Source organism: Streptomyces sp. NPDC127117 (genome assembly GCF_042677325.1).
Lineage (GTDB): Bacteria > Actinomycetota > Actinomycetes > Streptomycetales > Streptomycetaceae > Streptomyces.
In genome coordinates this window covers 1-56375 of record NZ_JBHXTM010000001.1, presented here as the reverse complement: position 1 = coordinate 56375, position 56375 = coordinate 1, and the positions used below count along the sequence as shown (strand labels likewise).

Here is a 56375-nt window from a genome sequence, read left to right as displayed (position 1 = left end):
CGTGAACTGGAGGAGTTCTTCGTACGGGCCAAGCTGCCCCTGCCGAAGAACCGCGTCGAGTGCACATCTTTCCTCACCGTCCGTCAACTCCTCATCGAGACCGATGTGGTCGCCGTCCTGCCGGGCCTGATCGGCGCGGACGACCCACGTCTGACCCCGCTGCCCATCTCGCTGGATCCGATCGGTCACAGCGTCGGTATCACCCTGCCCCGCAACCGGCCCCTCAGCCCCTCCACCCGCGCTCTGCTGGGCACGCTGCGTGCTGCGGCGGCCGGGCTCAAGGCGAACGGTGCCAACCATGCCGAAGGCACCGAACCCATCACCCAGGCATAGCCATTCAGCTATATCGAACGCGGCAAAGAGCATTAGACAGGCATATCTCGCCCGCATCATGCTCCTGATCAGGAACGGGCACCGGAACAGGAACGGGAAGCCGACCTGAGGGCGAGGGGCGAGCAGATGAAGACGGCGCGGCACTACGTGGGCGGGGCCTTCGACCCCGCCCCGTCCGACGGCACCGAGATCCGGACATTCCCGCTGGTCGACCCGGTCGACGGGATGGTCGTCGGTGAGGTACCGGAAGCGGGACACGAGACCGTGGACGCGGCCGTCCGTGCGGCGCGCGGCGCGCTCGGCGGACATTGGGGAAGCACCGGCCCCGAAGAGCGTGCCGCCGCACTGCGCCGCATCGCCGACGGCATCGAGGCCCGCTTCGACGAGTTCGCCGACGCCGAGGCCGGTGACACCGGCAAGCCGCGCGAACTCGCCGCCACCGTCGACATCCCCCGCGCGATCGGCAACTTCCGCGCCTACGCGGAACTCCTCTACAGCCGGCCTGAGACCTCCTACAGCACGGCGGTCCCCGGCTGGAGCACAGGCACCGGCAAGGCACTCAACTACACGGTCCGCCGCCCCCTCGGCGTCGTAGCAGTCGTCTCTCCCTGGAACCTGCCGCTTCTCCTGCTCACGTGGAAGGTCGCCCCGGCGCTCGCCGCAGGCAACGCCGTTGTCGCGAAGCCCTCCGAGGAGACCCCGTCCACGGCGACGCTCCTCGCCGAAGTGATCGACGCGGCCGGGCTGCCCGCCGGGGCATTCAACCTCGTGCACGGGCACGGTACCGGTGCGGCCGGTGAGTTCCTCACCTCCCACCCCGGCGTGGACGCCATCGCCTTCACCGGGGAGTCGGCGACCGGTGCGGCCATCATGCGCAAGGCCGCCGACCACATCACGCCCGTATCCTTCGAGCTCGGCGGCAAGAATCCCGCACTCGTCTTCGCCGACTCCGATCTGGACGCCGCGGTCGACGGCACCGTCCGCTCCGCCTTCACCCACTCCGGACAGATCTGCTTGTGCACCGAGCGGGTCTACGTCCAGCGGACCGTCTTCGACGAGTTCGTGGCACGGCTGGGTGAACGCGCCCGTGCGCTGGTCGACTACGGGCCGATGATCTCCGCCGTGCACCGGGACAAGGTCCTCTCCTACTACCGGCTGGCCGTGGACGAAGGGGCGACCGTCGTCGCGGGCGGTGGCGTGCCGTCCTTCGGGGATCGGCGCGACAGTGGCTTCTACGTGGAGCCGACCGTCCTGACCGGACTCGACGGCCAGGCTCGCACGATGCGCGAGGAGATCTTCGGGCCGATCTGCCACGTCGCCCCGTTCGACACCGAGGACGAAGCTGTGGCCCTGGCCAACGACAGCCGATACGGACTCGCCGCGACCGTGTGGACCCGTGACCTCTCGCGCGCACACCGGGTCGCCCCACGCATCGAAACCGGCATCGTCTGGGTCAACTGCTGGAACCTTCGCGACCTTCGCACCCCCTTCGGCGGCATCAAGGACTCCGGTATCGGCCGCGAGGGCGGCACCTATTCCCTCGACTTCTTCTCCGAACCCGTCAACATCTGCGTCCAGGTCTGAGGAAACCATGAACCCCACCGCCACCGAAGACGACCGGGACACCTCGATCGGCGCCGCCGCGGACCGACTGCTGCGCGCCCACGCCGACAACACCCCCTGCGCCCCCGTTCGCGATCTCATCACGTCCGCCGAAGCCGCGTACGCCGTACAGAACCGGCTCACCGAGCGTTGGCTGGCCGACGGCCGCCGCCTCACCGGTCGCAAGATCGGACTGACGTCACCGGCGGTACAGTCCCAGCTCGGGGTAACCACACCGGATTTCGGCATGCTCTACGCGGACATGGCCGTGCCGGACGGCTCCGAGATCCCGCCCGGTGCCGTCCAGCAGGCCCGCGTCGAGGCCGAGGTCGCCCTCGTCCTGGACGCCGACCTCGACAATGACCGGCACACGGTCGCCGATCTGCTGCGTGCCACCGCGTTCGCACTGCCCGCCATCGAAGTCTGCGGCAGCCGCATTCAGGACTGGGACATCACCCTCGCCGACACCGTCGCCGACAACGCCTCCAGCGGCCTGTACGTCCTGGGCAACCGCCCAGTCGCACTGGACCGGCTGGATCTGCGCCTGGCCGGCATGGTCATGGAGCGGCGCGGCGAGCAGATCTCCACTGGGACCGGTGCCGCCTGCCTGGGACATCCGCTGAACGCCGCGCTCTGGCTCGCGGACACCCTCGCGCGGGTCGGCCGCCCGCTGCGGGCCGGCGACACCGTGCTGACCGGCGCGCTGGGGCCCATGGTCCCGGCGGCCCCCGGCGACGTACTGGAAGCACGTATCGACGGACTGGGCGACGTGCGCGTCGCCTTCGCCCCGGAGGAGGCCTGAGTTGAGCAACGACACCGTGACCCACAGCGCGGCGCGAGTGGCCGAACTCGCCGAGACCCTCGACGCGGCGGCCCTCGACGGCCGCACCGTCCACCGGCCCACCGATACCGGACCGCTCACCCTCGACGAGGCCTACGCGATCCAACGCGCCGTCATCGAAAGGCGGCGGGCCCGCGGCGAGACGCCCACCGGCGTCAAGATGGGATTCACCAGCCGCGCCAAGATGGTGCAGATGGGCGTCGATGACGTCATTTGGGGGCTGCTCACCGACGCGATGCGCGTCGAGGACGGCGGGACGCTCGACCTCGACGGCCTCATCCACCCGCGTATCGAACCCGAGATCGCGTTCCTCATCGGGCGGCCGCTCTCCGGCCGGGTCACCTCGGAAGAGGCGGCCCGCTCCCTCGCAGGGATTGCCGTGGCCCACGAGATCCTCGACTCCCGGTACGCGGGCTTCCGCTTCACCCTCCCCGACGTTGTCGCCGACAACGCCTCCGCATCCCACTACGCCTGCGGCCCCTGGCACCACCCCGACAGCCGCAGCCTCGGCAATGTCGGACTCACCGTGGAAATCGACGGCCGCGTCGTCGCCACCGGCTCCTCCGCGGCCATACTCGGCCACCCTCTGCGCTCCCTCGCCGCCGCCGCACGCCTCGCCGCCGAGGCCGGCATCACCCTTGGACCGGGCCAGATCGTGCTCGCCGGAGCGGCCACGGCCGCCCTGCCCCTGCCACGCGGCGCCCACGTCCGGGTGCTGGGCGCCGGGCTCGGCCAGGTCGAGGTGACCACCCGATGAATAAGCACCCGGACAGCGCAGCCCTGCTCGTCGACGGCAAGCCCCGACCTCGCGGGCGCTTCCCGCACCTGCGGCGGGCCGGTGACTTCGTCTACGTCTCCGGCACCAGCTCACGCCTCCCCGACGGCACCTTTGTGGGCGCCGAGGCCGACGACATGGGAACCACCAGCCTCGACATCGTGGCGCAGACCCGAGCCGTCATCGAGAACATCCGCGACCTGCTGCGCGCTGTCGGGGGCGACCTCTCCCACGTCGTCAACATCTCCACATACCTCGTGAACATGAACGACTTCGGTGGCTACAACGCCGTCTACGCCGAGTACTTCGACGAGAGCGGCCCCGCCCGTACCACCGTCGCCGTCCACCAACTCCCGCACCCGCACCTACTGATCGAGATCTCCTGCGTCGCCCACATCCCCGCCACCGACTGACCCCGAGGAGCGCCCGGCATGCCCGCACCTTCCCTTGCCAAGCTCGCGAACCGCCTGCCCTTCAACTTCACCCAGTGGATCGACGAGCACCAGGATCTACTGAAGCCGCCCGTCGGCAACATCCAGATCTGGCAGGACGCCGATCTCATGGTCACCGTCGTCGGCGGCCCCAACCAGCGCACCGACTTCCACGACGACCCCATCGAGGAGTTCTTCTACCAGCTCCGCGGCAACATGGTGCTGCGTGTCATGGAAGAGGAGGGCAAGCCGCCCACCGACCTCCAGATCAACGAGGGCGACATCTTCCTGCTGCCCCCACACGTGCGCCACTCGCCGCAGCGACCCGAGCCCGGTTCCCTCGGCCTCGTCGTCGAATTCGCCCGTCCTCAGGGACAACTGGACGGGGTGGAGTGGTACTGCACCCGTTGCCACCACATCGTCCACCGCTCCGAACTCCAGCTCGTATCCATAGTGGACGACCTGCCGCCCGTCTTCGAGGCCTTCTATGGAGGCAACCGGACCTGCCCGCAGTGCAGCGCGGCACATCCCGGACGCCAGTGGCCCGAGGACATGCGCCCACAAACCCGGGCCCGTTCCTGACCCCACTCGCCCCCAGGCCCACCCTTCTGCGGATACCTGAACCCACCTCACGGAGTACGTCTTGTCAGTCATCGACGTCCATGCGCACGTCTTTCCGCGCATATCGCAGACCGAGAGCCGCATCCTCAGCGGCGCCGGTGAACCCTGGCTGCGGGTACACGAGGACGGCACCGGCATGATGATGAGCGGGAGTGAGCAATACCGCCCCGTCACCGCCGCCCTGTGGGAGCCCGAGCTGCGACTCACCGAGATGGACGCGCTCGGAGTCGATGTACAGGCCATCTCCTCCACGCCCCTGCTGTTCGGCTACTCCGCTGCGCCAGACCGCGCCGCTGAGTGGTGCGACCTCGTCAACGAACGCATCCTCGACTACTGTGCCATCGACCCCGCACGGCTGCTCCCGCTGTGCCAAGTGCCGCTCCAGGACACCGCCCTCGCCTGCGAGACCGTTTCCAAGGCGGCCGCCGCCGGACACCGGGGCGTACACATCGGCAACCACATCGGCGAACGCAACCTCGATCACGCGGACTTCCTCGTCTTCCTGCGCCACTGCGCCGATGAGGGCATTCCCGTACTCGTCCACCCCTGGGACATGCTCGCCGGCGAGCGGATGCGGGGCCATATGCTGCCCTGGCTGGTCGGAATGCCCGCAGAGACCCAGCTCTCCATCCTCGGTCTCGCTCTATCCGGCGGCTTCGAGAAACTGCCCGAGTCCCTGAAACTCTGCTTCTGCCACGGAGGCGGGAGTTTCGCCTTCCTTCTGGGCCGCGCCGACAATGCCTGGCATCAGCGCGACATCGTCCGCGCCGACTCACCTAAGCCGCCCTCCGAGTACGCCCGCCGGTTCTACGTCGACTCGGCCGTCTTCGACCCGCGGGCACTGCGGCTGCTGGTCGAGGTGATGGGCGCGGACCGTGTGATGCTGGGAACCGACTTCCCCTTTCCGCTCGGCGAACAGCGGCCCGGCACCGTGGTCCGTGACTGCGCCGAACTGAACGAGGAACAGCAAGCCCTGATCTTCGGAAGGAACGCGGCGGCGTTCTTCGGCATCCCTGCCGGAGGCGACCGTGACTGACGGCGAGAACCCGAACGACACCGCGGCAAGGGCGCGCATCCCCGTCGCTGTCATCGGCTCCGGCAACATCGGAACCGACCTGATGATCAAGATCATGAGACTGTCCGACCGTCTCGAATTGGCCGCGATGGTCGGCATCGACCCCGCATCCGACGGTCTGGCACGCGCCCGTCGGCTCGGGGTGGCCACCACCCACGAGGGCGTCGAGGGACTGGTGAAGATGGACTGCTTCTCCTCCGTCGCCCTCGTCTTCGACGCCACCTCGGCGGGCGCGCACCGTCACAACGCCGCCGTCCTCGCGCCGTACGGAAAGCGCCTGATCGACCTCACCCCTGCCGCCACCGGTCCGTACGTCGTGCCACCGGTCAACCTCGACGAGCACCTCGACGCGCCCGACCTGAACATGGTCACCTGCGGCGGCCAGGCCACCGTCCCGATCGTCGCGGCCGTCTCCCGGGTGACGCCCGTCTGCTACGCGGAGATCGTGGCGTCCATCGCCTCGAAATCCGCAGGACCCGGAACCCGCGCCAACATCGACGAGTTCACCGAAACCACTTCGCAGGCACTGGAGAAGGTCGGCAGGGCCGCGCGGGGCAAGGCGATCATCGTGCTCAACCCGGCCGAACCGCCGCTGATCATGCGCGACACCGTGTACTGCGTCATAGGCCACTGCGACGAGACCACGGCTGACGCCGTGCGCGCCTCGGTCAGCAGGATGGTCGACGAGGTCGCCGCATACGTCCCGGGCTACCGGCTCAAACAGGAGGTGCAGATCCGGCCGCTCGGTGCGAACGACCCCCTTGCCAAGCTCGCCGACGGCCACCCCGGAGGCACCGCGACCCTCGTATCCGTGTTCCTGGAGGTCGAGGGAGCCGCCCACTACCTCCCCTCCTACGCGGGCAACCTCGACATCATGACTTCCGCCGCACTGCGGGTCGCGGAAAGGCTGGCCACCCGATGATCCCCACTCAGCTGCCCCGCCTGTACGTGCAGGACGTGACCCTGCGCGACGGCATGCACGCCATCCGGCACCAATACACCATCGACGACGTACGCGCCATCGCCGCTGCCCTCGACGCGGCCGGGGTCGACGCCATCGAGGTCTCCCACGGCGACGGACTCGCCGGGTCCAGCGTCAACTACGGCGTCGGCGCCCACCGCGACGAGGAATGGATCGCTGCCGCAGCCGAGGTCGTCACCCGCGCCCGGCTCACCACCCTGCTGCTGCCCGGAATCGGTACGGTCGCCGAGCTGCGCCGTGCTCATGGACTCGGCGTGCGCTCCGTGCGCGTCGCCACCCACTGCACCGAGGCGGACATCTCCGCCCAGCACATCGCGGCCGCACGCGAGATGGGCATGGACGTCGCGGGGTTCCTGATGATGTCCCACATGGCCGAGCCCGCCGAACTCGCCCGTCAGGCAGCCCTGATGGAGTCCTATGGAGCTCACTGCGTCTACGTCACCGATTCGGGAGGCCGGCTCACCCTGGACGGCGTACGCGACCGAGTGCGCGCCTATCGCGACGTGCTCGATGCCGGCACGGAGATCGGCATTCACGCCCACCACAACCTTGGCCTCGGCGTCGCCAACTCCGTAGTCGCGGTGGAGAGTGGCGCAAGCCGTGTCGACGCCTCGCTGGCTGGACAGGGAGCGGGCGCGGGAAACTGCCCGCTGGAGGCGTTCGTCGCCGTCGCCGACCTGATGGGCTGGGAGCACGGCAGCGACGTCTTCGGGCTGATGGACGCGGCCGACGACCTCGTACGGCCGCTCCAGGACCGGCCCGTGCGCGTCGACCGCGAAACCCTGAGCCTCGGCTACGCGGGCGTGTACTCAAGCTTCCTGCGACATGCGGAGGACGCAGCCCGGCGATACGGTCTCGACACCCGGGCGATACTGCTCGAAGCCGGGCGCCGGGGCATGGTGGGCGGTCAGGAGGACATGATCGTGGACATCGCGCTGGACCTCGCCGGCCGTTGACCGTATCCTGCGACGTTTTACCGCCGCCTCGCCGACCGAGCCGCGGGCAGGACTCTCATCCTCAACAGGGCGAATTCTGCACGGCCGAACATCTGACGCTTGAGCAACTTCGCCCTGGCCGGCACCGACCTGGACTGAGCGAGATCAGCCAGCGCATCCTCCCCGCCGGGGCCGACGTGGACACTGGAGGTATGGGCAAGTGCGGTGTGAACCAGGGCGAGACCGCCGAAACCGGCGGGATGCCGGCCGGCCGGGACGGCAGGTGATGCGCCTGGCCATGAGCGTGATCGCTGCCCAGGTGATCAGTGATTCCGAGTGCTGGATGAGCCGTTCGTAGTCCCACGCGTGCCGGCGGGCGTGCCTGATCCAGGCGAGCGAGCGTTCGGAGACCCAGCGGCGGGGCATGATGACCAACCCGGGTGTCTTCTTCGGCCGGCTGACGCCCGGGTGCTACTTCGCCCAGGTCACGAGCTGTCCGGCATAGCCGGAATCGGCCCAGGCCGAGCAGAAGGTCGCCGCCGTCGAGCAGGTCATCTGCCGGCTGCGGCGCGAACGCGGCCGCCTGACCGTCCGGGCCATTGCCGAGCGAGCGGGTGTCACCGCCACGTTCCCCTACGAGAACACCGCCGCCCGCGCCCTGGTGAAGCGCGCGGTCGCCGACAGCCGTAGCGGTCACGACCGCAACGGCCAGGACGAGCACGAGTGCATCGAAGCAACCTGGCGCGAGCGCGCATTTGACGTCGGAGCGGAGCTCACCCGCGCCCAGAGGGAGATCTGCACTCAGCGGCAGCGGAACGGCGAGCTGATGGGACAGATCCGCGACTTCGACCAGATGGTCCCCGGCGAGCCGCTCCAGTCCCTGACCACCGGGAACACCACTCTCAAGCACCGCGTCCAGCAACTCACCCGCGAGCACCGCACCCTCCAGGAAAGACTCGAAGGCGCCCGCTCCAACCTCCGCTTCAGCGAGAAACGCATCGCCGACCTCGAAGCCCAACTCCTCGAACAGGGCAACGCTCCGGCGGCGCAAGGTTGACGGAATCACATCGCTTGCCACAGCCCGGCTCGTAAGATCACCGCGGGCGGATACACCGCGCTCATTGGGCGTGGCTATCCGTGATGGACGTCGCGGGTCGACGGGCGTTCTACCAAGGCACGAGGAGAAACAGTCATGGCAACAGGACAGCGGGTTGATCCATTCGCCGCGTTCAACTTCACTCTGACCATCGACGGGCTGGGGGCTCGCACGGATTCTCGGAGTGCAGCGGGGCCAACACCGAGCAGGACGTGATCGAGTACCGCGAGGGCAACATGGACTTCTCGGTCGTCAAGCTCCCGGGGCTGAAGAAGTTCGGTGACATCACGCTCAAGCGAGGCTTCACCACCAACCGCGAGCTCTGGGACTGGCGCCGGGCCGTACTGGAGGGCACTGTGGTTCGCCGCACCGGCCACATCGTGCTCAACGACGAAGCGGGCAAGCCGGCGTTGCGGTGGAAGTTCACCAACGCCTGGCCCAAGCAGTGACTCGGCACCCTCGCTCAGCGGTACTGCCACGGAGGTCGCCATCGAGGAGCTGGTACTGGTGGTCGAGAGCTTCGAGGGGGATCCTGTGTGACCGCTGCGTCGCCGCCGACAGCGTCGCCGTCGGGTAACACCTCACATGCCCATGAACCCGCGCACGAGGCAGTCGCCGAAGGCCACCTCGCGCGGGTTCATCTCCGGGACCGCTTCGGCGGACTTGGAAAGCTGACCCCCTGGGGATGCGTCCCGGACATGACCGCGACGCATCCGCCCAGCTCAGATCCAATACGGACCCGCGGCTGCTCGGAAAGACGAGGACTTCGTGGTCTTCCTCGAAGCGGCAGGCATTCACGACGCTGACACCGCGCTCGACGACCCCCGCTAAGCGGTCGGCAGGAGCGGGCAGGTGCTGGCCGACGGGGAGCGGCGCACCCCGTCGGTCGCCGAACGGCTACGGACGGTGATGCCACAGCTGGCCGGGATGGTCACGTTCTACGAGAACAACCAGCTCGCCGGCCGCGGCCCGGGTTCCATCGGTCAGCGGCCCGGCCGCGGCGCCGACGCCTCCCTCGGCGGTTTCCCGCCCCCCGGCCTCAGGGGGCGATCTTGTCCGGGCGAACAGACAATGAGCGCGAGGGATCCTGTCACGGCTGTGGCGGGATGTGTGGTCTGTGGTCTGGAGGTCGTGGGAGATGGGACACGTGCGGCCATGACGGTCGAAGAACAGACTTCTGACGTCCGTGCACGCCTCCCCGACGGGGGCTTGAGCCGCCACCCCGGGCCGGTGAAGCGCACCGATCCCGCAGGGCCTGCGGCCGTACCGCCGCCCGGCTCGCAGGACGAACTGGTGTCCATCCGGAACATGGTGGCGCGGCTGAGGGCCGTCTACCCCTCGGTCGACGCGGTCACCGTCGAGACCACAGTCAGGACCGCTTACGACTCCTTCCACCAGGCCAGGGTCAGAGCTTACGTCCCGATCCTGGTCGAACGCCGGTCCCGGAGGGTGCTCCGTGCCGTCTCCCGCGGTCAGGCTGTCGACCGCAGCGTGGCCCCCGAGACGCGCCGCGCTCACCCCGGACGAGGGAAGGACTGATCCTGATGCCGGACGAGAGAGCCGAACGCATCGCGGATTTCATCGCGCCCCTACGGGTGAAACCGGGGTCGAAGGTGCGCCTTGACCGGGACTTCGATCCTCGCTACAAGGCGGGTCTGAAGAAGCGGGACGGGATCGAGCTGCTGCGGACCGGGGTGTCGCTGCTGGCCGAGTACCAGGAGCGGCTGGCCGCCCAGGACACGTACGGCGTCCTGCTCTGTCTCCAGGCACTCGACGCCGGTGGCAAGGACGGGACGATCCGCCATGTGATGAGCGGCGTCAATCCCCAGGGCGTGCGGGTCAGCAGCTTCAAGGTGCCCTCCGCCGAGGAACTCGACCACGACTACCTGTGGCGCTACGCCCAGCGCCTGCCCACGCGCGGCGAGATCGCCATCTTCAACCGCTCGCACTACGAGGAGGTCCTCGTCGTACGAGTGCACCCCGAGAACCTGGTCCGGCAGAGGCTGCCGGACGGCACGCGCGGGCCGGACATATGGCAGCGGCGCTACCGGGAGATCAACCGCTGGGAGCGCTATCTCACGGACAACGGGTTCAAGGTGGTGAAGGTCTTTCTGAACCTGTCCAAGGAGGAGCAGCGCACGCGCTTCCTGAAGCGGATCGACCGGCCGGAGAAAAACTGGAAGTTCTCCGCGGCCGACGTCCGGGAGCGGCGGCAGTGGGACAACTACCAGCACGCGTTCTCCGAGATGCTGTCGGCCACGAGTACGAAGTGGGCGCCGTGGTACGTCGTGCCGGCGGACCGGAAGTGGTTCGGGCGGATCTGCTCGGCGGCGATCCTCGCGCACACCCTGATGGACATCGACCCTCAGTACCCCGACGTGGGGAAGGCCGCACGGAAGGACCTGCTCGTCACCAAACGGGACCTGGAGCGGGAGGCCCCCGCCGGGGCATCGGCCGATCCGTACGCCGACCGGCATCCGTCGGCCAGGAAGAAGCGCGGCTGAGACCCGTCGAAACCAGCGCGCGATCGGCCCGGACGCATCCGCGGCCACGGATCGCGCACGGATCGGAGACAGAGCGATGACGGTGCGTTCGAATTCCGCGGGAGAACAGCCTCGGGCTCCGGAGGACGGCTGGTACACGCGCACTCCCGAGGAGGTCGTAACGGCTTTCGGTGTAGATCCGGCGTTCGGTCTCTCCGCAGTACGGGCCGCGCAACTTCTGGACGCGCACGGCCTGAATTCACTTCCCGAGGAGAAGCGGCCTCCGGCCTGGCACCGGTTCCTCGCGCAGTACCGCAGTTACATGCAGATCGTCCTCGTGGCCGCGGCGGTCGTCTCGCTGCTCATCCAGGAGTGGACCACCGCAGTCCTGCTGATTGTCCTGACCCTGCTGAACGCGGTCGTGGGCCTGCGCCAGGAGGGCAAGGCCGAAAGCGCGATGAACGCGCTGCAGTCGATGATGAAGGCGACGGTACGGGTACGCAGGGACGGCACGGAGGCCGAGATCCCCGCCGAGCAGCTCGTCGTCGGCGACATCGTGCTCATCGCCGCCGGTGACCAGGTGGCGGCGGACGGACGCATCATCGAGGCCAGTGCCCTACAGATCGACGAGTCGGCACTCACCGGCGAGAGCGTTCCCGCCGCGAAGGACGCCGGCACGTTGTCGGGCGCCCGTCCGGCGCCCGGCGACCGGACGAACATGGCGTTCATGAACACCCCGGTCACACACGGCAGCGGCGTGCTCGTCGTCACCGCGACCGGCGCCGCAACCGAGGTCGGCAAGATCTCCGGGATGCTGTCGGCCACCGCGAGGGAAGTACCGCCGCTCACCAAGGAGCTCGACACCCTGACGCTGTGGATCACCGGGGCGGCGGCCCTGACCATGATCGTGATGTTCGCCCTGGGACGGCAACGGGACCAGGCTTGGGACGTCCTGTTCGTCAGCGCGGTCTCGCTGGCCATCGCCGCCATCCCCGAAGCCCTGCCGACCGTGACCCAGGCGATCCTGTCCGTCGGCAGCCTCAACCTGGCAAAACGGAACGCCATCATCAAAGAACTGCCGTCCGTCGAGACCCTCGCGTTCACCTCGGCGATCAACTCGGACAAGACCGGCACCCTGACCATGAACCAGATGACCGCCGTCGAAGTCGTGAGTCCCACCGACCGGTACACCGTCTCGGGCACCGGCTACGGGCTCGACGGGAAGATCCACCATGCCGCGGGGTCCTCCGCGAGCATCGAGGACGCGATCCTCCCGTACGTGGTGGCCAGCGACGCGAAACTGGTGGACGGCGAGGTAGTGGGCGATCCCACCGAGGGCGCGCTGCTGGTGCTCGCGCACAAGGCCGGGCTGGACGTCGACGCCACCAGGGAGAGCCTTCCCCGTCTCGCCACGCTGCCGTTCGACCCGGACTACAAGCTCATGGCCACTTTCAACCAAGCGGTCGACGCCTCTGGGCGGCAAGTCGTCCGGTGCTTCGTCAAAGGCGCGGTCCCGGCGGTAGTGGCGCGGGCCGCCACCGCCCTCGCGGCGGGCGAGACCATCCCATGGGACACCGAACTGATCGCGCGCGCCGAGGCACAGACCCAGCGGATGGGCGGCGAGGGGCACCGGGTGATGGCCGCGGCCACCCGTGATCTGGACCCGGCCGGCTTCGATCCGGACGGCGACCTGCTCGTGTACGTCACCGAGCTGCGGATGACCAGCCTCGTCGGCATGGTCGATCCGCCCCGCGAGGACGCCAAGGCAGCCGTGGCCGGCGCGCAGGCGGGGCACATCCGGGTCCGCATGGTGACCGGTGACGACGTCACCACCGGGGCGGCGATCGCCCGGCAGCTCGGCATCCCCGGCGAGACGATCCTCGGCGCCGACTTCGCCGCCATGAGCGAAGACCAGCAGCTCGCCCGCATCGACGGCATCGGTGTGGTGGGCCGCGTCGCGCCGGAGCACAAGGTGCTGCTCGCAGACACCCTCAAGAAGAAGGGCGAAGTCGTGGCGATGACCGGGGACGGCGTCAACGACGCGCCCGCCATCAAAGCCGCCGACATCGGTATCGCCATGGGCAGCGGCACGGATGTGGCGAAGAACGCCGGACGCATGATCCTCTCCGACGACCGCTTCGCCACCATCGTCTACGCCGTGGAGCAGGGCCGGCGAATCTACGACAACCTCACCAAGTACATCCGGTTCGTCCTGCTCCTGCTCGTCACCTTCGTCCTGACCTTCCTCGGGGCCACCGTCTTCAACATCGCCGCAGGTGAGCCGTTCACCCCGCCGCAGGTGCTGTGGATCCACTTCGTGGTCAACGCCTCCTTCGGCTTCGCGCTCGGCTTCGACCGGGAGAGCCCCGGACTCATGCGACGCAGGCCGCGCCCACGAGGAGAGTCCGTCCTCACCCGGCCCGTACTGGTCACGGTCGGAATCGGCGGACTGGCGATCACCGCCCTCCTGCTTGGACTGATCAAGCTCGGTCAGGCCCACTTCGACAGTGCTGAGACCGGTCAGTCGATCGCGTTCACCGCCTTCGCCCTCTGTCTGATCGTGGCCGCGTTCGAATGCCGCAGCGAGACGGACTCGGTGCTGACGACGTCCACCTTCGACAGCAGGCAGATGAACTGGGTGGCACTGACCCAGTTCGTACTCGCGGTTCTGGTGACCCAGATGGACGGTTTCCGCCACATCCTCGGGACGACCGAGATCAACGCGCGGCAGTTCGGCTGGGCGCTACTGGCCGCTCTCGCGTTCCTGCTCGTGTGGGAACTGGGAAAGTTCCTGGCCCGTCGCTCAAGAGAGAACTGATGGGTCGGCACTTCACGGCCCGGCAGAGCATGTATCCCGCCGGCAGATTCTGGAGGTTCACCGGCGCCGGGCGGCGGGACAGGGGGCGGTCGCCACACTTCAGAGACCAGAGAAGCCAGCGAGACTCCTGAGGCGAAAAGAATCGGGAGAAACGACCTCCAAGGGCTGCCCCGTAAGTGGGTTCCGTGGTGGTGGGCTTCAGAGGAAGACCAGCGGGACGTCCTTGTCGATGCAGAGCCGCAGGACACTCGCCAGCTGGCGGGCGTCCTCAATGTGCTGCTGGAGGAGCTGGTCGCCGCCCTCCCGTGCCCACTGGTTGGTGATCGCCTCCAGCCGGACCAGAATCGACGCGCACTTGGAAGGCGAGAGGTCGTCACCGCAGGCATCCGGATGATCGAGGAGTGACTCCAGAGCGGTGGACGTCTCGCTCCACGGGCGCTCGCCGCCGAAGCCCCACATCTCGGAGAGGATGATCCCCTCGGTCTCGGCCAGACGCCGCCGGAACGCGGCAAAGCCGCTGTAGGACCAGGAGACATCCGGACTGCTGTTGTCTCCGTCGCCCGGGAAAAGAACCAGTCCCATGTGCCCTCCTGCTCGCCGAGCACACAGGATCGAGGACATAGGGCAGCCTCGGCAACGGGGATGATCTTGTTGTGGCTGGTGTAATCACGGCGTCCGAGCCGTCCTGGACAGCCCCGTTCACCGGGCTGAGCCCCCGTGCCTTCAAGAAGCTGGTGACGGTACTGCGGCGCGAGGGCGTGGACGTGGTCCGCAAGGGCCGGCCCTGGAGTCTTCCACTGGAGGACCGGGCACTGCTGGTCGCGCCGTACTGGCGCACGAACCTCACGATGCGCCGGCTCGCGCCGCTGTCCGGGGCGTCGAAGTCGGCGGCTGACCGCGTCATCGACCGCCTGGGGCCGATGCTCGCGCTCCAGCCGCGCAAGCGGTTCGCCAAGGACACCGTGCTCATCGTGGACGGCACTCTGGTCCCCACTCCGGACCACACCATCGCCGCGCAGTCGAAGAACTATCGGTACTCCACCAACCACCAGGTCGTCATCGACGCCGACACCCGCCTAGATGATCAATTCCAAGGGATGCCTGTGGAGGGTGTGGGGTGGGCGGCGGCCGCAGCCACCGCGAGACGGTCAGGCGGCGGGCTGCCGGCCCTGGTTGTCGAGGTGATAGCGGGCGGTCAGGCGTCAGGGTCGACTTCGGGGTGAGTGAACCGCACGGGCTTGCCCAGCGAACGGGCGTAGGCGATTTCGGCTCGGGTGCTGTCTCCGATGTAGTCGCCGACCACGAGCACCTCATCAGCGAGCCGGATCTTCGCCCGGTGCAGATCGTCGAGTCGAACCTTCAGCGCCTCGGCCTCGACAGGATCGGACCAGAGTTCGTGCGGCGACTTCATGTCACAGCCCGGTTTGACGACAATCTTTCCGGCTTTGGTCTCCCGCAGATCGGCCTCGTTCATCTCGGTCATGAAGCGGGTGGAGCCGCAGATCACGACGATACGCGGGAGGCTCAACAGCTTCTTCGCGTCGGCGAGCTTCTCCTCGGGGCTGAGCAGTTGCGGGTATGACACTGGTTCCTCCTGGTGGTGTGGTCCAAGGGGTGCCTGCGGAGACGAGAGCGAGGGTGTCCAAGATCGTTCTGTGACGAACGACGTGGACACCCTCGCGACAGCACTCTATGCGACGACCGACGACATGCTGAAGGAGCATCCCGACCTGGCGCCGTGGCGCCCGCCGGTCGGCATTACGCCCCGCCTGAGCGATGCCGAACTGGTCACCCTCGCCATGACGCAGGCCATAATCGGCTACACCTCCGAGACCAAATGGCTCCGCCATGCCGGTGCCCACCTGCGCCACCTTTTCCCCTACCTGCCCCAGCAGCCCGGCTACAACAAGCGGCTGCGCAAGGCCGCCGGTCTGATGCGAAGCGTCAACCGGATCCTGGCCACCACCTCGGTGTGGAGCGACGACGTATGGGTCGTGGACTCCACCCCCGTGGAATGCGGCCGCTCCCGCGAGACCGTCAAACGCTCCGACCCGGCAGGCTGGGCCGAATACGGCTACTGCGCCAGCCACAGCCGCTTCCTCCGGGGCCTGCGCCTGCACCTGGTCTGCACCCTTCAGGGCCTGCCCGTCGCCTTCGCCCTGACCGGGGCCAAGGCCGACGAACGCGAGACCTCCTTGACCTTCTGGCGGCCGAATGCGAGCTTCTGCGAGAGCGCCCCGACAGACTCTCATCGGCGACAAGAACCACTTCGGCCGTGGTTTCGAACGCGAACTGTCCGAGCATGGAATCCAGTTGCTACGGCCTGCACGTAAAGGTGCACGGGAACGGCCTGGCGCAGATCTGTTCGAGCCGCTGCGACAGGTCATCGAATCGATCAACGAGACCTTCAAGGGACAGCTTGACCTCGAACGGCACCGAGGGCGCACACCCGGAGGTGTCATAGCCCGCGTCATGCAACGCATCCTCGCACTGACCGCCGCGATCTGGCACAACGACGGTGCCACCGAAGGAGTCACGCTGGCAGGGGCTGGCGTCACGTCTGGATGGCGTACAGAGCGTGGTCCTTACTGCCGACGTAGACTACATCGCCCGCCACCGTCGGGGAGGACTCCAGACCAGCGCCCGTGCGAAAGGCCCAGCGCTTCTTCCCTGTTCGCACGTCCACCGCGTACAGATGACTGTCCTCACTGCACACGTAGACCACCCCGTCCGCTACAGCCGCGGCGGAGAAGACACTGCTTTCGGTTTCGAAAGCCCACCGCTTCTTGCCTGTCGCGGCGTCCAGAGCGAACAGGTACTCGATGTCGTCGCCGACGTACACCACGCCATCGGCCACAGTCGGCGACAAGAGAGCGCGGTTGCCGGTACCTACGTTCTTGTATTTGGCACCGGCGCGGGACCACTGCTGCTTCCCTGTCGCGGCATTCACCGCGTACAAGCGACTACTGGAGATGTAAACCAGGCCGTTGGCCACGACCGGGGCGGAGTTCACGCCGTCGAGGATGGGGAAGGCCCAACGTCGTTTTCCCGTCTTGGCGTCCAGCGCGTAGAGATGATCGTCGTCGCTGGCGAAGTACACGACACCGCTCACTACGACCGGCGCCTCTGTCACATCGCCATTCTTGCGACAGCGAAAGTCCCATTTCTTCTTGCCTGTTACCGCGTCCACCGCGTAAAGGTGCCCGTCGCTGCTTCCGACGTAGACGACGTTGTCGACCACGACCGGCGACCAGAATATCGATCCGTCGCCGAAGACCCAGCGTCTTTTGCCGGTTGCGGCGTGCACCGCGTACAGGCCGTTGAGGTGGGTGCCCACATAGAGGAGATCGCCCACGACAACAGACGACGAGTAGACCACACTGCCGGTGTCGAGGGACCAGTGCTTCTTGCCCGTGGCAGCGTCCAGCGCATACACATTGTTGTCGTTGCTGCCGAAGTAGACCACGCCGTTCGCGATGGTTGGCGTCGACTTCACCTCGCCGTCGGTATGAAAGGACCAGAGTTGCTGGCCGGGCTTTCGGGGGGCCGGCGGAGTGGTGGTACGGGCCGGCTTCCGTGCGGATGACTGAAGGGCGGAGGGCGAGCCGGCGGAGCCGGAACCCCCGTCGGCGGTCTTCCAGACCGCGACGGCGAGTCCTACGGCGGCTGCCGTACCCGTCAGGGCGAACAGGGCGCTGCGCCGGGAGAGGGGAGGCGGCATGTCGGCGGGGCTCTGCGCGGCGTGGTCGGCGGTCTGGGTGGGCTGGTCGTGCAGGGCCGGGGCGGTGGCTGGAGGGGTATCGGGCGCGGCAGGCGTCTGCCGCGGTTCGGGCGTGGCTCCGTGCAGTGCGGCGGGCATGTCCGGCGCGGTGGGGGTCGGTGCTGTGGCAAGTGCGGGCGTCGAGGCGGGGGTGCGGGGCAGCGGGGTGGCGGCCTTCGCCCGGACCAGCCGGTCGACCTCGTCGGGCATCCAGTCGGGCTCCGTGAGCAGGGGCGTTGCTTCGGCCGTATCGCGCTTGCCCGGGGTGGTCATGCGGTGCAGCAGGTCGGCTACGGTCGGCCGTTGGTCGGGCTCTTTGGCCAAGCAGGCTGCCACGGTCCGGCGCAGTTCCAGGGGAAGAGCGTCGAGGTCGGGCTCCTCGTATACGGCGCGAAAGTGCAGGGCGTGAGGGGTGCCGGTGCCGAACGGGCCGATGCCGACAGCGGTGTAGGCGAGTACCGCGCCGAGCGCGAAGACGTCGCTGGGGGGCCCGATGGGCCGGCCGGTGAGTTGTTCCGGGGACATGAAGCCGGGCGTGCCGATCGTCATGCCGGTGTGGGTCAGCGCGCTGGCCTCGCTCGCTGTCGAAATGCCGAAGTCGATCACTCGGGGGCCGTCGGGGGCCAGCAGGACATTGGAGGGTTTCAGATCGCGGTGCACGACGCCGGCGGCGTGGATCGCCTCCAGGGCCTCCGCCAGTCCGGCGCCGAGTGCCAGCACGTGCTCGGCCTGCCACGGCCCGTGCTGGGCAACCGCCTCGCCCAGCGACACACCGGATACGTAGACGGTCGCCAGCCAGGCCGGGGAACCGTCGGGGTCGGCGTCGACAACCCCGGCGGTGAAGGCCCCGTTCACCCTGCGGGCCGCCGTCACTTCACGAACGAAGCGGCGCCGGAAGTCCATGTCCCGGGCCAGCTCCGGACGTACCACCTTCAGCGCGACCGGTCGACCACCGGGCGAACGTCCCAGGTACACCTGCCCCATGCCGCCCGCGCCGATCCGCGCCACGATCCGATACCGCCCCACCTGCCGCGGGTCCTCCGGCTCCAGTCCGTCGAACACGGCCCCTCCTCTGCGAACGGCGCAGCCCTCCCAGGCACTGACAGCGCGCATCATGCCAGAACGGGTGGGGACGGGAGAGGGGAGCATCAACGAGGCCACTGGGGCGCAACTGCCCAGGCGGTATCCGTCCTCCGTTTACCTACTTCGCGAGGCCCACCCCGGCCTACCGGGCCGAACGCATCCCGGGGCCACTAGGCACTGCTCGGATCATGTTCTGAGCCAGATGACGAGGGCTGCGACTGTGACGGTGCCGAGGCAGATGTAGGCGCGTTTCTCGTAGCAGGTGGCGACGGCGCGGAAGTCTTTGAGACGGTTGATGGTGCGTTCGACGGTGTTGTGTTTCTTGTAGCGCTCGCTGTCGAAGCCGGTGGGCCGGCCGCCTCGGGAGCCTCGGTTCTTTCGGTGTCATTGCTGGCCGAGGCGTTCGGCCCACGCCGCTGCCGGGGTCTGCCTCAAGTGGGTGATCGACGCATAGGGTGCAGCTGTGAGCGGCGAAGACGTACAGGCAGTCCGATTCATCGGGGAGTTCCAGGAGCTTGAGCACGGTCGCACCAATGGGCCATCTCTACGAGGGTCCGTGCGGAGCGAGGGCGAAGATCATGAAGCGGATCTCGTCCGCTACTTGCGTGCGGGATCGGTGCTGGCCGCGACCACTTCGCGGGTCCACGACGTCCTCAGCCCCAGAAAGGAGCTGATCGGCGGCCTGTACCTCCTCACTGACGGTGAGTGGTTCTGGTACACGGACCTGGCGCACTACGTCGAGTATTACCACGTACCCGTGGACGCCCGGTTCGTCGACCACGTACGCCGCCGCGGCTGGACACCGCCTGAGTTGAGCGACGCTGACCTCGTACGGATCTCCGAGGTCTTCTTTCCTGATGACTCCGCACCTGTTGTTGCCGATGGGCATTAGAGAGAGGGGAAAACCGAAACGGCTTGACGGCTTAGCCGCTTGAGGTGTCTCTCTGCGGAGAGAACCCACAACGAGCATGCGCAGAGCGCTGTAGGCGGGCGACTGGAAAGTGACCTCAACCGCCTCGGGGCCATTACGTACGTCCAGGAGCCGCCTTCGCGCCCGTCGACAACGGTCTTGATACTGGTGGGCCCTCGTATTCAGCTGTCGCCAATTCTCCGAGGAGTCCAACCGGCTGGTGACCTTGTGTGATCGCCAGCCGCGTACGGCTCCGCGTCCCGCCGGTCTCCTCGAGGAGGCGGCTGGTGGTCGTGTCGTGGTAGCCGAGAGCGTCCGCGATGACGGGGCGGGCAGTTCAAGGAACTGCTGTCGGCTGGCCGCACCGCGGACGGCTTCGACCGCGACGCCGATCCCGCACATGACCGCGGATAGGTGGTCGGGGCGGCCCGGCTGGGGAAGAGCCGGCGGGGTGCCCGGCCGAACCGGGTGCCGTCGATCAGCGTCTGACGATCCGGTCGAGGACTGTGGCGATGCCGGACTTGACCGCGTCGCGGTGGTGGAGGGGTTCCGCGGGCAGTTCGCTGGTGGGGCGTACACCCCGGTCGGCGAGGATGTAAAGCAGGCGCAGGGTACGCAGGCAGTTGCTGATGTGAGCGGGCACCGGAGTGCTGATGCGGTCGGCCCCGAAGCGGTCGGCGATCGGATCCAGCCAGCCGACGGCATCGCGCTCACTCAGGTCGGTATGGGTGAGGACCCGGGCGATCGCCCGGGCGAGGCGGTCGTCCTCCATCTGGTCGTAGACATGGTCGGTGGGCGCCATCAGCCGCGCGGCAGCGAGGTTCAGCATCCGCACCGGCGCCACCTCGGGGTGGCGACCGAAGCTGGCAAGCAGGTCCGCGCCATGCGCCACCGCGTGAAGCCAGCCGAGCGTCTCGTCGTGGCCACGCAGATCCTGCTCCGCCGGGTACCAGTGCTCGAACGCCTCCACCCAGCCGGCCTTGAAGTCCCCTGCGGCCACCAGCATGTCGAGCACGAGAGGCGCGAAGGTGCGGGCCTCGACCCGCGGGTCTGTGAACCGGGTCGCCATCTCGTCCCCCAGCTCCAGCCGCCGGGACGTCCCGATCGCCCCGCGAGCGATCCAGGTCGCGAGGACGGCGTAGGGCGCGCCGTCCCGGACCAGTGGATCGGGATCTGCCAGGGCACGGGACAGCTCGCGGACGAGGTCGTCCATGGGCCGGTCAGCGGGCACGGCACAGTCGGCGGCCTCGACGCTCTTCCAGTCGGTCATGGCGGGCAGAATAGGTCCACACCGTTGCCCTGCGCCTGCGAATTATGTCCAGGATTTTATCTCAATCCGTCAACTTCCCGACCAGACTCGGCAGTTCTGACGTCGTTATCACCCTGCCCGCTGAAGCCGCACAGGGTGATGCGCGGCGGCCCGGTCCAGCGCGGGATCGCCGCGAGCCCGTGACCGGCCGAAGCCGGACCACTGGTCACGCGCTGCTTGCATTAGCGGTACAGCCGTTAGCGCTGAGGAATGGTCTTGGCTTCCGTCGCTTGCTGGGAGTCGGCGGCGGTCAACTGGGCGCGCTGGGCGACCAGGCGCTCGCGCAGGTCGATCTCCTCGGGGGCGAGCGGGACGCAGGGCGGGAGGATTCGCGCGGGCTTGGGCCGCAGCGACTCGCCGTCGTCCACCGCGGCGAGCGCGGCGGCCTCCTCGGCGCCGGCGAGCGCCCGGTAGACCGAGGCCACCGACGGATGCTCGCCGGCGTCCCTGCCGGTCTTGATGACGAGCTTCTTGGCGATCTCGGGCACCGGGACGCCCTTGTCCTTGAGCGTGACGGCGAAGGTCGGCATGTCGTCGTCGATGACCTTCGGTCGGCCGCCGTGGTTGCGCTTGCGGGCGGCGGTCTGCTGGCCCTCCAGGGTCTTCTCCCGGATGTAATTGCGGTCGAGCTGGGCGGCGACGGCCAGCACGGCGAAGAGCATCGAGCCCATGCCGCCCGGGGCGTAGACGCCGGTGGAGCCGATGGTCCTCATCGGACAGCTGACCCAGTTCCCTCCCTGGGGCGATCTCTATCCGATCAGATGCTGAGTAGGGTTGTGGCCATGGCCAAGGGGATGGGGCGGCGGCCCAAGGTGGACCTGGACAGCGGCGTCGAGGACGTGACGCTGTCCATCCTGGAGTGGCTTGGTGCGCAGGGGGTCGGTGCCATGATTCGGGTCGACGCGGAGCGCATGCGCGATGGTCAGCCGGCGTGGACATTTGCCGCTTCTGGTGGACCGCTTGACGGTGGGATGAGGGCCGACGGGGCCTCGGTCGCCGAGTGCATGGGCAGGGCACTGCTTCGATTGCGCGAGTCCGGGCTGGCCGTTCCATTCTGAAGTCGTGATCCGCCTCTGAGCTGATCGCGTTCGGTGATGCTTTCGGGGCATCTGGTGGTCTTGCCCACGTCGTAGCGGGTGGCAGGGTGCCGGTTCTTCGAGCCGAGTGGCCTGCCGGGGCCCGGCAGGCTGGGTTTGGGTTCACGTGCCGGGCAGGACAGGTTCGGGCGCAGGTTTCTGACCCCCCGGCGGACCCGGGCGGGGGTGAGCAGGCCGGGTCCGGCCGGTTTCTCCCAGGGACGGCGGAGGTCCGCGGCCAGCGGCCGGGCGAGGCGTAGTTGTGTGTGCCGCGACGATGAGCCATGTCCACCGGTCCGCTGCCTCGGGGGTGCGGAGCTTCGGGCGGGTCCAGCCCAGCGTCTGCTTGATCATCCGGAAGGTGTGTTCCAGGTCGAATCTGCGTAGGAATGCCTGCCGGCGCAGGTCGACTCACTCGCCCGGCAGGCCGGTGGCCGACGTCCACAGCCAGACGGGGAGCGGATCGTGGCCGCCGGGTAGGCGGTCGACTTCCAGGCGGATCAACGTGCCCTCGATGACGGGTAGTTCGCCGGTATGGTCGATCCACGGGGAGCGGGTGGTCAGCCGAGGATGGATACGGTCCCAGGCCGTCGCGCGAACGGTGCCGTAGCGGTCGTTGACCTGCACGGTCGCGGCGACGGGCTCGCCCCAGGTGTCGGCCTTGGCGAAGCGGAACTCCTGGCCGTGCTTGGGCGGGCGTCCGCCCTGCGGCGGTGAGATCCACGGCACCGGGACCGGCTTGTGCATCCCACGGTCCGTGCACATCCGCCCCAGGACCTCCACCGGTAGTCCTTCCAGCAGATAGGCCATGCGCGGGGCGTCATAGCCGGCGTCGAAGACGATCAGAATGTCTCGGTCACCCGCCTGCCAGCGGCCCATGTCGATGAGGTCCTCGACCACACGGCGGACCTGGGCAGCGGTGACCTCGGCGACATTGTCGGCTGGCCTCAGCCGCAGTGCGTCCAGGATCTGACACCACGAGGTCCGGCCTGACTCCAGCGCGGCAACGAACGAGTACGGCCAGCCGGGCACGAACTGGTCCGAGGAGCGTCCGCTGCGGCCGTAGACGTGACAGAACAAACGATCCGGCGCGTCCGGCCGGAGCCAGTGGGTGACGTCCACCGCCAGGACCAGACGCCCGTCGGCAGCCTCAGGCTGTGGCAGCCCAGCCAGCACCTGCCGCAGCTGTGGCACATCCACGTGCCCGTGGTTCAGCGCGTCGTACATCGCACCGTGCCCACGCCGGTGTTCGTCCGTCAGCTTCAGATCCACCGGCGTGGTCACCGGGCCGTCCGCGCACAGCACCGCGTCGGTCAGCTCGAACAGCGTGTCCCCGCGCACGGTCAGACAGTCGAAGAAGTCGGCTCGGAAGTGTGAGGCCACCGCGAACGCTTCGCGCCGGACATCGTGATGCAGCACACTCATTCCCCCACGACCTTCGTACTGGTCAAGTGCCTCTTTGGCCGGGGCACAGGATCAGGCGGAGGCCGTGTTCACGTCCCCGGAATCCCCGTACGAGCGACCGCGTTCGGGGCATCGTTCGAGGTCAGACCATAAAGAACAAGCTGAGAAGCCGTTGCCATACCGATCATGGAGTCTGTCGATCGAACGGGAGTTTCGATCGGGTGATCGCGGGCCCTGCACGGTATGAGAGCAGGGCCTGGCGGTATACGGGGAAAATTCGGGGGAGCGGACGGCCGCGCGCTGCTACGGTCGGGCGCCATGAGCTGGCTTCCCGATGACTTCGTCCACCCCGTCCTGGTACCGCTGCCGGGCGGTGGCCATCACCTGCGGCCGATCCGGGAGGCGGACACCCCGCTCGACTATCCGGCTGTGATGGGTTCGCGCGAGCGGCTGTGGACCATCTTCGGCCCGGCCTGGGGCTGGCCCGCGGCCACCATGACCTACGAGGCCGACCAGGCCGACCTGTTGCGGCACGAGAAGGAGATCGCCGCACACCAGTCCTTCAACTACGCGCTGTTCGACGCGGCGGAGACAGGTCTGCTCGGCTGTGTCTACATCGACCCACCGGAGAGGGCCGGCGCGGACGGCGAGATCTCCTGGTGGGTGGTGGACGAGCTGGTGGGCAGCAAGGTCGAGCAGGCCCTCGACGCGCTGGTGCCGCAGTGGGTCGCGGCCGACTGGCCGTTCGAGCAGCCGCGCTTCCTCGGCCGCGAGATCTCCTGGTCGGACTGGCTCGCCCTGCCGGAGCATCCCGACTCGTAAGTGGTTGTTGCCCGTACCGATCTCGAAGGCTGTCGATCGAACGGGAGTCTTGATCGGGTGACTGCGGCGGTTTCCGCGAGTGAGAGCAGGGCCTCCAGGTAGCTCGGGGGTGCGATCCCATTCCGAGTGGTTCCCGGAGGCTCTGTTGTCTTTGCTGTACGTGCCCGGGCATGTTGACCTCAACTCGCCCGCCGTGTCGTCCCATCGACGCGCAGTCGGTGCGGGCCGCCGTGACGGTGCCGGCCGCCTCATGCGGCTACGACGGCGGGAAGAAGGTGCCGGGCCGCAAGCGGCACATCGCGACCGACACCCTCGGCCCACTCCTGGCCGTCGCGGTCACGGCTGCGAACATCGGCGACCGGGACGTCGCGTCGGGCCTGCTGATGCGGCTGCGCCGTCTGTGTGCCGTGGCAGTGTGGCCCATTGCGATCGACGTGGGAGAGGTCCCCTCACGTCGACTGACGGAGACGGGGCGGGCCTGCCCCTGTCTGTCCGCGGGTTCGAATCCCGTCGGCACCGCAACCGACCTTGGCCTGGGCCGGCGCACAGGAGGGCGTTGTCACATTGGTGCGGTGTTGATCGATTGGGGGCGCGTCAGGGTGCGTAGGGGTCGGGTGGGGGCCTGGCTTACGCTGCGATGGGCTGGTCGGTGGTGCCGGTGATCCCGTCCCAGATGGCGAAGCGGGTGGTCATCTCGGTGCGGTATTCGGTGGCGGTCATCAGGTGGCGGCGTGGTCGGAAGTGCGGTGAGATGCCGCTGAACGCGGACAGGCACCGCTGGGCCCCGCCGGTACTGCGGAAGCCCTCCATCGCGCGTTCGCGCTGCCTCGTCGGCTGATGACTGCTCTCGGCCCGGTTGTTCGGGCCTTGGTGGGAGTGGTGCTCGACCGAGGGCATCACCTCGCGGCGGGCCGCTCCGTAGGAACGGAGCCTGTCCGTGACGACCACCCTCGGCACGGCCCCGATTCCTTTGAGGAGCCCACGGAAGAAGCGCCTGGCCGCGGCCTTGTTGCGCCGGTTCCGGACGAGGACGTCCAGCACGTTGCCGTTCTGGTCGACCGCGCGCCAGAGGTACTTCTGTCCGTCGTTGATCGTGATGAAGACCTCGTCAAGAGGTGTTGTCCGAGATCGAGAAGGGGGCGACGACCAGGCCGCCCTTCTTGACGGTGGTCACCTCAGAGCCGCCGGTGGCTTCGACGATGGCGATGAACTCGGTGCCCCATCCCATCCGGGCCGGGCCGGGCCGGGCCGTCCTCGGCCTTCATCGAGGCGTAGGGGGTGCAGTCGCTGCCGCAGATGCAGGATCCCGGTGATGCGGACCAGTGCGTCGGTGGGCTGCTTGAGGACGGGGCCCGGGGCGTTCTCGATCCGGACGTCGCCGGCGCCGTACATGAGGGTGGCACGCAGGGCAGCGAGCCCAGCCCCACCGCCTCGCGCACCTCCCTGGTCTTGACCGGCCCGTCGGACGCACCCGCGAACACCTGCACAATCCGCTGATAGTCGGCGGGCAGCAACTCTTGGCTCAGCCCCTCGACGCGGTGCGGCACGAGCAGCATCCCGCCGGATCGGACTCCACCACCGGATCGTCCTGCCTGCCGCCGTCCATCGCCTCGGCGTACGGGCCGAACACCACCCCCGCGGCCTCCAGCCGGGCCACCTCGACATCGAACTCGGCGAACTTCCTACGAAGCCGCTCGGCGCGATCGGCCGGCACCAGACACCCGCGCGCTCGTTGGTGCTCTGGATCGTCCGGGTGACGAGGTCGCAGCCCATGGACTGCGACCTCGTCACCTCAAGCGCCGCTGCAGTGCTGATTCATGACACTTTTCGCTACGAGACTTGCACAGTGACCTTCTGCCCGTGTGCGACGGACACCTTGGCGTAGGTGTAGGTCTTTCCGTTGACGGTCTTCGTCTTGGCTCTTTGGGGGACGCCGTTGACCTCGATCGTCGAGTGGCTGCCGGGGAAGCGGGCCTCCCACTTGTAGCGGGCCGAACCAGTGGTGTTGGTCAGGGTCGACTTGGTGGCACCGTCATGACGCAGGGTGAAGGTGTTGCCGCCGATCTTGATGTCCTTGATCTGCAGCCAGCCCATTCCGGCGGGCATGCGGGACTGGGTGCTCAGGGCGCGCCCCGGGGCGTTGGGCTGCACGCCCATGAGGCCCTCGACGGTCTGGCTCAGCAGGGTGTAGGAGACTTCTGGGTAGTCGCCGTTGGGGCCTTGCTTGGACACCGGGTGCTGGTCGTTCCGCTTGTCGTAGACGTACTGCATCCACTTCCAGGCCGTGTCGTTGTGCTCGTAGCCGAAGAAGGTGTCCGGCAGGTAGCTGATCGCCTCGATGTTGGACGGCTTGCCGCTGCCGCTGGCCTGCTCGTCGACATAGTCGAGGTAGGCGTCGGCGCGCGCCCCCGGATTGATGATCTGCTTCATGGGCATGAACCAGCTGTTCTCCTTGCCCCAGCCGGTGAGTGCCTTGCCGTCGGTGGTGTAGCCGCGTACCATGTCGCGCCCTGAGCCGGAGCCGCTCCAGGCGTCGTTGAAGTAGGCCTTGAGGCTGTCGGCCTTCTGCTGGAACTTCTTGGACAGGGATTTGTCGCCCTTGGCGGCGGCCAGGCCGGACATCGCCCGGTACGCCTGGTACTGGGATCCGATGGAATCCCCGGACTCGGCCAGGTGTTCCTCTCCGACCTCGTTGTAGCTGGCGGCGCCCGCGAAGATGCCCTTGCCGGTGCCTTCGGCGACACCGTTCGGCTTGTTGGCGTCGTGGAGTTCGACGAAGTCCTTGGTCGCGTGCTTGTAGAAGCCCCAGAGCGTGCCGTCGTTGACGTAGGCGCTGTCGCCGCTCCAGCGGTAGGCGTGCTCGGCTTTCTCCACCAGTTCGAACGTGGCCGGGACCTCTCGCACGAAGGAGGTCGGACTCTGGTAGTCGATCGAGAGATATGTCTTGTTGTCGAAGTTGACGGCCCATACGGGGTAATACTTGTGCTCGGGCGTCGCGGAGCCGGCGAAGGTGCGCAGCATGGCTTTGTTCGCGTCGTTCAGTCCGAGGACGGAGGCACCGGCGAGCTGGTGGGCCATGTCGCGTGAGTAGTAGGCGCTGCGATGCGCGTACCCGGCCCAGTAGGACGGACCGTACGTCCCGGTGCCGGTTCCGGACCGGTTGCCCTCGTCGACGTTCAGCGGACCGGTCGTGCCGGGCATCTGGACCCAGCTGTTGGCCTTGCGCTTCGACCAGTTGAACATCTCGACGATCTTCGGGTCGGAGGACGAGATCTCCGGGTCGGCCGGCGCCGCGGGGGAGACCATGATGTCGTCGGCGTTGACCCAGCTGCTGCCGGACTCGAAGGCGAGCTCCAGCTGGTCGCCGTTCTTCAGGGACACCCGGCTGATCGTGTACCGGGCGTAGCCGGACCGGCCGGGCAGATCCACCGCACCGGCCTGCGCGCCGTTGACCCGGGCGACGAACCTGCCGCCCGGGCCGCCGGTGGCGATCCAGGCGGAGAAGTCGTACGTACCATCACCGGACGCCGTGACGGTCTGCGCCACCTTGTTGCCGCTCCCGGCATCCAGGTACGCGAGCTTTGCGCCACCGTGCGGTGCGTTGGTGGCGACTCCCGTGCCGGAAGTGAACGTCCAGCCTGTGGTGCCGTCCTCGAAGCCGGGATTGCTGAAGGTCAGCGCTGCGGTGGCTGCGATGGCCGGACTGTCCAGGGTCAGTGGTGTGAGCGGGGCGAGTGTGGCGAGTGTGGCTACGACTGCCAGGCGGGCAGGACGGCGATGCCTCATGGCGTACTCCAGTGCGGGGGCTCGAGTGAGTGGCCGAAAGCTAGCAGCGATGCTCGACGGGTTGCAATAGTCCTGCAAGCTTGAGATGCGGGATCGATCAGAAAGTTTTCGATCAACCATTGCAAGTAAGTCTGACTGGTTGCTAACTTCCCTGCAGTCGACCCGGAGTTCGGTCGATGCCCGAGCCGCATGTAGAGGTGGTCATCTCATGGACATGAGTCGTCGCAGAGTTCTTGGAGTGGGCGGCGCGCTTGCCGCAGGAGCGGGCCTCGGCGGCCTGACCGCCTGCTCCGGCACCGGCAGCACAGGCGCTCAGGGCGGCGATGTAGGTGACGCCACCAAGGGCTCCATCACGGTGTGGAGCTGGCAGGGCCCGGCGGCGGAGCTGCGGGCGCTGGTTCCGGCCTTCAACAAGAAGTACCCGGACATCAAGGTGACCGTGCAGGACATCGGGAACCCGGCGATCTGGGACAAGATCACCACGGGCATGGCAGCCGGAGGGGCGGGCCTCGCGGACGTACTGCACATAGGCGTCGACTACCTGCCCGGATACGTGGACCGCTTCCCGGGCCAGCTTGCCGATCTCGGCAAGCTGGGAGCCCACAAGTACCGGGACTCCTTCGCGAAGGGCCTGTGGGAGACGGTCTCGCCCAAGGGCGAACAGGTGAACGCTCTTCCGTGGGAGGCGAACTCGGCCGGGTTCTACTACCGTGCCGATGTCTTCGAGGAAGCCGGTGTCGATGTCGGAGCGCTCGACACCTGGGACGACGCGATCGAGGCCGGCAAGAAGATCAAGAAGAAGACGGGCAAGTACCTTCTGGGGATCGACAAGCCCGCCTCGCAGCAGGACTCGGCGAACTTCTTCCAGCTGCTGCTCCAGCTCCAGGGCGGCTTCTATTTCAACACCGACGGCGACATCACCCTCGATTCCGCCGAGGCCGTGCGTGCCATGTCGCTCATCAAGAAGATGAACGACGCCGGACTTGTCAGCGACATCTCCGGCGGCTGGAACGCGCTGATCAGCTCGATCAAGAAGGGAACGGCGGCGGTCCTGCCGTGGCCGACCTGGTTCGGCGGCATCATCGAGGAGACGGTCCCCGACGAGGCGGGCAAGTGGGGTGTGCGTCTGCCCCCGTCCGTACGCCGCGGCGGGGCCACCGCCGCCACCGTGAATTCCACGCACCTGGCCGTTGCCGGTACCAGCAAGCACCAGGCCGCGGCCTGGAACTTCGTGGAGTTCGCGCTGACGCGGCCCGAGTCGCAGGTAAAGATCTACCAGGGCAAGGGGATCGCCCCGGCCCTGTTGAAGGCGTACGACGATCCGGTCTTCCACGAACCGTCGAAGTTCTTCGGCGGCCAGAAGAAGGGTGAGATTTTCTTCGGTGCCCTCAAGGCGCCCTCGCCGGCGTTCAACTACACCTCCGACTATGCCCGAGCGCTCAAGGTGGTCACCGACGCCCAGACGAAGGTACTGCTCAAGGGCGCCGACCCGGCCAAGGTGCTGCATGCGGCGGCGGACCAGCTCGCTGCCCAGACCGGACGCAAGGTCGCCCGATGAGCGTTGTCACTTCCCCGACCCGTACGGTGCGAACGGAGGGTATGCGCGACTCCCGACCCCCGCGCTTGAGCGCCCGCCGTTTCGCGCCGTACGCCTTCGTCCTGCCCGCCGTGCTGCTGTTCGCCGCCTTCAAGCTCTACCCGATCGGCTGGTCGTTCATTCTCAGCCTCCACAAGACGGTCGACGGCGTCGACACCTTCGTCGGAGCGGACAACTACAAGCGGCTGCTGGACGACCCGCTGTTCTGGACGGCACTGAGGAACACGGCGGTCATCCTGGTGGTCCAGGTGCCAATCATGCTGGCGCTTGCCACTGGCCTGGCCGTCGCGTTCAACTCGGCATTCCTGCGGGCACGCTCGGTGTTCCGGCTCGGATTCTTCATGCCGATGGTCACCGGCCTCGTGGCGTACGGTGTCATCTTCTCAGTCCTGCTCAACGAGAAGTACGGGCTGGTCAACTGGCTGCTCTCACTCGTCGGAATCGGCGAAGTGCCGTGGCTGACTGATCCGCTGTGGGCAAAGATCTCCCTCGGTCTGGCACTGACCTGGCACTACACCGGCTACAACGCGGTGATTCTGCTGGCCCGCCTGCAGACCATTCCCAAGGAGCTGTACGACGCCGCCTCGGTCGACGGGGCCGGAGCCTGGCAGTCGTTCCGTCACGTGACCCTTCCGGGACTGCGCCCGGCGATCCTCCTCGCCACGGTGCTCTCCACCATCGGCACCCTGCAGATCTTCGACGAGCCGTACATCCTCACCCGCGGCGGCCCCGACAACGCCACACTCACCATCGGCGTGTACCTGTACCAGAACGCCTTCACGTACTTCGACTTCGGCTACGCGTCGGCCATCGCCTACGTCCTTGCGGTGCTGATCGGAGTCCTCGGCCTGATCCAGTTCCGGGTCCTGGGAGACAAATCATGACGACCCCCGCACGTGGCACCGCCCGCGCACCACGCACCGGCCTGCACCGCCCAGGCCGCGGCATCATGCTGACCTCGGGGCTGGCCATCGTGCTCGCCGGCGTGCTCCTTCCCTTCTACTGGCTCGTCATCGCCAGCACCCACAGCACTGACGAGATCTTCGACTCCACACCGCCACTGCTTCCCGGCGGAGACCTCGGCAAGAACCTCTCCAGCCTGCAAGAGACCGCATCCTTCGGGCAGGTCGTACTCAACTCACTGCTCATCGCGGTCATCTACACAGTCTGCGCCGGAGCCGTCTGCACCCTGGCCGGCTACGCCTTCACCAAGTACCGCTTCAAGGGCCGTGACGCACTCTTCGGCATGCTGATGCTGGGGCTGGTCATCCCGACCCAGGTCACACTGGTGCCACTGTTCAAGATGATGGCCGAACTGCACTGGCTCAACACGTATCAGGCAGTGATCATGCCCAATCTGGCGCTGCCGTTCGGCATCTTCCTCATGCGCCAGTCGATGGCTGCGCTGCCCGACGAACTGCTCGACTCCGGCCGCATGGACGGCTGCGGCGAACTGCGTCTCTTCCTGCGGGTCGTCCTGCCGCCGATGAGGCCCGCCCTGGCAGCGCTGGGCATCTTCCTGTTCCTCTACCAGTGGAACGACTTCATCTGGCCCCTGATCGTCCTGCGCGACAATGCCTCTCTCACCATTCCCGTCGCACTCGCCTCACTGCAGGGCGTCGACGACACCGACTACGGGGCCATCCTCACCGGAACGGCCGTCGCCGCCATTCCTATGATCATCGTCTTTCTGGCCCTTCAACGCCACTTCGTCTCCGGCCTGCTCGCCGGCGCTGTCAAGGAGTGATCGTGAGCACCCAGCCCACCGAGGCCGTCACCACCGCGGAACTGGCGCCCGCCACCTTCGAGCCACTGCTCGACACCGTGGAGATCGCCGTCCTGGCCCCGGACGCCGACCCCGCCTGGACACTGTCCGAAGTGTCCGGCGGCCTGAGAATGCTGCAAGTCGAAGCCCCCGGCTCACCAGTGGAGATCCGGCTTTCCGCCCCGCTCGGCGACACAGCCGGCTACTGGCACCCGAAGGCCGGCTGGAGCCGGACCCTGGTCGCCGACTGGGAAGGCAGGTCCAGGGTCAGCCTCATCGACGGCCTCGCCGCCGGCTGCCTCTACGACTACTCAGGCGCCACACTGCTCGCATTCGCCGCAGCCGACCCCGTCCCCGAGGTCGCCCTGCGCTTCGGAGTGTCCGAGGAGAACGACACTCACGTCGTCCACCTCGAACTGCCGCCTTCCACCACACCGCACCACATCCTCTTCGTACCACGCAGCCCCTCAGTCGCCTCGGCCATGCGCCTGCTGCGCGGCTGGTACGAGAAGCAGACCCCGGCTGCCATGCCAGTCCCCGAAGCGGCCCGACTGCCTCTGTACAGCACCTGGTACGCCTTCAACCAGCAGGTCGATGCGACAGCCGTCGAGCAGCAGGCCGCACTCGCCGCGGACATGGGCTTCGGCACACTCATCCTGGACGACGGCTGGCAGCGTTTCGGCAGCGGCCGCGGATACGCAGGCGTGGGCGACTGGCTCCCCGACACCGACAAATTCCCCGACTTCGCCACACACGTCGCCCGCGTACGCCGACTCGGACTGCGCTACATGGCCTGGGTCGCGCCGCTGCTCATGGGCCCCCGAACCGACTGCTACGAGCAATGGGCTTCCTACGCCCCGGCCCCCGCCAAGGTTCCCGGTGCTCACGTCCTCGACCCCCGCAACCCCGAAGTCCGCTCCCACATCGTCCGCCTGTGCGTCCGCCTGGTGCGCGACTATGGTCTCGACGGACTCAAGGTCGACTTCCTCGACGAAGCCATGGCCTACGCAGGCGACGGCAGAGGCGATGTCGGACAGGCACTCACACTCCTGCTCACCCAACTGCGCACCGCGTTGCTCGCCGAGCGGTCCGATCTGCTGCTGGAACTGCGTCAACCTTACGTCGGTCCGGGCATGGCCGCGTTCGGCAACATGCTCAGATCCTTCGACTGCCCAGCCGACTCCACGGCCAACCGCGTCCGCACGATCGACACCACCCTGCTCGCCGTTGGCGGTGTCGTCCACTCAGACCCCCTGCTGTGGGGCACCACAGCCCCCACGACGACCGCCGCACGGCAGCTCATCGGGGCACTTCACTCCGTTCCGCAGGTCTCCGTGCGCCTTGACGCACTCCCCGAGGCCCACGCCGAAGCGATCCGCTTCTGGCTGGCCCAGTGGCGCCGCCTGCGCCCCCAACTGCTCGACGGAACGGTCGAGCCCGGCCGCCCTGACGACCTCTACACCCTGGTGCAGGCCGGAGCGGACGGGGTGAACGTGGTGTCCGTGTTCAGCGACCGGACCGTACCGGTGCAGCCTGCGGTCCATCGCGAGACGGTTCTGATCAACGCAACTGCCGAGAACCGGCTGGTCCTGGAGGTCCAGGACGAGGGAGCGCAGGTGGAGGCCGAGATCCGTGATCCCTCCGGCCGTATCATCGAGCGGACCCGGATCACACTCAGGCCCGGCCTGCACAACCTGCCAGTGCCGAACATGGGGCTGGCCCTGATCCGGAAAACCGCATGACCCTGCCAGCGAAAAGGGGACGAATGAAGGTCGGCATCGTTGAGATCGCTGCCCGGGCGGGCGTGAGCGAAGCTACCGTCAGTCGGGTCATCAACCGGCGTCAAGGAGTGGCGACGAAGACCAGGGACGCCGTTGAGAACGCCATGACAGAACTCGGCTACGAAAGGCCCGTGGAGGGCCAACTGGTCACGGTGATCACCGAGCACGTCTCCAACCCCTTCTTCGCCGACGTCGCCGAACGCATCGAGGCGGCACTGGCACCACACGGACTCAAGGCCGTGTTGTGCCCGGCGTTTCCCGGAGGGGTCCAGGAACGGGAATTCATCGCTTCGATCATCGACAAGGGCATCGCGGCCGTCGTGTTCCTGTCCTCGTCCAACACCGTGGAGGGCGCCGACACCGAAACGTACGAGATGCTTCGCTCCCGACGCATCCCGTACATCGGTGTCAACGGGGGGTTCGCCGACAACGTTCCCGCTCCCGTCTTCTCCACCGACGACGCACTGGCAGCCGAACTGGCCGTGGACCATCTGCACCGTCTCGGTCACCGCACCATCGGCATGGCATCCGGGCCGGCTGGCAACCTCCCGGCCGACCGGCGTGTGCAGGGCTTCCTCGACGCGATGGCCAAACGGGGCAGCCAGGACGCCGAACGCTGGGTGATTAGGCAGTCCTACACCGTCGAAGGCGGTCAGGCAGCCGCGCATACCCTGCTACAGCTCGGTGCCACCGCAATCGTCGCAGCCAGCGACTACATGGCCCTCGGCGCGATCCGCGGCATCCGCCGGCAGGGGTTCTCGGTCCCTGAGGATGTCTCCGTCGTGGGCTACGACGGCTCCATGATCACGGAGTTTGTCGATCCGCCCCTGACCACCGTGAGGCAGCCGGCCGACCGGCTCGCCCTCGAAGTCGGCCGCAGCGTCCTGTCGCTCGTCAGCAACCGCGAAGTACCGACGGGAGAACTCTTCTTCGACCCCGAACTGGTGATCCGCTCCACAACGGGGCCCGCACCGCACAAGTAACTTGGGACCGCTACGGACCGCGCTGACACCAGCCCGGCATCCGACCGCAAAGTGGCCGATTCCTGAGAAGCTGGGTACCCGCTGCCGCAAGGTCACCCCGGGAACCAAGCCCACCGAGTAGCCGCACCCGGGCACTCCACCCATTGCGCGCCCCGACAACGACACCCGGGCCGAGACACGGTGGTACAGCCGGACGGCCCCCAGCCCGGGGTATTCGTTGTGGGTCAGCATCACTGACGGGTGGCGTGGTGCGACTCGTCACGCTAGCTGCCGCCTCGGCGAGACAACTGTCGTAAGCCCGGTCGAGACCCTCGGCAGCACGCACCTGGCGTGTGCCGGAGTTCAGCGTCAGGCCGCCCCGGCCGCCGCGGCCAGGATGCGGTGCAGGACGGGGATCGGAATCGCCGGGTTGGTGACCGCCGCGCATGCCGTGGCGCGGTCGTGCAGCAGCCCGGCAAGGACGCGGGTCGGCAGCTGCGGATTGCGTATGGCGGTCTCGCGGACGTAGTCCGCCGGGTCGTTCAGCAGCCGCACTGCGTCGGCCGGTGACAACCTGGGGTCCTCAGCCGCGCGGCAGCGCGCCTCGGCTTCGGGATCGCGGGCGAGACGCGCGACGTCGGCAGGCGTGGACTCCGGATCGTCCAGGGCCAGGCGGCGCATCCGCCCGACGGGGTCGCCGACGTAGCGCAACAGGCCCGTGCGGGGGAAGTTGGGGTGGCTGCGGGGGCGGCCGGGGTAGCTGAAGCTGCCGTCCCACCAGCGCCAGACCTCCAGCAGCAACTCGGCCGGCGCGTCGTCGCACGACTCGGCGAGGAGCAGACGTACCGTTCGATCCTCGTCCCGCGGGGGCTGGGGGAGGTCGGTGGCGAGATTGTTGATGGCGTCGGCCGCGGCCCGGTACGGGGCATCGGGCAGGTTGGTCGAACGTCTGCTGGTCTCGGTTTCGTCCTTGACGGCGTCAGCGATCTGGGGCAGCACCATGGTATCGAGACAGTGCACGTCGCGAAGCCCTGACGGAATGCCGGGCAGCACACAGGGGTGATCGGGGTGCGAGGTCATCCGGGCAGGGTTCCAGTTCTGCATGCTCAACGGGTTGCCTTTCGAGGAGATCGTCAGATCAGGGGATGGCGCCGGGGCGAGCGCGTTCTTTCCCGTCCGGGCCACGCCGAGACACCGCGGAACTCGGGCGCGACCCACGTGCGACGAGCCGGCACTGTACCGGGCCATTCGGTCCAGGGCTGCCGGTGCGACGAGGCGGGCGACTCCGCAGTGCTGACCGGGCCCGCGGGCTACCGCCCGCCGGGACGAAACCCCGCGCCGGTCACGGAGGTCACCGGTCACCGAGCAGTTGCGCGGCCATCGGCCCGGCCTGCTCGTTGATCTGCCGGACGATCTCGTGGAGCCGATCGCAGGGAACCGTCGGAAGGCGGTACGTACGGACAATGCCCCGCGCCCGGTCGGAATTGGCCTACATGAGGTGGGTCAGCTCGTGGTTCCCGGGGGTGCGGATCTCCCGCAGGGGCTCGCAGAAGTGCCAGGCGCGGTGCAGGGCTTCGGCCTCGTGGATGGGGCCGATGGTGTGGTTTCTTGCGCCAGGTCTCGAAGGTGCCGCAGTCGGGCAGCCACGTGGCGTGCGCGGGTGATCAGGTGATTGTCCGGGGGGATACGGGTCGTCGTGAGGGCCGGACCCCAGCGGCGCGGATCCGCGTTGTAGCGGCGGGATCCGATCAGGTCCATGCCGTAGTCGACGGCGAGATGCCGGCAGTCATCGCACGCGGCAATGCGCTCGATGAGTTCGCAGGGCATGGGGACCTTCTACTGAGCCTGGTGGATGCGATGTGCTTTGAGCCCGGGACGGATGACTGCATGAGTGCCCCGGTCAGAGTGCTCGATCACCGCTGCGCGCACTCTGACCGGGGCGGTGCCCCGCACCGAGTAGCCCTGCCCTTGGCGGATCGTTTCCGGCGACGTGTCGTACTGCCGGTCGATCCTTCATGGCGGTCCCTTCTGGTGGGCGGTGACGACGTCCGCCTGGTCCTTGTCGAGCGCGGACGGCCGACCGAGTACCTTCCCGGCCGGTGACGCCGCGGCGACGCCCTCCACGGGATGACCGCGGCGAGCACGTTGACCACCATCGTGGTCCCGGAGTCCTCGGCCGCGAGGCCGATTCCGGAAAGTGGACCGCTGACGCATTCACCTGGATCCGTGCCCGTGTACGCACGAACCAGAGTTCATCCGTCCGTGCCATTCGGTCCGGGACTGCTGGTACCGAGCGGCATGGTGCGGGGGTGACCGTGACACCGGACCGCCTGGATCTGCCCGCCCGCCGACGCCGCCACGCGCGGCTGGGAGGCCGTGGATGTGAGGCTCTTGCCGTGCATCCAGGTCAGCCTCAGCGCCGGCCTTCTCCTGGACCGGGCCCGCGCCGAGGACGATGCCCGGTGGCCGGCCGCCGTGACGTGGGAGCGGAAGGAGGCCCGGCGGACGTACGCTGCACGGTGTGCCGTGGCAAAGGCCCAGGAGGTCGCGGAGCAGGCCGGCCCGCCGGGTGAGCACGCTGTGCCGCTGCCGACGGTGTACCAGTCCGCCGCGATGGACCTGGTGAGCGCCGGCAACCACCTCATCCACCAGCCCTGGCGGAACATACGCGTCAGAACACCCAGAGCAATCCGGTCCGACAGACGCTCGCTCAACGGCTTCACCTGTCCAGGCCTCGGCACACCACACCACACCAAGGCACACCACCAAGAGAGTCACTGGTATTGCCCCCAGGGCAGATCGGGGGTGGCTCCGGGGCTGATCAGGGTGGTCACCGATGATCACCGGGGGCTGTCGGGCGGAGAGTTGGTCCAGCGCGAACACCGCGCCGATCCGAGTCGCTTTCTCCGCCCCTGGAGCTGTCGATGACCACACTTCCCCGCGTCCTCCGCCGTCGCACTGTCACCACCGTGGCTCTGGCCGTACTCATGTCCGGTCTGGCGGCAGCGCCCGCGGCCACGGCTATGCCTAGCGCGGTCACCGCCCACAACTCCTCCCCATACTCGACCGGCACCCGCGACCCTGCCGCCGTGAGAACGCTGCTGGCCACCCTCCCCGACGGAGTGACGGATGCGGCTCTCGTACGCGTTGCCGGCCGGGGCATGCGCACCCCGTTCACGGGGACGGCCGGACCAGTGGCGACGGACGCCCGGTTCCCGGTGGGCAGCGTGACCAAGATCTTCACCGACGCGGTGGTGCTGCAGCTGGTTGCCGAGCACAGGATCGGCATCGACGAGCACGTCCGCCCCCACCTGCCCGGACTGATCCCCGCCACCTACAGCGACGTGACCGTACGCCAACTCCTGGACCACACCAGCGACCTGCCCCGACCGGTCCGGGTTCCGCTCGATCCGCACGGAGTGGTGGCCGCCTCCTTCGAAGCGGACGCCTCGGCCCGCCCAGGCCATATCCCGGCCCCCGGAGACTTCCAGCAGTACAACGGGCTGAACAGCTTCGTTGCCGGGCTGCTCGTGGAAGAGGTGACCGGCCGGCCCTTCGTCCATGAGCTCGACCGGCGGATCCTGTGGCCACTGGCCCTTCGTCACACCGCGCTCTCCGAGGACCCGACGATCGCCTGGGCCTGGGCGGAGGGCGGGCTGTCGTCCACAGCGGCCGATCTCGACGCGTTCCTGAAGGCCCTGCTGGACGGACGGCTCCTGCCTCCGGCACAGCAGAAGCACCTCTTCGAGGTGCCTGCGGTGTCCAGCGCCCACGAGAACACAAGCTGCCCCACGTCCGCCGCATGCTTCAGTGCCGGCGGCCTGATGAGAATCGAACTGAACGGCACCAAGGTCTGGGGCAAGACCGGTTCCAGCGGCGGCTGGACCAGCGGCGTCTTCGCGAGCACCGAACACCACCTCCGGACGGTCTACACCCTGCGTCCCGATGCCCTGGCCACTCCTGCGCAGCAACGTGCCCGAGTCGAGTCAGTGATCGAGGCGGCCCTCAAGCCCGCCTGCCGTCCGTGCCGTTTTGGCAATCCGGCGTGCGAGCGATGAACGAGGCACCGACGTGAGCGCGGCGCCGTAGCGCTGAAGCTGGCGTGTTACCGCCTCGCGGTCCTGATCTCTTACCTCGTAGGTTGCGCTGATCGTCTAGGAATCGCAGATACTCGAGGTGGGTCGCATGAAGAGGCGAATCGTCGCACTGACCGCTGTATGCGCAGCTCTGGCCTTCACACCTGCTCCCGCACAGGCCGCGTCGTCCGAGTGGAACGCGTTCGGCGGTCTCGACTCGCGGTGGCACTGCGGCTCGACAGTCACCATCCGTGCATACCTTCAGGCGCAGTCGTGTGTCATCGTCGGCAACGACGGGAAGAGCTACCAAGGGGCAACGCTCATCAACCTCGGGGGCGGGTCGACCGCCCGGATCTCCGGGGTAACCGATAGCTACGAAGCTGGTTCGTCAGTCGGGGAAGGCATGGTCTGCTCCGAGACCCTCTATCCAGGGCGGCATGTCTGCTTCAACGCGACCAAGACCCGTATACGGGCTGGGAATGCCGTGCAGACAGTGTCCTACGTCTCCGATAACGCGGGGGCAAGCAAGCAGTGGGTGTCACCCACAGTTGTCATCCCTCACTGACCCCACCGGACCCGGTCAACAGCGTGCCAGTCACGAGTCACGCCGGTCCTGAGGTGTCAGATACCCGCTCCGGGACGGGCGCGGCCAGGGCGGTGCCGACGGCCGCCCGGCACGGGGTCGCCGGGCGCGGCCGGGCGGGGGCGGCAGCGGAAACAGAGGACCTTGCGCACCGGATTGACCAGGGAGTCCAGGCCCAGGTGACAACTCTCTCCTGATGCCGTCGGGGGCGAGGTCGGGGCGCAGCCGGTGCCAGGAGGGATGCCGCAGCAGTCCTGCCCGGGTCCTGGTCGCGTAGCGGACCTCGCCCATCAGGCGCGGCAGTACCCACCACGCGCGGCACTTTGTCGAAGGGGCACTCGTTGATCGCGGCGACGCGGAGAAGTTCGGCAAGTTGCAGTGCGTTCGGTGTCGTTCCATCCGGTGCCGACGCTGCCCACGTACCGCAAGCCCGCCTGCATGTGCTTCTCCTACCAGCAGAGCGCCGGGCAGGCCGGTGAGCCGGCCGCGGCCGGGCACCCATCCGCCCACGATCACATCGGCAGTCCTGATGTGCCGGATCTTGATCCATGAGCGGGAGCGGACCCCGGGTTCGTACACCGAGGTGAGCCGTTTCGCGATCAAGCCTCCCAGTCTCGCGGTCCGGGTCATCTCCAGTGCCTGCTCGCCGTGTCCGACGACCGCCGCGGGCGTCGACGAGTGCTTCCCGTCCAGGGTGTTGGCGGCGCCTTTGCGGCGGCGGTTAACGCCCCACAGCCGATCGTCGCCGACGGAGTAGCACCCGTGGAAGTAGGTGACGCCGTGGGTGCGGTGGTAGGTCGCCGGCAGGCGATCGAGCTTGCCCTGCTTCGCCCAGCAGGAACCTGCCGTGGGGCGGATCCCGAGGGGCCCGAACTCGTCGAAGGCGAAGGCGCGGCCCGGGAAGTGCTCCAGGACGTGCTCGAGGCGGTTGAGCTTGGCGTCGCGTTCGGGGTCGGGGGACTCCTTCCAGGTCTTGGTGCGCTGGAAGGTGGTGCCGCGGCGCCGGAGCAGGCACCGTAACGCCTCGCGGCCGATCCGGATGACGCGTCCGTGCACTTTCCGTAGGTAGGCGGCGAGTTTGCGGATCGACCAGCGGGTGAAGGGCTGGCCGAGCTTGGTGGAGCGGGTGGTGGCCGTCCGGACGACGAAGTCCTCGTCGTCAGGGGTGAGCAGGCGGGGACGGCCTCCCGCCCATCGGGGGTCCAGGCAGGCCAGGCCGATCTCGTTGAACCGGTGGATCACCTCCCGCGCCGTGCCCTCGTCGGCCTGGACCAACTGGGCAATCACCGGGACACGGTTCCCGCCGGCAGACGCGAGCAGCATCATCGCCCGCCGATAGCGCACCGAGCTCGTACTCCCCGGCGCACGATCTGCCGCAACTTCCGCCCCTCCTGGTCGGTCAGTCTGTGCACCCGCACAGGCTGAGCCACCACACCTCCAACGGTCGGAACGGACGTAGCCGCCCATCCAACCGTTCCAACCGACACCCCGGTGAACCTTCCTGGTCACAGCACTGGTTCTCCCGCGCACTACGGGCCGCCGCCCTCGAGTTCTTCGCCCACTCCGATCGGATGCCCCTCCCACACGAGGAAGCGTCTGTGGGCGGTGGCGTACTCCTTGGCGGCGGCGACCCCGCTTGGTGCCGCTTCGTCCGCTTGTCCGCCGACAGGCCGCGAATGGTCGAAGGGAACGAGATCATCAGGCGTGACTGCTGAGCGGCGCGCCTGTCCGGTCCTTGAAGAAGTTGATCAGTTCGCGGCTCAGCAGCTGTGGCTGCTCCTCCGAGAGGAAATGGCCGGCGTCGGGGATCTCGACGAACCGGATGTCGGTCGCCAGGTGTTCGTTCGAGGCGCGGGAGAGTGAGAGGTAGCGTCCGCCGGGCACAAGGACTGGCATGGTCAGTTCGGGGAAGTCGGCCGCGACGCGCAGGTCTTCGCGCAGTGTCCGGTACCAGCCGGCCACCGCGCGGATCGCTTCGGGGGAGTCGTAGGCGCGGGCGTAGATCTCCCGGCTCTGCTCGTCGATCGTCTCGGGGGCGACGGTGAGCTGATCGGCGGACCAGTCGATGACGGTCCGGTAGCGGCCTGCGAGCAGTCGCTCGGGAAGACCGTCGAGCTGGTTGAAGCCCAGGTGCCACGGATTCAACCCGTCCTGTGTGGGCAGAGCTGGAAGGTCCGCCAGTTTGCTCGTGGGTGCTCCCGGCTCCCACATGGCCAATCGGGCGGTGCTCTGGGGGTACTGGGCGGCGAAGAAGTATGCGATCCAGGACCCGACGTCCTCGCCCGCGATGTTGACCCGCTCGTAGCCCAGGTGCCGGACGAGTTCGTGTACATCGCGTGCCATGGTGGCTTTGTCGTACCCCTGTGCGGGCTTTTGGGACTCGCCCATTCCCCGGTATTCGCAGACGATCACCCGAAAGTGCCCTGCGAGCAGCGGGATCATCGTGCGGTACTGCCACCACGTGCGAGGCCAGCCCGGGAGCAGCACGAGCGGTTCGCCCGAACCGCTGCTCACGTAGTGCAGACGGACTCCGTTGACATGGGCGAAGTCATGGTCGAAGGATTCGGATGGTGCGGGAGCGGTGGGCATGCGGGTTCTCCTGCGGGTGCTGGGCCGTCGATGCGTGAAGGAGGCGCGTCCGCCCGGGCGGTGCGGGACCGCGTCGTGCAGGCGGCCCGGGCGCCTCACGGAGGTCTAGCTGGGGTCGGGGAGGACCTCCGTGGCATAGCGTTCCATCAGTTCCGTCGGTGGCTCCCCGATGCTGAGCTCTCGGATCGGCGGTGCCACCCCGGGCTCGGCCGGTGTGGCACCGGCCAGGAGGAGTTCCTCGATGCCGCCCGGGGTGAAGAAGAAGATCATTTTGGCCGCGTGGTAGCCACGGTTGCGGAAGCGGTGCCGAGTGCCTCGCGGGACGAAGAAGAAACCGCCGGCGCCGGCGGTCACGGTCTCGTCGCCGTTGAGGAACTCCAACTCCCCGGAGATCACGTAGAACGCCTCGTCGTGATCGTTGTGGATGTGCGGTTCGGGTCCGCCTTCGGGCGGCACCGTTGCTTCCAGGAAGGTCAGCGTCCCGTTGGTCTCCCGTGCCCCGGCCTTGAGGGTGTAGGTGTCGGCGAACACCCAGGAGGTTTCCCCTTTCCCGGACGGCACGTAGAGCGCGCTTCGCTTGGTGTACCGGGGATCTGTCGAGTAGGGATCGATCAGGCTCATGGTTCTCCTCGTTGCCGAGCAGCAGTATCCTAGCGATCGTTAAGAAACTATTCCGCGCCTCTACGGACGTGTCAATACGGCAGTAGGCTGGGGGAGATGCACGTTTCGGCGGGTGGCCGATTCGCCCGTGGTCGAGGAAGGGCAGGGAAGGTCATGCCGGGTGGTCGGCCTCGTAGCTACGATCCCGAGGTGGCGTTGAATGCCGCGATGCTGACCTTTTGGACCCAGGGCTACGAGGGCACCGCGATGTCCGACCTCACGACGGCCATGGGGATGAGCGCCCCCAGCATCTACGCGGCGTTCGGAGACAAGGAGACCCTCTTCCAGAAGGTCGTCGAACGCTATATGGCCGGTCCCGGGGCCTACATGCGGGCGGCCCTCGATCAGCGGACGGCCGAGGCGCTGGCGCACACGTTCCTTCATTCCGCCGTGGAGGCGGTCGCCGGCGACCACACCCCGCACGGCTGCCTGGTCACACAGAGCGCGCTTGCCGTGAACCCTCGCTCGGCCACCGTGCAGAAATACCTCACCGGGCTCCGGGAGAACGGAGTGAAGGCCCTGGCCGGCCGGCTCCAGTCCTTCCCCGATGCCGACGGCCTGCCTCCCGGATCCGACCCCTCAGCCCTCGCCCGGCTCCTGGTCACCGTCGTCCAAGGATTCGCCGTCCAGGCCGCTTCGGGCGCACCGCGCGAGGAGCTGCGCACGGTCGCCGACCAGGTGATGCTGTGGTGGCCGCGTCGAGCGGACAGCCGTACTGACCCGCGGGGCTGTTGATGCGGCTGATGGCGGACTTCCGTCGAGTGCGGTCCGGCGGTGGGGGTGCGCGCAGGTCTGGGGGAGGTCTTCAGGGTGGTGGTTCGCTCGTTGTGAGAGGTGCAGGGCCGCAGGCGGGTCCACTCCTCCAGCAGGGTGTGGTTGAAGCGTTCGGCCCTGCCGTTTGTCTGCGGCCGGTAGCGGCGGATCGGATCGGCCAGGCGGTCGGCCGACCGGCTGAGCCGGGCGAGCTGGTTCAGGCCGTGGCGGGTAGGTATCCGGGGAACCGTGGAGGTCGGCAGCCCGAGGACCGGCGCCCCGTCACCCCGTCACGGACTGCTCCGGCCGAAGTGAAACCAGCTGGTGCCAGCAGATCGGCGCGCACCCGAGAGTGAGGACGGGCCTGTGGATGTCGTTGCGTATCTTCAGCGGATCCGCAGGCGGTGGAGTCAGTGCAGGGTGAAGGCGTGCTGTGCGGCCCGGCCGCAAGCGGCACCTGGTCGTGGACACCAAGGGCCTGCCGCTGTTCGTCATGGTCACCCCGGCCGACACGACCGACCGCAACGCGGCCAAGGAAGTGCTGTTCCGGCTGCGGCTGATGCACCCCGGGATCACCATCGTCTGGGCCGACTCCGCCTATGCCGGACAGCTCGTGACCTGGGCGAAGGCCTACCTGAACCTGACGATCAAGACCGTCAGCCGCGCCGAAGAACGCTTCCGGATTTGTCGTTCTGCCCCGGCGCTGGGTCGTCGCACGCTCACACGCCTGGGTCATGCACGCCCGCCGACACGCGCGCGACTACGAACGCCTCGTCCAGCACTCGGAATCACTCATCACCTGGGCCGCGATCAGGCTCATGACCAGGCGCATCACCCGCCGAAACTCCCGCAGGAGCGGTCAGCCGGACTCTCGCGAAGCCCGCCGGGACCGACCAGGCGACGGTCACGGTCACCGCCGCCGCCCAGAAGCCTCCCGACTCCCCGGGCCTGGGCCGAATCTTCCCATCACGGCCCTGCTCTCCCGAAGCTACGGCGAAGTGACAAGCAGCTCTCTGTAGCGGATCTGGGGTGTGCTTGTCAGCGGTTTGGATCTTCTGGGTCTGTCGGGGGCCGTGCTCGGTGAGGTTGGTCCGGTCATGACGACCGGAGGGGGCTTCTCGCTGGACGACACCGAGGCGGACCTGCGCGAGAATGAGCCCGACATGGACCAGATCCGTGCTGACCTCACCGCCGTGACCGGCATCGCGGCGCTCACCGACTCTGCCGATACGGAGCCGTATCACCTGCTGTGCACGTTGCCGCGGGGGGTCACACGGGCGCACCGAGGGGATCAATATGGCGACGATCACGGTGGACGTGGCAGTTCCCGACGCGCTGCGGCCGGTCGTGGATGTGGCAGCGTTGCCAGCGGCCCTCGGTGACGCGGGGCCGGCGTGGCTGGTGCTGTCCGAGGACGGACGGCTGGCGCGGTGGACGCCGACGACCGGCGAGGTGCAGGACGTGGCCCGGTATCGGGAGGAGAGGCCGGCGTCCGAATACGGTGGCGGCGTTCGACTGCGGCTTCATGTGTCTCGATGTGGCCGTTGGGCGGCGGTGGTTCAAGACCGCGGTCGGTACGGCACCGTCGTCGATCTCACCACCGGTTCGCCGGCGTTGAAGTTGGACGGCGGGGATTACTGCTGTGAAACCGTCCCGTTCGCGTTGGCGTTCGCCGAACACGGTGGCCGGCCGGTTGTCGTCCATCGCACTGACTGGAACCGGTTGGACGTCACCGATCTCGCGTCCGGCGAGGTGCTTACGGCGCGGGACAGCCCGGACAGAGATGAGGAAGATGCGGAGTACGACCTCGATTACTTCCACGGCGCGCTGTCGCTGAGTCCTGACGGGACTCGTGTCTACGACGGCGGTTGGGTGTGGCAGCCGTGGGGGATGCCGGCGATGTGGAGCCTGACCGCCTGGCTGCACGACAACCCGTATGAGTCCGAGGACGGGCCCAGCTATGCGGTGTATCCCGAGGTCTCGGAGTGGAACTGGCCGGTGGTGTGGATCGACGACGGGCGGATCGCGGTGTATGACCGGGACGATGCCGGCAGCGGTACCGTCCACGTCCTCGACCCCACCTCGATCGAACTGCGCTCGCCGGGCGTCCGATGGATCAAGGCGGTCGCGACGTTCCCCTGGCCGGTCGGCGATTTCGGCTTTTTCACCGACGGAGAGCATCTGCTGATCGCCGACGAGGCCGGTCTGCAGGGCGTCGACATCACCAGCGGACAGCAGGTGTTCGCGATCGACGGGTTCCGCCCGGCGCGTCAGGATCGACATACCGGAACGCTGATCCAGGTCGGCAGCGCCAATGCCCGGTTGTGGACGCCGCCGGAGTGGACTGCGCGCGCTGGCTGAGCCGCCATTTCCCGCAGGGTGCCGAGCGGGAGAACATCCGCGAGTCCACACTGGAAGGGCTCGACACCGCCTCTCGCGAGGGCAAGCACGGCGGCCGACCGCCGGTCATCACCGACGACATGCTGCACACCGTGCTGCGGCGCCGCGCGAACGGCGAGCCCGTCGAGCAGATCCAGCCCTACCTGATCATCCCCACCGGCACGCGCAAGGGGCGCAACCCCTCGGTGGCCAGCATCTACCGGGCACTGGCCGAGCACACCAAACGCGAGGCGTACCCCGAAGCTGCCGAGAAGGCCCCCGCCGACTTCGCCGCCCTCCAAGCCGGCGAAGTCCCCAACCCCCGCCTGCTACTTGTCACTTCGCTGCAGCTTCGGGAGAACAGGGCCATGAGTCCCGCGAGTTCAGGCAAACTGAAGAGTTCTCGCTGGGAACCCGGGGGTCCGTCGTCGTGCTGAACGGCATTGGACCCGCGAGTTCGACTCCAACTCGTGATCACGCCGTTTCCGGGCTCCGTGGACAGAACAGCTAGGACTTGTCCGTCGGCAGGTAATCGACGGGATTTTGTACCGGGTGCGGACCGGTGTTCAGTGGCGTGACCTGCCCGAACGGTTCGGGCCGTGGAAGACCATCTATGAACGCCACCGGCTGTGGTCCGCGGATGGGACGTGGGAGTGTCTGCTCCAGCAGGTCCAGGCCACGTTCGACGCGGCAGGCGACATCGACTGGGACATCTCGGTCGACTCCACCACCGTCCGCGCTCATCAGCATGCGGCCGGGGCCCGTACTGCCCCTCCGCCGGTACCCGCTTCAAAGGGGGACGAGCAGGCAGAACACCAGGGCGAATCGCCTTGGCAGAGCCTGGTCGCCCGGCTGGTGGAGGTGGTGCTGGAGGTGAGGGCCTGGGCCGTTCGCGGGGCGGCTTCACCAGCAAGCTCCACCTGAGCGCGGACGGCCGCTGCCGCCCGCTGCCCCTGCTCGTCACGCCAGGTCAGCGGGCGGACTGCCCCCAGTTCATTGCTGTGCTGGAGAAGATCCGCGTTCCGCGGATCGGTCCGGGCAGATCGCGCAGGAATCCCGACAGCCTGGCGGCCGACAGGGCATACAGCAACGGCATCGTCCGCGAGTACCTGCGTCGCCGGGGCATCCGGCACACCATCCCGGAGAAGGCTGACAGCCGGGTCGCCCGCCTGCACAAAGGATCACACGGCGGACGGCCCTGCGGCTTCGACGAGAACCGCTACAAGAAGCGCAACACCGTCCAACGGGCGATCAACCGCCTCAAGCAGTCCCGAGCCGTGGCCACGCGCTACGGCGAGCGCGGTTGCGCCTTCCTCAGCACCGCTACCGCAGCGTCCGTCGCGATCCGGCTCCGAACGTGAAGTCCTACGCGACCCAGCAGTAGATGTTCTGGCCCTGACGTCGGGCACTGCTGACAAGAGCAGCCAGATCACTCAGGATCAGTTCGGCGATCTCCGTGTCGATGACCTGGCCATCCTCCACCCGCTGCAAGGACCATGCGACAGCGACGTCCTTCAACTCGGACCGTTCGGCCTCGGCGAATGCGGTGGTCAGGCGAGGCGAGATTGCGAAGACGACGCACCCGCCATCGTCCGGGCCAGCGACGAGACGAGGCTCGTCGGCTTCGACGAGTTCCTCGACACTGCCGCCGGCAAGCAGGCACTCCCACTCGACCAGAGCCTCTTCGGCATCGAAGTTGCCGAAGGAGAGCGACTCGAATGCGCGTTGCGGCCCGGTCCGAAGAGCCAGAGCCGCTGACGCGTCATCCGGAGCAGCGAAGAACTCGACGATGATGCTCATCCCGGCATCATGCCGGACTACCCACGTCCGTGATCGGCCGGACAGCTCCTAGGCGCGACCCTCGACGCGTTCTGCGCCCACGCCGTCGCGCCCGGGTACGACGCGGGGGCGAGGTACCCAGCGAGCACTGAGCATGGCCCCACACGGACCGGCGGCAGGCGATTCCCGCTGTCATCCGCGTTGGTAGGCGGCGCTGGGCAGGGCTGGCCGGGCCACGTGGTCAGGCGTCGCCATCCGAGGAGCGAGTCAGGCATACACCGGCCCCTGGCCGGGGGGGGGAAGGCGTTCGTTGACCCAGGTTCCGCGGACCCGGGTGCGGAGCCGGGTGAAGGTAACGTCCTCGGGTGTGCCTGTTGTCGGCTGCCGGTTGTCACCAGGTGGTGAGATCGACCGCGTGTGCGCAGTGCGGGTCGGTGTCGGTGGTCCAGCGTTCTTTCTCGTGTACGAGAGCGGGGAGTGCGGCGAGCAGGGCGGTCAGTGCGCCGGTGAGGCGTACATCGACCGCGACCGGCCCGGCGGCTTCCTCGACCGCGATGTAGAGCCGCATGCTGTCCTGTCCGGTGAGGAGGAAGCCGCACAGTGGGGGGCTCGGTGGTGTCTCGGTGAACGGCCAGGCCAGTGTCCGCAGCACGCGCAGTACCCGGTCCGTGCGCGTCGGCGGGGCGGGCTTGACGGCGGAGGTGTCCACCCGGACCAGGGCCATGCCCAGCACGGACGCGTCCGGCTGCGGGGGGCCGCCGGCTGCGAGCGTCCGTGCCCAGCCCAGCACCAGCGGGGCGGTGACCGGCTCGTCATCGTCGTCCATCAGCGGCACCTCGTAGGCGACCAGTGCGGCCGGTGCCACGGCGTCGCCGTCACCGGCCACGATCCGGACCGCGTCCCGCGTCGGCAGCACCCCACGCAGGAAGGTCTCGCCGACGAGGGGCACCGCCGTGTAGTCGAGAAGGTAGCGCGTGAGGTACGCCTGCTGCTCGACCGTCTCCCCGCACAGCCCGCTCACTGGTTGATCCAGGCCGGGCATTTGTTGACGCCCTTGCAGTAGGCCGTGATGACGCCGAACTTCTTGCCCTTGCCCGCGTCGTACTCACCGTCGGCCGTGCGGCGGGCGTACTGCACGATGACCGCGACCTCGACGAACCGGGTTCCGTTGCGGGCGACTCCGTAGTACTCCAGGCGCCCCCCGCTCTTCTTGTCCACCTTCCCGGCAAGTGCCGCGTCGACGACCCGGCACTTGCGGATGTTGTGCTTTCCGGAGAAGTGATTCCAGCCGAGATCGCCGTTGCCGTACCGAGTGGGGATCACCCGACCCTCTGGATCGGTCTCTTCGCACTTCGCTCTCTTGTTCCAGTACCGCTGCACCGCCGAAGCGTCGTGCACCGGCCCGGCAACGAGTACGGCTGCTGCGGCCAGGACGCTGATCAGCTTCATGACCGCACCGTGCCATGTTCAGGCCGGGCGTACGCTCTCTTCGCCGGCAGGATCGTTTCCCTGCCCCCGGACGAGTGACTCGGGCCCAGCACACAAAGTGACCGGCCAGGAACGGCGATTGCCGCAGCGCCACACCCTGCGCCCCGGACCACCGGCGGCGTCACTGCATCCGCCCGTTCGCCTCGCCAGGGCACGGTTTCTGCCCTTCCGTACCCCCTCCCACCCAGCGCACCGTCCGAACTGGTGCAGGCCCTGACCGCCCCGCACCATGGTTTGCCGCTGGGGCTGTGTGGTCACCGCGACCTGACGCCCGGAGGGAGTCTCGGTCTGGATCGACCACCCCGGTCAAGAAGAACCACGCCGAGATGTTCGCGGCGATCCGGCGGCGCCTCATTGCCCGCCATGTCCGGGTGGCCGGCCAGCGGGTGAGACGGGATCACCAGGCGCGCGAGGCTGACGTCAAGTTCCCCTTCACCCGTAGGGGTTACCGTCACACAACGATGTCCCATGCCCCGCGCGCTTGCCGTACCGTTCTCGCGATTGCGACCGCCCAGGGGAGGGCGGTGGGCCGGAGCGGGGAGAGGACGGCGTCGGTGGTCGGGGATGATCAGGAGACCTGGGGTGTGCGAGCGGTCTGCCGAACCGCTGATCCGGACGAACTATTCGCCGAAGGCGCGGCCCAGAACGAGGCCAAGGCCATCTGCACCGGCTGCCCGGTGCGCACCGAGTGCCTTGCCCATGCCCTCGATCACCGCATCGAGCACGGAATTTGGGGCGGCATGACCGAGCGTGAACGGCGGGCTCTCCTTCGACGGCGCCCACTGGTCACGTCCTGGCGCCGCCTGCTCGAAGCCGCCCGAACGGAACACGAACGGCCTGATGAAGGACTGGCCTGGGACGTCACTGGATGACAACCCCTCGCCACGGTGAAGCCCTGCGCGCCCAGAAGCCCTGTCGGCGATGACGGCCGCCGGAAGGCCGTGGCAGCGGCCGATATCGCCTTCGATGTCGGCATCACCGCCCGCCCGGACCACTCCGGCCGACACGTGATCGCGATCAGCGGCTACGTTCTCATCTTGCCGCGCGAAAAGACAGAGAGGATGTTGGAGGAGCATGGCTTTGTGAGACCGCCGCCGGTGACGACGCCAGAACTGTTCAGGCTGGACCCGGTTCGCACACTCGGAGTGGACCGGCCGCCTCGTAGTGACCCGGCTGCTATCGTGCTGCTCCTGAGGGCTGTTACGCGGCCCGGTGAACCTTCGTCCTGCCCGGCTTCCGGGCGAAGAGCCGTCGCCAAAGCGGGCATTGGCCTGGCAGTTCGACATTGAGTTATGTCTTTCACCCTTCGATGCTGAGCCGGGCAGTGCGAAAGGTGTACCCATGACCCCATCACTCGGCACCCTCCGCGCTTGGATGCGTTCTCGGCTGACCGGCGAGACCCACGCCCAGGCCCGGCAGGAGCTGCACGGCCCGGACGGAGTCCCGGACGCCTCCCACCCGGAACAGGCCGCACTCGAAGCCGCCGTCCTCAGCGAACTGCACGAAGCACACGCCTACGACGACGGCCACAACCCCCTCGACGATGCCGTCTACGGCATCACCCGCGTCCGACCGACCCCCGTCGGCCTGACCTTGGAACTGGCCGACCTCACCTGGCGCGCCGCCATGGACGTACTGCTCCCCACCCCGGAACTCGGCCTCGATATCGCAGGGCTGTCGATCGCGGGTGTACCCGGTCTACGGGTCCGAAACGCATCCAAGCGCGACAAGGGGCGGTTCGAGCTGTTCTGCCCCGGCCACGATGCCGTGATCACTGTCCAGGTGCCCCGCGACGAGGCGAGCGAAGCCCGGGCATGGATCGATCGACCGGATCGGTGAGCACGGCGAACCGATGCACCAGAGCCCACAGTGAACGGCCTCCGAACAGGCCCAACTCCCCGCCTATGAGCGATGGATGGGAGACTCACTGCCGAGATGCCGAGTCCTGCGACGCATCCTCGCCTTCCGTGATCTCCCCCGCGTCATGGTGATCAGCGACGACGGACGACGGGTGCCGACCGAGAGGACTTCCAACAGCTCCTCGCCGCCCGGCACCCCACCCGGGCGCGCCGGGCCCCGACGCGCGTCGGGGCCAGGCCACGGCCGGTGTCGTCTCCGGACCGGCCGCTGCTGGTCGCGATCGTCGGCACACGGGTGGGATCCCCTGAAGGTTGCGGCCGCACCAGCATCACAGCCGGACTGGCCAAGGCTCTCGTCGAGCGTGGCCGCCGCGTGATGGTGGCGGATGGAGATGCGGCAGGCCATGCCTCCACACTGCTCAGGATCGGGGGCGCACGTCACTCGCCAGTGCCTCCGACGCTGTCGGCCGAAGCAGGACCGGTTGTCCGCTCGTTAGCAGACTGCTGGGCAGGTGGGGTTGGTCGCATGACATTCAGCACGTCGAACGCCGGGTGGTGCGGTACATGTTCAGGATCGCGCAGCCAGGCCGCATACCGGTTGCTGCCCTTGATCCGCAGTTCCAAGGATGAGATCTCGCTCAGTGCCTTTGCCATGGCCAGGAACGAGGTGGCCATCTTGACAAAGATGTAGGTAAGAACTGAACCGAGTCCGCAGATCAAGACAACGACAGTGCTCCAGGCCAGCCAGCGGGCGGGGCCGTGGCTATCGACAGCCGCCCACAGGGTGATGAGGACCAGATCGGCGGCCATCACCGCGCAGACGGCGGCGCCCGTGGTCACGGCCCACATCACGATGCGCGTACTCGAAACCGTCCCCGATTCTTCGACATCTGCCCAGTCGAACGGGTCCGCCGGCGGGTTGTCCCACTCCTCCTGCCGACTGGATTTGAGCCGGGACAGCCGATCCATGCCCCATTTGCTCATTGAGTAGAACTCAAGGACACACAGCAGAAGCAGCCCTGCCAGAGACGCCGAGGAGATGGCGGCAAAGTCGTCGGTCATGTTGAGACGGCGCCAGTTATAGGCGGCAAGCCAGATGGTCCCGGCAACAGCGGAGGCCCAGAACGAGCCCCAAACCGCAAATACGATCTTGGTCTGATTCCTTGCGTGCTCGCGCCACGCCCAGTACGCCTCCAGTGGAGTCGCACCCCCTGTCTGGTTCCAGCAGCTGATCAGTATGCGAGATTTCTACCCCGTGTCACACTCGGTGCCAACTCGGCTTGTGATTCCCATAGTTGATGCGTGCCTACCAGCTGCGCATGACCGACACGACCTTGTCGAGGACGGAGGCCGCATTGCTGCGGATCGGCTCGCAGGCCTCGTTCCCCGGCATGAGCCACACGGTCGAGCCGTCCCGCTTGAGGCGCTCGACGCTCGTACAACGCTGGTGCACGAGGCCCGGTCCTACAGGAGGTCCACCTCGGCGTCGACGTACCCGAACGCGTGGGCCATGTGTACCAGCGCCTTCCGCAGCAGGCGCTGGCGCTCTGTGCGGATCATGGCGGGCGCCGTGGTGATGGTGACGGCCATCTGCGACCGTGGCCCGCTGTCGTTGGGGCCGAGCGGCGCCAGGTCGACGAGCGTGTCCAGGGCCGGCAGGACGCCGTTGTCGGCGGGCTGTTCGCACGTCATCCGCAGTTCGGTGGTGGGCGGGGCGGCCCACGACAGCCCGGCCGAGTCGCCGACGACGTCGGGCAGAAGTTCAGCGGCCGTCTCCCACGCGTCGAGCAGTACGGCCTGGACCTCGTCGAGGCCCAGCTGCGTGTCCCAGCCGGGCCCGAGGGCCGCTGCCCACGCCGTCGGGTTCTCGATCAGGACGTCCGCGCAGGCGACCACGGTGGACTCCATCGTGGTGGGCAGGGCGAGCATGACGGAGGCCTTCACGGCCGGGCCGCCGTCCGGTCCGGCGATCGTGCACGTGTAGCCGACGGAGCGGGCCGAGTTGCCGAAGGGCCCCCGTCCCCAGCCAGCGGCAGGCAGATTCGCACCCCGGCGCCTGGACAGCATTGTCACCGCCCCGGCTACCGCGCTGTGCGGAAGCTGCTGTTCGAGCAGCGTACGCCGGGCTTTGCTGACCTCCAGCGCGCTCGTGTCGGACCAGGGCAGGTTCACCACGGCGCGAAGGCGTAGCGCCGGTGTCTGGCCGGCGGTCCAGCTCTGGGCCGACCGGCCCTGGTTGAGGCTGAAGCGGGGGAGCGGCTGCCACCGCCACACGCCGCGCCCCGAACACGTCAGCCGGCCTGCGCCCCACGATCCGCCGTCGAGATCCACGCTCCGGGCGTCGGCCGGGATCTCCCACGGGCTGTCCGTGTCCGCGGGCGGGCGGGGGAAGCCGACGGCCGTGAGCGGGTCCTGACCGCCTGGTGCACGCCGGCCGGCTTCGACGATCGCCTGCCAGACGGGCGCGGCGACGGCGGCCGGAGGGCGCCCAGCCACCAGACACAGCACCCAGCCCGGCTCGCCGTCGACCTCGTGCCGTAGATCCTGCAGCGCGGCCGCGCCCTGCGCCCACGCCTCGCCGGTCGGCTGCCCCAGCCCCGCGTCGGCCAGTTGCTCGTAGGCCGTCCGCATCTCCCGCTCACGATCGGGCAGGCCTTGGCCGATGCGCAGCCCGCGTCCGGGCTCGGCTTCGGACACGGCCTGCCGTACGAGTTCGGTGAGAGCCTGGGCGGTGGGCATGCCGGAGGCGCGGATGCCGGCGGAGAGCAGCTGCTGGATCTCGGCCCGGGGCAGCCAGTGCGTGCTGTCGCCGTCCCTCATCGGCACGGCGACCGTGTCCGGGCGCTGCGATCCTGGCTTGCCCACCGGGGCGGGCATGACGAAGAGCGTATCGGCGGCCTGCGCGGGTATGCCGATGAATAGCACCCGCTGGTCGTTCGCACCTGACCATCCGACGCGCACGCCGCGGGGAGCCGGGGTGATCCGCTGACGGATCAGCTTGCGGATCTGGTCCACGTTCACCGCGGCCGGGTCGAGGCCGACGACGTGGTCCAGGACCTCTTCGTCATGCTGGAGTCGGGTGGCGATGCCGATGACGATGACCCCGCCGCCCCCGTTGGCGAACGCGGCGACGTCCTTGGTGAGTTCCTCGACCGCCTTGGGGTTCGCCAGCTCGTATGGGCCGCTCTTCGCGTCGAGCCACTGCGTCTCGCGCAGTCCCAGCAGAGAGCCGGGCCGGTGGGCCTCCAGCGCGGCCAGTGCGCTCTTCAGATCGTTCAGCACCCCGGCAGTATCCACCGGCGCACCGGCCTCCCGGGCGGCGGGGTTTGACCCGTTCACCAGCAGCGGCTGAGCGTATGACCGTATGCGTACCTGTCAGCGGGCGCGCGCCGCCGTGTAGCCGGCGATCCGCTCGGGGTCGTGCTGCATCAGTGTGGACAGGTCCTGACCCGCCCACAGGGCGAAGCTCAGTGCGATCTCGCGGGCGTCTCCGAGCTCGGTGTCCGGGCGGAGGTAGGTGAGGAAGGGGACAACGAGCCGTGCCGCACGCTTCTCCGGCCGGTCGCCGGATCGGGCAGTTGCGACGACGGTCAGGAGCTCCAGGCAAGTGGGGCCGGCAGGGTGGGCGTGGCGCTGGCTCAGGATGACCTCGTCACCGAACTCGCCCGGCCAGGAATCGAACTGGTCCTGATCCTGGCCGAGAAGCTGACTTCGGCATCCCGCCCACTCGGTGGACAGTCACTCGATGCAACACCAGGGTATGCGGCGGAGTGCGCCGAGACCCTGTCATGTCGCCAGCGCCGCCGTCAGGGCGCCGTACATCTCCATATCGGCCGGAGGATGGCCCTTGCCGCCGGTGGCGTGATGAGTGGCTTTTCTTTGAGCGGTCATCCTGAGCAGGGCAAAGGCGGCGCCACAGGGGTCGGATCGCGTGGTGGTCTCTGTCATCGGTATCTCAAGTCCTCGAACCTCGAAGGCCTCGATCGAGATGCCCGGCGCCGAAGGATGCGGACCGTGTGGGGGGACGCAAGCTGTTGCCCTGGTCGACACGCAAGACCTGTGGTGCCCTCAGCGTGACCACTAGCCTCTCAGCGGGAAGCGATCTTGGATCCGCCGCGCAGCCGTCATTTATGTAGTCCTCCGGGTCACTACAGCAGCGCCGGCACTCTGGCTTTCCAAGCACTACCATGTAGCACGCATGTCCGCCACGCTGGTTGCCCTGGCCGCCACCGTACCCGGCTCATTCCTGGTCCGGGCCGCCTATCGAGGCTGCCGCAGACGCTGACGCAAAGGCCAAAACCGTGGCCGTCGCCGTGGCCTCAGCCGAGACTCGGCAGCGCGCCCAGTTGATCGGCCCCGGCGCCCACCGCATCGACCTGACCTTCCACCACCGGTCTGAGCCCGCCAACAACACCGCTGGCGCTGCAGCACAGGGCCGCCTTACCGACGTCGTCACCTACTACCGGGGGTTGAAACCTTGCCCGCCTGGTGATCACTGGAGAACCGGGCGCTGGCAAGACCCTGCTCGCCCGGATCTGCTGCTCGGTTTGCTGACCCACCCAGACCTTACCGACGCAGACCCCGTCCCGGTCCGCGTCGCCCTGGCTGGCTGGGACACCAACCGACCTCTGCCCGAATGGCTCGCCGATCAGATCTACGAGCAGTTCCGCGGCTGCGGACTGACTGCTGCTGACGCTCACCTGTTGGTGGAGCAACACCGCATCCTGCCGATCCTAGACGGCCTGGATGAGATGGACACCGATGCCACCCCGGCCGGGCGCCGTCGTGCCGCGCGCCCTGCAGCAGCTCAACGCCTACCAACACCCCACCGGAAGTGCCCCGGTCATCCTCACCTGCCGCACCACCCAGTGCGACCAGCTCGCGACCCAGGACGTGCGGATGCGCGAGGCTGCCCGTATTGAGATCGCAGGCTTTCCTCCGGCCGAGGCTGCCCCCTACCTCAAAGCTCGTAGTACGAACCCCGTTCGCTGGACACCAGTGATTGACACCCTTGCGAACGCGCCGGGCGGCAGCCTGGCCCGTTCCCTTAGTACGCCAGTCGGATTTGGTGTCCTGAGCTGGCTCTTTTCAGGTAGTGGCATCGTTGGGCGATGGCTTGGTGGCGTCTGCGCCAGTGGGACCATCTCAGGGCATGCTGACGCTGGTTGGGTTCAGGTCTGGGGTGGGGCAGGAGAGTGTCGAGGAGCCGTCGGATTTCCGCCACGGTGAGGGAGGCGAGGCTGGTCGGTTCGTTTCTGCGGTTTCCCGGTGGGCGGCTTGGGCGGCCAGGGCGGTGAGGAAGGCATGGGCGAGCATGGCCAGGGTGATGTGCCGGTACCAGCCCGGATAGCGGCGGATCTCGTATTCGTCCAGGCCGCACTCGTTCTTTGCGGCCTGGAAGTATTCCTCGACCGCCCACCGACTGCGGGCGATCCGGGCGAGTTCGTCGATCTCGATGCCGGCGGGTGCGGGGGCGAGGTAGTAGGCGATCTCGGTGGGGTCGGACAGACTGCGGCGGGCCAGCACCCAGCGATGATGGGTCGGTGGATCCTGGTCGAAAATGATGTTGGCGGGCAGTTTCGCCGCGGCCCAGTCATAGACGCGTGGGCCTTTCGCTCCGTCGCCGCAGGACAGCTGCTGCCAGGCATCGGCGGGGGCTTCGTCAATGAGCTGGTCGATGCGCCGGCAGCCGGCCAGGGACTTGATCTGCTGGGACTTGGGCACCGCAACCACGTAGCCGATGTCGAGTTGCTCGAGCAGGCGTTCCGGACGGGCTGTGGGAGATCGCGAAGCCGTTGATCCCGCCGTCGAGGGTGCGGCCGCAGGGTGGCGGGACGCAGGGCACGCCTGATGAGACGCTGTTCGCGGCGATCGTCTACGTGCTGGTGAGCGGGTGTGCCTGGCGGGCTCTGCCGCCGTGTTTCGGGGTCTCGAAGTCGACTGCGCACCGGCGCTTCGTCAT

At 67.9% G+C, this 56375-nt stretch carries 52 protein-coding genes and 9 pseudogenes (1 of these 61 running past the window's edge); 37 read left to right on the top strand and 24 right to left on the bottom strand.

Annotated features, from left to right (window positions below; translation table 11 throughout):
* The 9 genes from ACFVH0_RS00305 to dmpG form a co-directional block, all read left to right on the top strand.
* Nucleotides 1-333, top strand: the 3' end of a protein-coding gene (locus ACFVH0_RS00305; RefSeq protein ID WP_385817189.1) for a LysR substrate-binding domain-containing protein. It extends 636 nt beyond the left edge of the window; the window shows 333 of its 969 coding nt (coding positions 637-969); its start codon lies off the left edge, out of view; it ends in the stop codon at nucleotides 331-333.
* A gap of 126 nt (nucleotides 334-459) precedes the next feature.
* The gene (locus tag ACFVH0_RS00300; RefSeq protein ID WP_385817188.1) at nucleotides 460-1917 is read left to right on the top strand and encodes a 2-hydroxymuconic semialdehyde dehydrogenase; all 1458 of its coding nucleotides are present in this window, start codon (nucleotides 460-462) and stop codon (nucleotides 1915-1917) included.
* A gap of 7 nt (nucleotides 1918-1924) precedes the next feature.
* Nucleotides 1925-2737 (top strand): 2-keto-4-pentenoate hydratase, encoded by an 813-nt coding sequence (locus tag ACFVH0_RS00295; RefSeq protein ID WP_385817186.1) that lies wholly within the window; start codon nucleotides 1925-1927, stop codon nucleotides 2735-2737.
* Between the two features lies 1 nt (nucleotide 2738).
* A complete protein-coding gene (locus ACFVH0_RS00290) occupies nucleotides 2739-3533 on the top strand; it encodes a 2-keto-4-pentenoate hydratase (RefSeq protein ID WP_385817185.1) in 795 nt (264 codons plus the stop codon).
* Complete coding sequence (locus ACFVH0_RS00285) at nucleotides 3530-3964, top strand: RidA family protein (protein WP_385817184.1); 435 nt, start codon at nucleotides 3530-3532, stop codon at nucleotides 3962-3964. The genes ACFVH0_RS00290 and ACFVH0_RS00285 overlap by 4 nt, the downstream gene beginning before the upstream one ends.
* An 18-nt stretch (nucleotides 3965-3982) precedes the next feature.
* Entirely contained in the window at nucleotides 3983-4564 is a 582-nt protein-coding gene (locus tag ACFVH0_RS00280) for a 3-hydroxyanthranilate 3,4-dioxygenase (protein WP_385817183.1), read from the top strand.
* Between the two features lie 61 nt (nucleotides 4565-4625).
* On the top strand, nucleotides 4626-5639 hold the full coding sequence (locus ACFVH0_RS00275) for an amidohydrolase family protein (protein WP_385817182.1): 1014 nt from the start codon (nucleotides 4626-4628) through the stop codon (nucleotides 5637-5639).
* The gene (locus ACFVH0_RS00270; RefSeq protein ID WP_385817181.1) at nucleotides 5632-6600 is read left to right on the top strand and encodes an acetaldehyde dehydrogenase (acetylating); all 969 of its coding nucleotides are present in this window, start codon (nucleotides 5632-5634) and stop codon (nucleotides 6598-6600) included. The genes ACFVH0_RS00275 and ACFVH0_RS00270 overlap by 8 nt, the downstream gene beginning before the upstream one ends.
* The gene (dmpG, locus tag ACFVH0_RS00265) at nucleotides 6597-7616 is read left to right on the top strand and encodes a 4-hydroxy-2-oxovalerate aldolase (protein ID WP_385817180.1); all 1020 of its coding nucleotides are present in this window, start codon (nucleotides 6597-6599) and stop codon (nucleotides 7614-7616) included. The genes ACFVH0_RS00270 and dmpG overlap by 4 nt, the downstream gene beginning before the upstream one ends.
* Nucleotides 7617-7677: 61 nt before the next feature.
* Here dmpG and ACFVH0_RS00260 read toward each other — a convergent pair.
* Nucleotides 7678-8114, bottom strand: a pseudogene (locus ACFVH0_RS00260) (hypothetical protein); the annotation flags it as partial.
* A 142-nt stretch (nucleotides 8115-8256) separates the two neighbouring features.
* On the opposite strand from ACFVH0_RS00260, the gene ACFVH0_RS00255 reads away from it, so the two are divergent.
* The 5 genes from ACFVH0_RS00255 (at nucleotide 8257) to ACFVH0_RS00235 (ending at nucleotide 13992) form a co-directional block, all read left to right on the top strand.
* Nucleotides 8257-8652 carry a hypothetical protein gene (locus tag ACFVH0_RS00255; protein ID WP_385817179.1) on the top strand — a complete coding sequence of 132 codons (396 nt, stop codon included), beginning with the start codon at nucleotides 8257-8259 and terminating at the stop codon, nucleotides 8650-8652.
* A 161-nt stretch (nucleotides 8653-8813) separates the two neighbouring features.
* Nucleotides 8814-9140: a phage tail protein gene (locus ACFVH0_RS00250; RefSeq protein WP_385817489.1), complete on the top strand. Its 327-nt coding sequence runs from the start codon at nucleotides 8814-8816 to the stop codon at nucleotides 9138-9140.
* A gap of 781 nt (nucleotides 9141-9921) precedes the next feature.
* Nucleotides 9922-10230, top strand: a complete 309-nt coding sequence (locus ACFVH0_RS00245) for a three-helix bundle dimerization domain-containing protein (RefSeq protein WP_385817178.1) — start codon at nucleotides 9922-9924, stop codon at nucleotides 10228-10230.
* A gap of 5 nt (nucleotides 10231-10235) precedes the next feature.
* Nucleotides 10236-11195, top strand: coding sequence for a polyphosphate kinase 2 family protein (locus ACFVH0_RS00240; protein ID WP_385817177.1), 960 nt, complete (start codon nucleotides 10236-10238; stop codon nucleotides 11193-11195).
* Nucleotides 11196-11271: 76 nt separating this feature from the next.
* Nucleotides 11272-13992 carry a cation-translocating P-type ATPase gene (locus tag ACFVH0_RS00235; protein ID WP_385817176.1) on the top strand — a complete coding sequence of 907 codons (2721 nt, stop codon included), beginning with the start codon at nucleotides 11272-11274 and terminating at the stop codon, nucleotides 13990-13992.
* Nucleotides 13993-14190: 198 nt separating this feature from the next.
* Here ACFVH0_RS00235 and ACFVH0_RS00230 read toward each other — a convergent pair whose 3' ends face one another.
* The gene (locus tag ACFVH0_RS00230) at nucleotides 14191-14574 is read right to left on the bottom strand and encodes a hypothetical protein (RefSeq protein ID WP_385817175.1); all 384 of its coding nucleotides are present in this window, start codon (nucleotides 14572-14574) and stop codon (nucleotides 14191-14193) included.
* A 71-nt stretch (nucleotides 14575-14645) separates the two neighbouring features.
* Between ACFVH0_RS00230 and ACFVH0_RS00225 the strand changes: the two are divergent.
* Nucleotides 14646-15071: pseudogene (locus ACFVH0_RS00225) on the top strand (transposase family protein); the annotation flags it as partial.
* Nucleotides 15072-15187: 116 nt separating this feature from the next.
* Here the strand turns inward: ACFVH0_RS00225 and ACFVH0_RS00220 are convergent.
* Nucleotides 15188-15577: a hypothetical protein gene (locus ACFVH0_RS00220; RefSeq protein WP_266726485.1), complete on the bottom strand. Its 390-nt coding sequence runs from the start codon at nucleotides 15575-15577 to the stop codon at nucleotides 15188-15190.
* A gap of 70 nt (nucleotides 15578-15647) precedes the next feature.
* Here ACFVH0_RS00220 and ACFVH0_RS00215 point away from each other — a divergent pair, with 70 nt between their 5' ends.
* Entirely contained in the window at nucleotides 15648-16325 is a 678-nt protein-coding gene (locus ACFVH0_RS00215) for a transposase (protein WP_385817174.1), read from the top strand.
* A gap of 221 nt (nucleotides 16326-16546) precedes the next feature.
* Here ACFVH0_RS00215 and ACFVH0_RS00210 read toward each other — a convergent pair whose 3' ends face one another.
* Together ACFVH0_RS00210 and ACFVH0_RS00205 are read right to left on the bottom strand one after the other, a co-directional pair.
* On the bottom strand, nucleotides 16547-18814 hold the full coding sequence (locus ACFVH0_RS00210) for a PQQ-binding-like beta-propeller repeat protein (RefSeq protein WP_385817173.1): 2268 nt from the start codon (nucleotides 18812-18814) through the stop codon (nucleotides 16547-16549).
* Between the two features lie 207 nt (nucleotides 18815-19021).
* Nucleotides 19022-19219 (bottom strand): annotated as a pseudogene (locus tag ACFVH0_RS00205) (IS5/IS1182 family transposase); the annotation flags it as partial.
* Nucleotides 19220-19298: 79 nt separating this feature from the next.
* Between ACFVH0_RS00205 and ACFVH0_RS00200 the strand changes: the two are divergent.
* Entirely contained in the window at nucleotides 19299-19727 is a 429-nt protein-coding gene (locus tag ACFVH0_RS00200; protein ID WP_385817172.1) for a hypothetical protein, read from the top strand.
* 496 nt (nucleotides 19728-20223) lie between these two features.
* Here ACFVH0_RS00200 and ACFVH0_RS00195 read toward each other — a convergent pair whose 3' ends face one another.
* Entirely contained in the window at nucleotides 20224-21015 is a 792-nt protein-coding gene (locus tag ACFVH0_RS00195) for a DUF2785 domain-containing protein (RefSeq protein ID WP_385817171.1), read from the bottom strand.
* 236 nt (nucleotides 21016-21251) lie between these two features.
* On the bottom strand, nucleotides 21252-21767 hold the full coding sequence (locus ACFVH0_RS00190; RefSeq protein WP_385817170.1) for a hypothetical protein: 516 nt from the start codon (nucleotides 21765-21767) through the stop codon (nucleotides 21252-21254).
* Between the two features lie 69 nt (nucleotides 21768-21836).
* On the opposite strand from ACFVH0_RS00190, the gene ACFVH0_RS00185 reads away from it, so the two are divergent.
* Nucleotides 21837-22112 (top strand): hypothetical protein, encoded by a 276-nt coding sequence (locus ACFVH0_RS00185; RefSeq protein WP_385817169.1) that lies wholly within the window; start codon nucleotides 21837-21839, stop codon nucleotides 22110-22112.
* 14 nt (nucleotides 22113-22126) lie between these two features.
* Here ACFVH0_RS00185 and ACFVH0_RS00180 read toward each other — a convergent pair.
* Nucleotides 22127-23555, bottom strand: a pseudogene (locus ACFVH0_RS00180) (NF041680 family putative transposase); the annotation flags it as partial.
* A gap of 297 nt (nucleotides 23556-23852) precedes the next feature.
* Between ACFVH0_RS00180 and ACFVH0_RS00175 the strand changes: the two are divergent.
* Entirely contained in the window at nucleotides 23853-24356 is a 504-nt protein-coding gene (locus tag ACFVH0_RS00175) for an N-acetyltransferase (RefSeq protein ID WP_385817168.1), read from the top strand.
* Between the two features lie 170 nt (nucleotides 24357-24526).
* A complete protein-coding gene (locus tag ACFVH0_RS00170) occupies nucleotides 24527-25018 on the top strand; it encodes a transposase (RefSeq protein ID WP_385817167.1) in 492 nt (163 codons plus the stop codon).
* On the opposite strand, the pseudogene ACFVH0_RS00165 reads toward ACFVH0_RS00170, so the two are convergent.
* The 3 genes and pseudogenes from ACFVH0_RS00165 to ACFVH0_RS00155 all read right to left on the bottom strand — a co-directional run.
* Nucleotides 24984-25469, bottom strand: a pseudogene (locus ACFVH0_RS00165) (transposase); the annotation flags it as partial. The gene ACFVH0_RS00170 and the pseudogene ACFVH0_RS00165 sit on opposite strands and share 35 nt — an antisense overlap.
* 409 nt (nucleotides 25470-25878) lie before the next feature.
* The gene (locus ACFVH0_RS00160; protein WP_385817166.1) at nucleotides 25879-26070 is read right to left on the bottom strand and encodes a hypothetical protein; all 192 of its coding nucleotides are present in this window, start codon (nucleotides 26068-26070) and stop codon (nucleotides 25879-25881) included.
* Between the two features lie 116 nt (nucleotides 26071-26186).
* On the bottom strand, nucleotides 26187-28142 hold the full coding sequence (locus tag ACFVH0_RS00155; RefSeq protein ID WP_385817165.1) for a hypothetical protein: 1956 nt from the start codon (nucleotides 28140-28142) through the stop codon (nucleotides 26187-26189).
* 208 nt (nucleotides 28143-28350) lie between these two features.
* On the opposite strand from ACFVH0_RS00155, the gene ACFVH0_RS00150 reads away from it, so the two are divergent.
* The 5 genes from ACFVH0_RS00150 to ACFVH0_RS00130 are packed head-to-tail and all read left to right on the top strand — an operon-like array spanning nucleotide 28351 to nucleotide 34268.
* The gene (locus ACFVH0_RS00150) at nucleotides 28351-29700 is read left to right on the top strand and encodes an ABC transporter substrate-binding protein (protein ID WP_385817164.1); all 1350 of its coding nucleotides are present in this window, start codon (nucleotides 28351-28353) and stop codon (nucleotides 29698-29700) included.
* The gene (locus tag ACFVH0_RS00145) at nucleotides 29697-30623 is read left to right on the top strand and encodes a carbohydrate ABC transporter permease (protein ID WP_385817163.1); all 927 of its coding nucleotides are present in this window, start codon (nucleotides 29697-29699) and stop codon (nucleotides 30621-30623) included. The genes ACFVH0_RS00150 and ACFVH0_RS00145 overlap by 4 nt, the downstream gene beginning before the upstream one ends.
* The gene (locus tag ACFVH0_RS00140) at nucleotides 30620-31486 is read left to right on the top strand and encodes a carbohydrate ABC transporter permease (protein WP_385817162.1); all 867 of its coding nucleotides are present in this window, start codon (nucleotides 30620-30622) and stop codon (nucleotides 31484-31486) included. The genes ACFVH0_RS00145 and ACFVH0_RS00140 overlap by 4 nt, the downstream gene beginning before the upstream one ends.
* Nucleotides 31487-31488: 2 nt before the next feature.
* Nucleotides 31489-33246, top strand: a complete 1758-nt coding sequence (locus ACFVH0_RS00135) for a glycoside hydrolase family 36 protein (protein ID WP_385817161.1) — start codon at nucleotides 31489-31491, stop codon at nucleotides 33244-33246.
* A gap of 23 nt (nucleotides 33247-33269) precedes the next feature.
* Nucleotides 33270-34268 carry a LacI family DNA-binding transcriptional regulator gene (locus tag ACFVH0_RS00130; protein ID WP_385817160.1) on the top strand — a complete coding sequence of 333 codons (999 nt, stop codon included), beginning with the start codon at nucleotides 33270-33272 and terminating at the stop codon, nucleotides 34266-34268.
* 348 nt (nucleotides 34269-34616) lie between these two features.
* Here ACFVH0_RS00130 and ACFVH0_RS00125 read toward each other — a convergent pair whose 3' ends face one another.
* Entirely contained in the window at nucleotides 34617-35432 is an 816-nt protein-coding gene (locus ACFVH0_RS00125) for a hypothetical protein (protein ID WP_385817159.1), read from the bottom strand.
* 1739 nt (nucleotides 35433-37171) lie between these two features.
* On the opposite strand from ACFVH0_RS00125, the gene ACFVH0_RS00120 reads away from it, so the two are divergent.
* Both ACFVH0_RS00120 and ACFVH0_RS00115 read left to right on the top strand, forming a co-directional pair.
* Nucleotides 37172-38305 carry a serine hydrolase domain-containing protein gene (locus ACFVH0_RS00120; protein WP_385817158.1) on the top strand — a complete coding sequence of 378 codons (1134 nt, stop codon included), beginning with the start codon at nucleotides 37172-37174 and terminating at the stop codon, nucleotides 38303-38305.
* Nucleotides 38306-38432: 127 nt separating this feature from the next.
* Complete coding sequence (locus ACFVH0_RS00115) at nucleotides 38433-38888, top strand: hypothetical protein (protein WP_385817157.1); 456 nt, start codon at nucleotides 38433-38435, stop codon at nucleotides 38886-38888.
* 30 nt (nucleotides 38889-38918) lie between these two features.
* Here the strand turns inward: ACFVH0_RS00115 and ACFVH0_RS00110 are convergent.
* The 4 genes and pseudogenes from ACFVH0_RS00110 to ACFVH0_RS00095 form a co-directional block, all read right to left on the bottom strand.
* A pseudogene (locus ACFVH0_RS00110) lies at nucleotides 38919-39254 on the bottom strand (hypothetical protein); the annotation flags it as partial.
* 342 nt (nucleotides 39255-39596) lie between these two features.
* Nucleotides 39597-40336 (bottom strand): annotated as a pseudogene (locus tag ACFVH0_RS00105) (helix-turn-helix domain-containing protein); the annotation flags it as partial.
* A gap of 268 nt (nucleotides 40337-40604) precedes the next feature.
* Entirely contained in the window at nucleotides 40605-41495 is an 891-nt protein-coding gene (locus ACFVH0_RS00100) for an alpha/beta fold hydrolase (protein WP_385817156.1), read from the bottom strand.
* Nucleotides 41496-41600: 105 nt separating this feature from the next.
* Nucleotides 41601-42116: a cupin domain-containing protein gene (locus ACFVH0_RS00095; protein WP_385817155.1), complete on the bottom strand. Its 516-nt coding sequence runs from the start codon at nucleotides 42114-42116 to the stop codon at nucleotides 41601-41603.
* Nucleotides 42117-42323: 207 nt separating this feature from the next.
* Between ACFVH0_RS00095 and ACFVH0_RS00090 the strand changes: the two genes are divergently transcribed.
* Nucleotides 42324-42890 carry a TetR/AcrR family transcriptional regulator gene (locus ACFVH0_RS00090; RefSeq protein WP_385817154.1) on the top strand — a complete coding sequence of 189 codons (567 nt, stop codon included), beginning with the start codon at nucleotides 42324-42326 and terminating at the stop codon, nucleotides 42888-42890.
* 74 nt (nucleotides 42891-42964) lie between these two features.
* Here the strand turns inward: ACFVH0_RS00090 and ACFVH0_RS00085 are convergent.
* Nucleotides 42965-43075 (bottom strand): annotated as a pseudogene (locus ACFVH0_RS00085) (IS481 family transposase); the annotation flags it as partial.
* Nucleotides 43076-43401: 326 nt separating this feature from the next.
* On the opposite strand from ACFVH0_RS00085, the gene ACFVH0_RS00080 reads away from it, so the two are divergent.
* The 5 genes from ACFVH0_RS00080 (at nucleotide 43402) to ACFVH0_RS00060 (ending at nucleotide 46648) form a co-directional block, all read left to right on the top strand.
* Entirely contained in the window at nucleotides 43402-43992 is a 591-nt protein-coding gene (locus ACFVH0_RS00080; RefSeq protein ID WP_385817488.1) for a hypothetical protein, read from the top strand.
* Between the two features lie 212 nt (nucleotides 43993-44204).
* Nucleotides 44205-45269, top strand: coding sequence for a hypothetical protein (locus ACFVH0_RS00075; RefSeq protein WP_385817152.1), 1065 nt, complete (start codon nucleotides 44205-44207; stop codon nucleotides 45267-45269).
* Complete coding sequence (locus tag ACFVH0_RS00070; RefSeq protein ID WP_385817151.1) at nucleotides 45233-45724, top strand: hypothetical protein; 492 nt, start codon at nucleotides 45233-45235, stop codon at nucleotides 45722-45724. The genes ACFVH0_RS00075 and ACFVH0_RS00070 overlap by 37 nt, the downstream gene beginning before the upstream one ends.
* A 94-nt stretch (nucleotides 45725-45818) precedes the next feature.
* Nucleotides 45819-46211, top strand: a complete 393-nt coding sequence (locus ACFVH0_RS00065) for a transposase (RefSeq protein ID WP_385817487.1) — start codon at nucleotides 45819-45821, stop codon at nucleotides 46209-46211.
* Entirely contained in the window at nucleotides 46118-46648 is a 531-nt protein-coding gene (locus tag ACFVH0_RS00060) for an IS5 family transposase (RefSeq protein WP_385817150.1), read from the top strand. Before ACFVH0_RS00065 ends, ACFVH0_RS00060 begins: the two co-directional genes overlap by 94 nt.
* Nucleotides 46649-46652: 4 nt before the next feature.
* Here the strand turns inward: ACFVH0_RS00060 and ACFVH0_RS00055 are convergent, their stop codons facing one another.
* From ACFVH0_RS00055 to ACFVH0_RS00045, 3 genes are all read right to left on the bottom strand, one after another.
* Nucleotides 46653-47087 carry a hypothetical protein gene (locus ACFVH0_RS00055; RefSeq protein WP_385817149.1) on the bottom strand — a complete coding sequence of 145 codons (435 nt, stop codon included), beginning with the start codon at nucleotides 47085-47087 and terminating at the stop codon, nucleotides 46653-46655.
* A gap of 370 nt (nucleotides 47088-47457) precedes the next feature.
* Complete coding sequence (locus tag ACFVH0_RS00050) at nucleotides 47458-48108, bottom strand: hypothetical protein (protein ID WP_385817148.1); 651 nt, start codon at nucleotides 48106-48108, stop codon at nucleotides 47458-47460.
* Nucleotides 48084-48515 carry a hypothetical protein gene (locus tag ACFVH0_RS00045; protein WP_385817147.1) on the bottom strand — a complete coding sequence of 144 codons (432 nt, stop codon included), beginning with the start codon at nucleotides 48513-48515 and terminating at the stop codon, nucleotides 48084-48086. The genes ACFVH0_RS00050 and ACFVH0_RS00045 overlap by 25 nt, the downstream gene beginning before the upstream one ends.
* 593 nt (nucleotides 48516-49108) lie before the next feature.
* Between ACFVH0_RS00045 and ACFVH0_RS00040 the strand changes: the two genes are divergently transcribed.
* From ACFVH0_RS00040 to ACFVH0_RS00030, 3 genes are all read left to right on the top strand, one after another.
* The gene (locus tag ACFVH0_RS00040; protein WP_385817486.1) at nucleotides 49109-49426 is read left to right on the top strand and encodes a WhiB family transcriptional regulator; all 318 of its coding nucleotides are present in this window, start codon (nucleotides 49109-49111) and stop codon (nucleotides 49424-49426) included.
* A 469-nt stretch (nucleotides 49427-49895) separates the two neighbouring features.
* Nucleotides 49896-50393, top strand: coding sequence for a hypothetical protein (locus tag ACFVH0_RS00035; RefSeq protein ID WP_385817146.1), 498 nt, complete (start codon nucleotides 49896-49898; stop codon nucleotides 50391-50393).
* 267 nt (nucleotides 50394-50660) lie between these two features.
* Nucleotides 50661-51104 carry a ParA family protein gene (locus ACFVH0_RS00030; protein ID WP_385817145.1) on the top strand — a complete coding sequence of 148 codons (444 nt, stop codon included), beginning with the start codon at nucleotides 50661-50663 and terminating at the stop codon, nucleotides 51102-51104.
* 615 nt (nucleotides 51105-51719) lie between these two features.
* Here ACFVH0_RS00030 and ACFVH0_RS00025 read toward each other — a convergent pair.
* The 4 genes and pseudogenes from ACFVH0_RS00025 to ACFVH0_RS00010 form a co-directional block, all read right to left on the bottom strand.
* Nucleotides 51720-51866: a hypothetical protein gene (locus tag ACFVH0_RS00025; RefSeq protein ID WP_385817144.1), complete on the bottom strand. Its 147-nt coding sequence runs from the start codon at nucleotides 51864-51866 to the stop codon at nucleotides 51720-51722.
* Between the two features lie 11 nt (nucleotides 51867-51877).
* Nucleotides 51878-53695: an RNA-binding domain-containing protein gene (locus ACFVH0_RS00020; RefSeq protein WP_385817143.1), complete on the bottom strand. Its 1818-nt coding sequence runs from the start codon at nucleotides 53693-53695 to the stop codon at nucleotides 51878-51880.
* A 504-nt stretch (nucleotides 53696-54199) separates the two neighbouring features.
* Nucleotides 54200-54361: a hypothetical protein gene (locus ACFVH0_RS00015; RefSeq protein WP_385817142.1), complete on the bottom strand. Its 162-nt coding sequence runs from the start codon at nucleotides 54359-54361 to the stop codon at nucleotides 54200-54202.
* A gap of 1197 nt (nucleotides 54362-55558) precedes the next feature.
* A pseudogene (locus tag ACFVH0_RS00010) lies at nucleotides 55559-55951 on the bottom strand (IS701 family transposase); the annotation flags it as partial.
* A gap of 236 nt (nucleotides 55952-56187) precedes the next feature.
* On the opposite strand from ACFVH0_RS00010, the gene ACFVH0_RS00005 reads away from it, so the two are divergent.
* Nucleotides 56188-56375, top strand: a 188-nt coding sequence (locus ACFVH0_RS00005) for a transposase (protein ID WP_385817485.1), incomplete at its 3' end; no start/stop codon positions are given.

Bases quoted from the DNA above. Each gene is read 5' to 3' on its own strand.
- ACFVH0_RS00300 (WP_385817188.1), top strand. From the start codon at position 460: ATGAAGACGGCGCGGCACTACGTGGGCGGGGCCTTCGACCCCGCCCCG.
- ACFVH0_RS00295 (WP_385817186.1), top strand. From the start codon at position 1,925: ATGAACCCCACCGCCACCGAAGACGACCGGGACACCTCGATCGGCGCC.
- ACFVH0_RS00285 (WP_385817184.1), top strand. From the start codon at position 3,530: ATGAATAAGCACCCGGACAGCGCAGCCCTGCTCGTCGACGGCAAGCCC.
- ACFVH0_RS00280 (WP_385817183.1), top strand. From the start codon at position 3,983: ATGCCCGCACCTTCCCTTGCCAAGCTCGCGAACCGCCTGCCCTTCAAC.
- dmpG (WP_385817180.1), top strand. From the start codon at position 6,597: ATGATCCCCACTCAGCTGCCCCGCCTGTACGTGCAGGACGTGACCCTG.
- ACFVH0_RS00240 (WP_385817177.1), top strand. From the start codon at position 10,236: ATGCCGGACGAGAGAGCCGAACGCATCGCGGATTTCATCGCGCCCCTA.
- ACFVH0_RS00235 (WP_385817176.1), top strand. From the start codon at position 11,272: ATGACGGTGCGTTCGAATTCCGCGGGAGAACAGCCTCGGGCTCCGGAG.
- ACFVH0_RS00230 (WP_385817175.1), bottom strand. From the start codon at position 14,574: ATGGGACTGGTTCTTTTCCCGGGCGACGGAGACAACAGCAGTCCGGAT.
- ACFVH0_RS00195 (WP_385817171.1), bottom strand. From the start codon at position 21,015: ATGACCGACTGGAAGAGCGTCGAGGCCGCCGACTGTGCCGTGCCCGCT.
- ACFVH0_RS00190 (WP_385817170.1), bottom strand. From the start codon at position 21,767: ATGAGGACCATCGGCTCCACCGGCGTCTACGCCCCGGGCGGCATGGGC.
- ACFVH0_RS00185 (WP_385817169.1), top strand. From the start codon at position 21,837: ATGGCCAAGGGGATGGGGCGGCGGCCCAAGGTGGACCTGGACAGCGGC.
- ACFVH0_RS00175 (WP_385817168.1), top strand. From the start codon at position 23,853: ATGAGCTGGCTTCCCGATGACTTCGTCCACCCCGTCCTGGTACCGCTG.
- ACFVH0_RS00170 (WP_385817167.1), top strand. From the start codon at position 24,527: ATGTTGACCTCAACTCGCCCGCCGTGTCGTCCCATCGACGCGCAGTCG.
- ACFVH0_RS00155 (WP_385817165.1), bottom strand. From the start codon at position 28,142: ATGAGGCATCGCCGTCCTGCCCGCCTGGCAGTCGTAGCCACACTCGCC.
- ACFVH0_RS00150 (WP_385817164.1), top strand. From the start codon at position 28,351: ATGGACATGAGTCGTCGCAGAGTTCTTGGAGTGGGCGGCGCGCTTGCC.
- ACFVH0_RS00145 (WP_385817163.1), top strand. From the start codon at position 29,697: ATGAGCGTTGTCACTTCCCCGACCCGTACGGTGCGAACGGAGGGTATG.
- ACFVH0_RS00140 (WP_385817162.1), top strand. From the start codon at position 30,620: ATGACGACCCCCGCACGTGGCACCGCCCGCGCACCACGCACCGGCCTG.
- ACFVH0_RS00130 (WP_385817160.1), top strand. From the start codon at position 33,270: ATGAAGGTCGGCATCGTTGAGATCGCTGCCCGGGCGGGCGTGAGCGAA.
- ACFVH0_RS00120 (WP_385817158.1), top strand. From the start codon at position 37,172: ATGACCACACTTCCCCGCGTCCTCCGCCGTCGCACTGTCACCACCGTG.
- ACFVH0_RS00115 (WP_385817157.1), top strand. From the start codon at position 38,433: ATGAAGAGGCGAATCGTCGCACTGACCGCTGTATGCGCAGCTCTGGCC.
- ACFVH0_RS00100 (WP_385817156.1), bottom strand. From the start codon at position 41,495: ATGCCCACCGCTCCCGCACCATCCGAATCCTTCGACCATGACTTCGCC.
- ACFVH0_RS00095 (WP_385817155.1), bottom strand. From the start codon at position 42,116: ATGAGCCTGATCGATCCCTACTCGACAGATCCCCGGTACACCAAGCGA.
- ACFVH0_RS00090 (WP_385817154.1), top strand. From the start codon at position 42,324: ATGCTGACCTTTTGGACCCAGGGCTACGAGGGCACCGCGATGTCCGAC.
- ACFVH0_RS00080 (WP_385817488.1), top strand. From the start codon at position 43,402: ATGGTCACCCCGGCCGACACGACCGACCGCAACGCGGCCAAGGAAGTG.
- ACFVH0_RS00075 (WP_385817152.1), top strand. From the start codon at position 44,205: ATGGCGACGATCACGGTGGACGTGGCAGTTCCCGACGCGCTGCGGCCG.
- ACFVH0_RS00055 (WP_385817149.1), bottom strand. From the start codon at position 47,087: ATGAGCATCATCGTCGAGTTCTTCGCTGCTCCGGATGACGCGTCAGCG.
- ACFVH0_RS00050 (WP_385817148.1), bottom strand. From the start codon at position 48,108: ATGCCCGGCCTGGATCAACCAGTGAGCGGGCTGTGCGGGGAGACGGTC.
- ACFVH0_RS00045 (WP_385817147.1), bottom strand. From the start codon at position 48,515: ATGAAGCTGATCAGCGTCCTGGCCGCAGCAGCCGTACTCGTTGCCGGG.
- ACFVH0_RS00035 (WP_385817146.1), top strand. From the start codon at position 49,896: ATGACCCCATCACTCGGCACCCTCCGCGCTTGGATGCGTTCTCGGCTG.
- ACFVH0_RS00015 (WP_385817142.1), bottom strand. From the start codon at position 54,361: ATGACAGAGACCACCACGCGATCCGACCCCTGTGGCGCCGCCTTTGCC.